We start from the raw sequence: 57,671 nt of genomic DNA, 5'->3' as shown, positions 1-57,671 counted from the left end.
CGTGCCCCCGGAGTTCCATGACCTGCCGTGGGGGCTCCCGGATGCGGTGCGGGTGCGGCCGTACGTCAACTGCGTCACCGGTGCCTACTACTACCCCAACGGCCCCTACACGCTGTCCCTGCGAGTGGATGGCGGGGAGGTGGCCTCCACGGAGAACCTGTCCCAGAACTACTCGACGTCGTACGTGTCCCACTGCTTCGAGCTGCCCGAGTCGCGCCTCGGGGAGATGCTCACCCTGTCGCTGGTGGTGACGGACCCCGCGGGTCGCTCCATCCACACGACGCAGACGTACGACATTCGCGCAGACGGGGACCCGCCCGAGGTCGCCTTCTGGGACGAGTCGCGGCCCCCCAGCAGCGCGCGTGAGGGCGACGTCGTCCAGGTGTCGGTGCAGGGGTATGACAACAACGGGGACCTGACCTCGCTGCGCCTGCTGGCCAATGGGGTGGAGGTCGTCTCGACCAGTGACGGCTGGCTGGAGACGACCTACACCCTGCCGCTGCGCAGCGTGGCGACGGAGGTGGTCTTCACCGCCATCGCGCGTGACAGCCGGGGCAGTGAGACGCGTCAGACGCGGACGGTGGCGCTGATGCCCAACGCGCCGCCGGAGGTCTTCGTCGAGCCCACGGTCTACGAGCTCGTCAGCGGATATCCGGAGCGACTCTGCGCCACGGCGTCGGATGCGGCCGGGGTGTCGCGGCTGGAGCTGCGCCTGGGGGGCACGCTGCTGGAGACCGAGCCCGAATCCTGCTGGTTCCAACACTGCGTCCGGCGGTGCGCCAACGTCACCATGCCGGAGGGCGCGCAGCTGGTCTTCACCGCGACGGCGGCGGACGCGCTGAACGCGGAGTCCATGGCGACGTGGACCTACACCCTCCACGCCAACCAGCCGCCCACGGTGGCGCTGTCGCGGCTGGACTACCTGGTGGCGGGACGCCCGGTGTCGGTGCAGGGCACGGTGCAGGACGAGCGGATGCCGCTGGCTTGGTCCGAGTTCCAGCTGTCGGGCGTGCCCGTGGCGCCGCGTGTCGAGAACGGGGACTGGCAGGCGTATGCCACCTTCACCCCGGTGGCGACGGGGCCGGCGGTGCTGTCGCTGGAGGTCATGGACCGCGCGGGTGCGGGCGCCTCGGACGCGTGGAATGTGGAGGTGCTGCCGGCGGGCACGGGCTCGACGTGTGACGTGCCGATGCCGCTGAAGCTGGGAGAGACGTGGCTGCCGATCGGTGACGCCTCCGACGCACCCCAGGAATGCGGGTGGGGCACGCGCGGCCAGTGGGTCGCGCTGCCCTTCGACGGCCCCGTGGAGCAGCTCACGTTCTACTCCCAGGACTTCGTGAGCGTGCGGGATGGGTGTGACCAGCCGCAGCAGCTGTGCTCGTCCGGCACGCTGACGGTGGGCCCGCTGTCCGCGAACGCCCGCCTGTTCCTGCGCAACTGGTACTACTCGGGCGAACAGACAATCGTGCTCACCAGCGCGCGCCTGGGCCTTGGCGCGAAGTGCGAGCCTTCCTCGCCGGTCTTCGTCTGTGGCCAGGGCGCCTGCGTGCCGGCGGAGGAGGGCGTCCACCGGTGCAGCGCTCGGGAGTGCAGCGATGGCCTCGACAACGATGGCGATGGCCGCATCGACCACCCCGAGGAGCCCGGCTGCGAGTCGCCCGCCGACACGAGCGAGGAGGACCCGCCGGTGGCGCCGGCCTGCGCCAACGGCGTGGATGACGACGCCGATGGTCGCTCGGACTACCCGGCGGACCCGGGCTGCGCGAGCGCGGCGTCCTCGGCCGAGAGCGGCGATGGAGAGACGTGCGCCGCTCCGGCCGAGCTGACCGGAGTGGTGACGCACGTGCCGCTGGCGGGTGCGAGCTCCGACGCCCACCTGTCGTGCACGTCGGGGAACCTCCCCGACCGGCTGGTGGCCTTCCGGATGCCTGGCGAGGGCTCCTTCCAGTTCAGCGCCGCGAACGCCCACCTGGCGCTGCGCAGCGGCTGCGGCGCGTCCGGCGAGGAGCTGTCGTGCTCCTCCGCGTGGATTCCCGAGAACCCGAACGAGGGTTCTCCGGGCTCCATCTGGCGCAGCTTCACGCCGGGCGTCTACCACCTCGTGGTCAGCGGCCCGCGCGACGCGACGCTGCGCGTGGAGGGGCAGCTGAACGAGGGCTCCATCTGCGACCCGGCCCAGCCGTGGTTCCGGTGCGGCCCCTCGAGCACGTGCCTCCCGACGGACGGAGAGATGCGCTGCAGGGTGGCGGCGTGCCAGGACGGCTGGGACAACAACGAGGACGGCCGCGCGGACTTCCCGAATGACCCCGGCTGCTCCAGCCCGGGTGACGACAGCGAGGACGTCGGTCCCGAATTGCCCGAGTGCTCCAACGGCGTGGATGATGACGGCGACGGCTACTTCGACTGGCCGGAGGACCCGGGCTGCGGCTCCGCGGCGGGGCAGTACGAGAGCAACGGCGACGGTGAGAGCTGCGCCAGTCCGGCCGAGTGGGTGGGCGAGACGACCTACGTGTCGCTGGCAGACGCCACGGACGAGGAGACGCTCTCCTGCGGCACCGCGAATCCGGACCGCGTCTTCGGCATCCGGATGCCGGGCGACGGGCGCCTCGACGTGGAGGCGACCTACGCCACCGTGGAGCTCCGAAGCACCTGCCACTCGAACTGGTACATGAACTGCGGTTCGAACGGAGTCAGCCAGGGCGGCGGAGGCGACGGCGGCACGGACGGTGGCACCGATGGCGGTTCGGACGGTGGCACCGATGGCGGTTCGGACGGTGGCACCGATGGCGGTTCGGACGGTGGCACCGGCCCCACGCCGTACCCCGGCAGTGTGTCGTCGTGGGTGGGCAGGGGCACGTACTACGTGGTCGTCAACGGCGCGGAGGACGCGGTGCTCAAGGTGGGCGGCGTGCTCTACCAGGGCTCGACGTGCGACCCGGCCCGGCCCTGGTTCGCCTGCGACACGGGGACGACGTGCCGGACGGTGGGCGAGGAGACGCGCTGCCTGAGGGAGGCCTGCCAGGACGGGCTGGACGGCGACGGCGATGGCCGCACGGACTACCCCGAGGACCCGGGCTGCGAGTCTCCCGAGGATGTGGACGAGACCGACCCGGGGGTCGCCCCCGCGTGCGGGAATGGCCTCGATGACGACGGCGACGGTTTCGCGGACTACGCGGAGGACCCGGGCTGTGCGAGCGCCGCGGGCCAGACGGAGAACGGCGAAGGCGAGAGCTGTGCGGATCCGCTGAAGCCCACCGCGGCCTCGTCGGAGGTGCCGCTGTCCACCTCGAGGGACGACGCGCCGGTGTGCTGTGGCCCGGATCGCGTCTTCGGCATCCGCATGCCGGGACCGGGGAGCTTCCAGGTCTCGGCTCCCGGGGCCATGCTCATGCTGCGTGAGATTTGCGGCTTCGAGAACAACTGGGTGACGTACGGGGACAATCAGCTCGAGCTGTCCTATCTCTCTGCGCGCAACTACTTCCTGCTGCTGAGCGGAGCGTCGGACACCACGCTCCAGCTCTCCGGGCAGCTCGAACCGAATGCCACCTGCGACCTGGCGCAGCCCTGGTTCACGTGCTCGCCGGGGCAGAACTGCCGGCAGCTCGGCGAAGAGGTCCGGTGCGCGCCGAACCGCTGCGGGGACGGCTACGACAACGATGGGGACGGGCGGGTGGACTACCCGGCTGAGCCGGGCTGTGACTCCGCGGATGACGACGACGAGACGGACCCGGCGACGCCGCCAGCCTGCTCGAATGGCGTGGACGATGACGGCGATGGGCTGACGGACTTCCCGGCCGACCCGCACTGCCAGGCCGCGAGCAACACCCACGAGCTGCCGGTGTGTGGGAACGGCCTGGACGACGACGGCGATGGCCACGCCGACTGGCCGGCGGACACGGGCTGCTCGGCGGAGGAAGGGGGCAACGAAGCGTTCTGCTCCACGCCTGCCTCGGGGCTGATTCCCAGGGCCCTGCCGGCCAGCGTCGCGGGGAGCACGGCGGGCCAGCCCAACAACTTCACCGCCACCTGCGGCAGCCAGGCGCGCTCACCCGACCGGGTCTACGAGTGGGTGGCGCCCGCGGCGGGGTACTACCGGGTCGAGACGACCCAGGCCAGCTACGACACGGTGCTCCATGTGAGGGACCTCACGTGTGGCGGCCCCCAGCTCGCCTGCAACGACAACTTCGGCTCCGGAGGCCTGTCGCAGGTGTGGGTGGAGCTGCGGGCACGCCAGGCCATCGCCGTCATCGTGGACGGCTATGGCACCAGCCAGTCCGGAACCTACACGCTGGGCATCTGGAAGCAGGACGAGCTGGGACTCTGTACTGGTGGCGCGGACGAGGACGGCGACGGCGCCGTCGACTGCGAAGACTGGGACTGCGTGGCGGACGTGGCCTGCCAGCAGACGCCGGGAGACGGACCGTGAGGGCTTCGATGCGATGGACGGGGGCGCTCCTCGGCGTGCTGCTCGTGGGCTGCGGGGACAGGGACGTGGTGGCGGACGTGGGTGGCACGGCGCTGAAGCGCTCGGACGTGGCGTGGTTCTGGGAAACGCGGGACCGCGACGCGACGCCGGAGCAGGCGCTGGACGCGCTGGTGGACCGGGCGCTGCTGGCGGAGGGCGCCGTCCAGGCGGGGTTGCTGAAGGACCCCGCGGTGGCGGCGAGGGTGGAGGCCGCGCGGCGCGAGGTGCTGGCCAACGCGTACCTGGACAAGGTGGCGGCGGAGTCCGGCACCGAGGACGCGCTGCGGCAGCGGTACGAGAAGGCGAAGGAGTCCCTGTCGCGCCGTGAGGTGCACGTCGCGCACCTGGTGGTGCGCCTGCCCGCGGAGGCGGATGCGAGGGCGAGGACGGAGGCCCAGGCGCGCATCAACCTGCTGTACGCGCGCGTCCAGGGCGGAGAGGACTTCGCGGCGGTGGCTCGCGAGGCGTCCGAGGATGCCGCCACGGGCGAGAAGGGCGGGGACCTGGGGCCGGTGCGCGAGGGACAGGTGGACCCGCGCTTCTTCCAGGCCGTGGCGGAGCTGAAGCAGGGGGAGTTGTCGAAGCCGTTCGAGACGGCGTTCGGGCTGCACGTGGCGCGGGCGCTGGAGTCGCCGCGCACGGTGGTGCCCACGTTCCAGGAGGTCCGGGGCGAGCTTGCGGCGCAGGCGCGGCATGAGGCCGCGAAGGCGCTCGAGGAGCAGCTCCGGAACCGCATCTCGGTGAAGCGTCATCCAGAGCGTCTGCGTGAGCTGGCCCGGCCGGCTCGCTCCGAGGGGGAGGAGTCCAAGTGAACCGGGGGATTCGGTCGGTTGCTCTCTGGGGAGCGCTCCTGCTGGCATGCTTCGCGGGCAGCGGGTGCGATGACACTCCCCCCGAGGTGACGTTCAGCGGCGTCGAGGAAGGAGCGCACCGCGACGCGCCCGTGGCGGTGACGTTCACCGTCACCCATGCGGACCCGCCCGAGGGCTCGGTGACGTCCACGCTGGACGGCCAGCCCTACACCAGCGGCGCGACCATCTCCTCGGAGGGCGCGCACATCGTGGAGGTGGTCGCGCGCAACGAAGCCGGCACCGAGACGGTGGCGCGGCGGAGCTTCACGCTCGACTTCACGCCTCCGGCCGTCACCTTCAGCGGCTTCGTGGAGGGGGCGCACGTCGAGGCTCCCGTGACGCCCGTCTTCAGCGCCACGGACACCCACCTCCAGCAGGCGGAGGCCACGCTCGACGGCCAGCCCTTCACCTCGGGCACCGCCGTCTCCGCGGAGGGGGCGCACGTGCTCTCCGTGACGGCGCGCGACCTGGCGGGCAACGTGACCACGGCGGTGGGCCACTTCACCATCGACACCCAGGCGCCGGTGCTGGTGGTGACAGGCGTGGAGGCGGACCGGCACTACCGGCAGCCCGTCTCCCCCGGCTTCAGCGCGGCGGATGCGAACCCGGTCACCGTCACGGCGACGCTCGACGGAGCGGCCTTCACCTCGGGGACGGAGATCTCCGCCGAGGGCGAGCACACGCTGGTCATCACGGCGGTGGATGCGGTGGGCCACACGGCCACGCGCACGGTGCGCTTCGTGCTGGACCTGACGGTGCCGGTCGTCCAGGTCTCCGGCCTGCCGGCGCAGCCCCTCGTCAACCGCGCGGTGACTCCGGCGTGGACCGTCACCGATGCGCATCTGCTCCGGACGGAGGCGAAGCTGGATGGCCAGGACCTCGCGTCCGGGACGGCCATCTCCGCGTCGGGTGCCCACACGCTCGTCGTCTCCGCCTGGGACCAGGCGGGCAACACGGCCAGCCAGACGGCCACCTTCACCATCGACACCGTGGCGCCGGTCATCACGGTGACGGGTGTCGCTGACGGGCAGCGCCGCAACACCCCGGCCACGGTGTCCTGGACGGTGCAGGAGGACCACCCCGGCACGGTGAGCGCGACGCTGGAGGGCCAGCCCTTCCAGAGCGGCGGCCAGGTGTCGGCGCCCGGCTCGCACACGCTGGTGGTGACGGCGCGAGATGGCGCGGGCAACGAGGCGTCGGTGACGCGTACCTTCGTCATCGACACAGCGCGGCCGACGGTGGCGGTGGAGTCCCCGGAAGACAACCTCATCACGAGCGTGGCCGACGTGCCGCTGGTGGTGGTGGCGACCGATGACGGCCCGCTCGCGGATGTGCGGGTGGGCGGCATCTCGATGACGCGCGCGGCGGACGGCAGGTACCGCCACACGCTCCCGCTGATGGAGGGTGGCAACGCCTTCACGGTGGAGGCGCTCGACGCGGCGGGCAACTCGGCGACGGCGTCGCTCCAGGTGGTGCGCGACTCCCAGCGGCCGGTGCTGGTGGTGACGTCCCCGGAGGAGGCCGCCGTCGTCACGGCGGCGACGGTGACGGTCTCCGGCACGGTGACGGATGCGACGGCGGTGACGCTCACCATCACCGGTGAGGCGGTGACGTTGGGCGCCGGTGGCGCCTTCTCCGTGACGCGGCCCGTGCAGGTGGGGGAGACCTCCATCGCGCTGGTCGCGACGGATGCGGCGGGCAACCGGACGACGGTGAACCGCACGGTGCGGCGGCCCGGCAGCCCGCCGACGCTGGTGGTGACGGACCCGCCGGACGACTACGCCTTCTCGGCGGCCTCCGTCACGGTGCGTGGCGAGGCCACCTCCTCCGTGGCTGGAGACGTCCCCACCGTGACGGTGGAGGGCCACACCGCGGTGGTGGATGGGCGCGGCCGCTTCTCCTACACGCTGGACGTTCCCGTGGGGCCGAGGACGGTGCGGGTGGCGGCGGTGGACCGCTACGGCCAGACGACGGAGACCTCGCTGCGGCTGCTTCGCCTGGGCGACGCGTCGGATGCCGGAACGGACGGCACCGACGGCGGCCCGACGGGCAGCGACGGTGGCTCCTCTGGAAACGACGGTGGCTCCTCGGGAACGGACGGAGGCTCCTCCGGAACCGACGCGGGCTCGTCGGGGACGGACGCGGGCGGCGGGTCCGGGCAGGAGGCCGCGCCCGTGCTGGTCGTGGAGTCGCCGCAGGACGGCACCGTGGTGGGAGGCATGCGCTTCGCGGTGCTGGGGCGTGTCGAGGGCGGCGCGCTGCCGCTGCAGGTGACGGTGAACGGGCTGCCCGCGACGGTGTCCTCGCGGAGCTTCAGCGCTTCGCTGGCGCTGCTGGAGGGCTCGCAGCAGGTGGAGGTTCGCGTGCGGGACGCGCTGGGCCGCACCGACTCCGCCTCGCGGAGCGTGGTGGTGGACCGGACCGCGCCCTACCTCGAAATCACCCGTCCGACGACCAACCCCGCGCGCGTGACGGAGAGTCCCTACCTGCTCACGGGCACGGTGGGTGACGCCAACCTGGCGTCCGTGACGCTGAACGGCGCGCCGGTGCCGGTGGTGGCCGGTGGCTTCTCCGCGCTGGTGACGCTGGTGGCGGGCGACAACGCCGTCACCGTGGACGCGCTGGACCTGGCTGGCAACCGCCGCTCGGTGGTGCAGCACCTCCTCATCGACGCGGTGCCCCCGGTGGTCTCCATCCTCCAGCCCCTGGACGACGCGGAGGCGGAGGCCGCGGTCGTCGAGGTCCGCGCGCGGGTGACGGGGGGCTCGGGAGCGCTGGACGTGCGCATCGGCACGGGCTCGGCGACGCGCGGGGCGGATGGCCTCTACACCGCGCAGGTGCCGCTGTCGCTCGGGGAGAACGTCATTCCGGTGACGGCCACGGACGCGCAGGGCCTCACGGGCACGGCGAGCGTGCGGGTGCGCTACCGCGACGCCACCCAGGAGCCGCTGGTGGTGACGGGCGCGGACCCGCTGCCCGGCGCGATGGAGGTGGACACCGCGGCGCTGGTGAGCGTCGCCTTCAACAAGCCGGTGCGGGCGGAGGACGTGCCGGAGCGCCTCGAGGTGTGGGCGCGCGGCGCGAAGCTGGCGGGGGGCTACTCGGTGGCGCCGGGCTCGCAGACGGCGACGTTCATCGCGGCGGACCCGCTGCCCGAGGGAGAGCGCGTCACCGTACGCGTCAGCGGCATCCGCGCGGAGGCCGGTCCGGGCATGGCGTCGCCCTACGCCAGTGAGTTCACCGTGCGCCGGCCGATGACGGTGGTGCGCGGCGCGGTGATGGATGACGGGCTGCGCCCGCTGCCCGGCGTGAAGGTGGAGGTGGAGGGGCAGACGCTGAGCGCGCGCACGGGGCCGGACGGCAACTGGGCGCTGGTGGGCGTGCGCGGCGGCACGCAGGTGGTGGTGCGCTATGAGGGTGGCGTCACCTCGGACGGACGGACGCTGCCGGTGATTCGCCGGCAGGTCTTCGTCGCCGCCGAGCAGGAGACGGTGGACCGACGGCTGGCGCTGGTGGCGGTGGACAGCGCGTCCGCGCAGGCGGTGGATGGCGCCGCTGGCGGGGCGGTGACCTTCGGTGGCGTCCACGGCGCCCTGAAGCTGGAGTTCCCCGAGGGGGGCCTCGCCTTCGCGAGCGGCGCCACCCGGGGTTTCCTCACCGCGACGGAGATTCCGGTGGTCCACCGTCCGGTGCCCGTCGAAGACAAGGTGTCGGTGGACGCGCTGTGGCAGCTGGGCCCGGACCAGGCCCGCTTCCTGAAGCCCTTCACCCTGACGCTGCCCAACCGTACGAAGCTCCCGGCGGGGCGCATGGTGGTGCTGCTGGGCTTCGACGAGCGGAGGCTGTCGCTCAAGCGCATGTCGCTGGCGCGGGTGCGCGCGGACGGCGAGGCCATCGTCTCGGACGGCCCCGTGGCGGCGGGCTCGCTGGAGTTCTTCGGCTACATGGCGCTGACGCCGGAGCAGCAGACCCAGGTGGAGGCGGCGCTCGCCCGGACGGGCGGCTCGGGGACGCAGCAGGGCGGGGCGACGGACGGAGGCCTGGGGCTGCTGCTGGACTCGCCGGTGAAGGTGCGCGAGCCCTCGCTCTGGGAGCGCGCGAAGGACCTCATCATCCCCAGCGCGCACGCGGACATCGGCAGCGCGCTGATGTCGATGTGGGCGCTGATGGACAGCTTCCTGCCCGGTGTCGCGTACGTCTCGGGCCAGGTGCGCTCGCCGCGCGAGCACCAGACGCTGCTGACGATGGAGCTGCCGCAGCTCCAGGCAGGCGTCGAGGTGGAGATGCCTCACGCGCTGCTCATCGAGTTCGAGGCGAGCTACGAGGTCAATGGCGCCCTCAGCCCGACGGAGAAAGTGGTCGCCACGCTGTCCGCGGTGGGCCCCAATGGCAGCCCGATTGCTCCGGCCGCTGGCGAGGAGTGGATGAAGGAGGGCCTGGGCCGGGCCGCCATCTCCTCCGAGGTCTACGTGCCCTTCGGCACGTCGACGCTGCTGCTCACCGGCAAGACGCGCTACGACACGCGCGCCATCCGCCTGACGGCGAAGGTGGAGCCCATCATCCCGGACGCGGGCGGGCCGCCGACGAAGGGCCGGCTCACCGTGTACAAGGAGCCCGACAGCTCGGACGCCGAGGACCCGTTCCACGGCGTGGTGCGCTTCCGGAACCTGCCCGTCAGCATCACCAGCTACGTCGACACGGGCGGCATGACGGACGACAAGGGCGTGTTCCGCTCGACGGTCATCATCCCCGGCAATGAGACGGCGGGCATCGCCTGCGCGGACGTCCCGCTGGGGCCCCGCATCGAGGAGAAGGAGGGCTGGTTCGGCAGCCGGCACGTCGTCGCGGTGAACACCTCGTTCCCCGTGTGCTCGAGCACCTTCTACATGTTCAAGAACGGGTACTCCTGGGCCGACGTGCTGGTGGACGTGCGGCTGCTGTACGGGAGCCTCACCTTCAAGAACAAGGACGGCACGGCGGTGCCGGCCACGTGCACCAGCGGCTCGGAGACGCAGCGGGACCCGGCGACGGGCGAGCTGGAGTCGGTGTCCGCGGAGGACTCGGCGACGACGGAAGTCCACTTCTTCCGCGAGGACGACCTGGAGCACCCCGTGGCCCGGTACGCGGTGACGAAGCCGCTGACGAAGGCGTGCGGGGACCCGGAGAACCCGCCCACCGGCCCCCACGGACAGTACTCGCGCGTGCGGCTGGGGCCCTCGCACTACTCGAACACGGAAACGCGCAACCGCTGCCAGCGGCTTGCGGGCATGGCGGGGACGCGCACGCCGGAGGACGAGTCCTTCTACCGGCTGGAGTGCGGGCCCATGGCGGGCTCGTTCCTGCGGCTGGCGGCGGGGCAGCGGCTGGTGGTGTTCGCGGTGAACCACGCCACCGGCTACTCCGGCATGGCGACGGTGACGGTGCCGTCCATCAACCGCGACACGCGCGCGCCGGACGGCACGTGCCCCGCGGACGCGGCGGCGGGCGGGCCGCTGGAGGTGAGGGAGGGCAGCCAGACGTACAGCATGTCGCGCTGCTCGCGGGCGGAGCTGGGCATCCCCGGCGACATCGACCTGTATCCGCCGGAGCTCGACGTGCGCGTGAAGCGCCAGGCCCGCTCCGAGGGACTGCGGCGCGACGACGAGCCGCGGCACCTCATCCGCACGGGCGGCGCGGGCACCACGCGCGACGACTACATCCAGGTCACCACGCACTGGCGGGTGCGACAGAGCCCGGTTCCCCCGCCGCCCGCGGACGGAGGCACGCTGGACGGCGGCCTGCCGGATATCTGGGATGCGGACGACGAGGGCTGCGAGAAGGGCCTGCGGGACGGCGGAAGCTGCAAGCCCGGCGCCATCACCGACGATGACGCCGACGCGGGCGCGCTGCTGGAGATGTACTGCTCGGAGCTGGCGCCGGGGGCGTCCCGGAAGCAGTGGGAGATGTGCCTCCGCGATGCCCGGCAGCTCAGCGACGTGCCCCGGGGCGTGCCTCCGCTGGCGGGACAGATTGTCCGCGTGACGGGCAGCGTGCTGGAGCAGCCGGCGGTGACGGTGTTCGAGGTGGAGCCGGGCCTCAACACCGTCAACGTGCAGTCCGCGCTGCGGCGGGTGAATGCGAACGGGCAGCAGACGACGCACAACAACCTGGCGCGCGCGAACTACTACCTCCACGTGGTGGGCAACCGCCTCCTGGACCGCGACACGAACGGCGACGGCTACGTGGACGCGGAGGAGAGCCGGGAGCGGCCGCCGAACTTCGAGGAGCCCCGCCCGCGGCGTGACAGTCCCCCCGGACTGCCGAAGCAGGCGCTGTATCTGAAGAACGTCTTCAAGCGCTACGACGCGCGAGGCACGCTGGTGGACCAGTATGACCAGTCGCGCGAGCACGAGTTCCGCATCCTGGAGCTCGAGCCCCGGAAGGTCCTCGCCTCCCAGGGCGCGGAGCCGCGGGACATGCGCGACCCGAGCACGCCCCCCGCCGCCGAGGCGAAGGACTTGTCGTACCAGTTCCTCGCGGGCCTGCTGGCTCCGGACGACCCGGGCCGAGCGGGGACGCTGAGCGGCGACTACCGGGTGCGACTGGGCACCGACGAGTTCGGCATCGACTGCCCGTTCACCATCGACGAGGTGAACCACACCATCACCGCGACCTGCGGTGGCGAGTACATCGGCGACATCCTCAGCGCCAGCGACGTCCTCTACCTGGAGCTGTACCTGAGCGGGAACGCGGAGAACATCCTCTACCGCTTCAACTTCCAGGGACTCGCGCCCCGCAGGGACTTCGTGTCCTCGTCGGCGGCGTACACGATGGACGCGGCGATGATGCAGGACGACCCGGGAACCGGCGAGCCGGCCATCGGGCGTCCGGTGTCGCAGCCGTCGACGGCCAACTTCTACGTGGACCCCACGGAGCTCTCGTCCGGCACGCTGCGGGTGTGCCTCAACCCGAGCTGCCTGCCGTCGGGCCAGAGCCTGCTGAAGGAGGTGGCGCTGGACCTCCAGCCGGATGGCTCCTACCGCGTGCAGGACTCCGGGCAGGGCCTGCTCAGGCAGCTCAAGCTCTTCCAGGCGAAGCGGAGCTCGAACACGGGCGCGCGGCGCTTCCGGCTGCCGCTGCCGCCGCACCTGACGGGCATGGCGGGGGGCACGAAGGAGCCGACTCCGGTGTTCCTGGTGCTCAACTCGACGCTGCCCACGCGGGCCGATTGGGTGATGGAGCTGGGCCGTCCGCGCGGCTCGTACACGGGCGCTCACGCGCGAGCGGTGGGGCAGGAGACGGTGGCGGGCGTCAACGTGGCGGACGGACACCTGTCCTTCGAGCACGAGGACTTCTCGCTGCCGTTCCTCAAGGGGCAGTTCGCCTTCAAGCGCATCTACAACAACCAGGACAACATCGCGACGCACCTGGGCGTGGGCTGGCGGCACAACTTCGACGGCTGGCTCCATGAAGAGCGGGTGGGCCGCTACGTCGCCGTGGTGGGCGGGCAGGGCTTCGTCTTCCCCCACTGCGCCGCGGAGCCGAAGGACTCGGAGCACTACGGCAACACCCTGGGCACGGACCCGTGCAGGGTGACGGACAACGCCCACGGCTTCGAGCTGCGCGTCATCGCGCCCATGGACTCGGACGGCTCGGCCGACAGGGTGGTCCTGAAGACGGAGGGCGGCTGGACGTTCGAGTTCAATCGTCCCGCGAAGGGGCCGCGCGAGGAGGGCCACCGCCGCTGGATGCTGACGCGCTTCTCGGACAGCCATGGGCGGCTGGGTGGCGACGACACGGGCTGGACGAAGCTGGAGTACGAGGGCGACTCGGAGCGGCTCCAGAAGGTGACGCAGAAGGCGGACGTGGGGTCGGTGTCCCTGGCCTTCACGTACGAGGACGTGGACCTGGAGGCCCAGGACCTGCCGGAGACCATCCGCATCCAGGCGCGCTCGCGCGGCTTCAAGTGGATGCGGTCCGCGGTGCTGACGACCGGCCTGGCCGGTGGCTACTCGCTGAGCTTCGAGCAGGACCGGAAGGGCAACCTCATCCGGGTGGAGCGCTCGCCGGGCCAGCCGTTCCAGACGTACGCCTACGAGTACGCGCCGGTGCCCACCTCGCTGAAGGATGACGAGAAGTGGGACGCGGTCAACGAGCTGTCCTCCGCGCGCCTCATCCACGGTGGGCTGCCCGCTTCGAACACGCCGGTGCAGTGGCGCGCCACCTACGGACGGACGCCGAGCACGACGGCGTACCAGCACTTCAAGTGGCACGAGGTGATTACCTCGGTGTCGACCACCGGCATGCAGGGCGGGGCGGTGAACATCACCTACGGGCCGACTCGGCGCACGGTGACGTGGCCCGACAACGTCAAGGCGGAGCTGGTGCTGAATGAGACCGGCAACGTGCGGAGCTCCGAGACGGGCACGCTCGTGTCGGCGACGGCGTGGGGCAGTGACACGCGCGGAGGGCAGGTATTCGCCAACCAACGGGCCTCACCCGCCGGACGGGTGCTCCAGATGGCGTCCTCCTCGCGGCTGGTGCTGACGGGGGTGTCGCTGGCAGGCGCTCCCGTGGACAGCAAGCCCGTGCACGGACTCGCGATTGGCGATGCGCTGGTGCAGCACGTGCTGGACGCGCGCTTCGGTACGCCGGCCAGCTCCACGACGCCGTTGGGGACCGGCGCCGCGACGGTGAACAGCCCACGCGACGCCAGTGGCAACCTGGCGAGCCTCTCGGTGACGGCGGGGGGTATCACCCGCGACGTCATCAAGGACGCGCGGTACTCGGCGGACGGCCTGCTCGAGGCGTACACGGACGCGCAGGGCCGGGAGGTGGTCCTGGGGCCGTTCAATGCCCTCGGCCAGCCCCAGCAGATGTCGATGACGCTGAGCACGGCCTCCTCCACGGCGCTGTCCACCCTGAGGCGCACGCTGGCCTATGACGGCTATGGCCGGCTGGCGCGCACCGACGACGTCCAGACGGGCAGCTACGAGACCTTCACCCATGACGCCCTCGGCCGGGTGCTGAGGACCGTCCGCTCGGGTACGCCCGAGGCGGATTGGACGTACACGTATCAGGCGCAGGACGACGTCCTGACGGTGACGGAAACGCTGGCAAAGAAGACCGACGGGACGAAGCGCGCCCACCAGCGGACGCTGAAGTACCAGGAAGGGCTGCTCGTGGAGGAGTCCTCCCTGGTGGGCGACCTCGTGGCCCCCGTCAAGCGCGTCAACACGTACGAGAACGGCCGGTTGGTCAAGACGACGGACGAGCTGCTGAAGGAGCACGTCTACGCGTACGACCCGGCGGGCCGGCTGACGGGCGTGTCGGTGGATGGCGTGAGCGAGGTGACCTACGCGCTCGACAAGGACGGCAACCCGCACACCGTCACGGACCACCTGGGCCGGGTGACGAAGCTGGCCTACGACGGGCTGGGACGGCCCGTGGCGTGGGACTGGGGAGACGGGGACTCGCTGGAGCTGGAGCGGGACGCGCAGGGCAACGTGGTGAGCCGCAAGGAGGGACGCTCGGGACAGCACACGCTGCTGATGACGTCCCTGGACCCGCTCGGCAATCCGCAGACGACGAAGAGCCAGAGCACCACGGGCGGCATCCATGAGGTGCGCAAGTACGACGGCGCGGGGCGTGTCATCGAGCGCGAGGACAAGGAGCTCGGCCTCCTCGAGACGTACGAGTACAAAGACGTGCTGGGCCGTACGACGAAGCACGAGCGGAAGGTCCTCTCGCGAGGCGAGACGCTCACCTGGACGGAGACGCGCGCGTACGACGACGCGCAGCACGAGGTCGTGGTGCTGCGGACCATCGACACGGGCGGGGGCCAGCGCCGGACGGAGTCGGAGTCCCTGACGCTCGACGCCGCCGGGCGCATGCTGAGCGTGGAGCGCCTGGTGGGCGGAGTGCTCGCGAAGGAGGCATTCGCGTACACCGAGCGTGGCCAGGTGTGGAAGCACACGTCCGCCGAGGGCGCGGAGACCGAGCGTCACTATGACCCCCAGGGCACGCTCATGCAGGTGGTGGACGCGGAGGACAAGACCACCACGTACACGCTGGACGCGGCGAGCCGGGTCCACGTGGAGAAGGGGCCGCACCCCGGCTACGAGGTCACCTACGAATACGACGCGCTGGGGCGGATGACGTCGAAGACGGTGGCCGCGCATGCCACCACGCCCGAGATGAAGTGGACGTACGCGTATCTGCACCAGACGCAGCAGGTGAGCGAGACGGCGGACCTGGGCGATGGACGCACCATCACCACCTTGCGGAAGTTCAACGCCAGGGACCGGCTGCTGAGCGAGACGACGTCGGGGAGCGACGGCGGCCAGCGGACGAAGACGGTGGTGCTCGATGGGCCCTGGGAGAAGTCCGTCACGGTCCGCGAGGGCAACGACTGGAAGGCGGAGACGGTGTGGAGCTCGCGCGACGACCGGGGCCGCGTGCTGGATGAGGAGGAGACCTGGTCGGCGGACGGGCTGTCCTACCGCTACGAGACGAAGATGTCGTGGGACCAGCGCGAGGCGAGCGTCACCGCCACAGACGTGACGGGCGGCAACAGCCAGACGTGGACCACGGACCTGGAGGTGGACTCGCTCGGGAACGTGGTGGAGATGACGCGGGATGGCCGTGAGGACGTCTGGTTGTACGACGCGGCCAGCGTCCTGTCCCGGGAGCAGCCAGCGGGCCTCAGCGCGACGACGTACACGTATGACAATGGCCGGCTGACGCAGAGCTCCTTCGGAGGCGAAGTCACCGAGTACGGCTACGACAAGGATGGCCGGATGACGTTCCGGAAGGGGCCGGACGGGCGCGAGCTCACGGTCTCCTACTCGCCTCGGGGACTGGTGACGGGGGAGCAGTTCGGCCGCAATGGCAACTTCCAGCGGACGGGCTACACGTACGACGCGAACGGGGCGCTGCTGTCGGTGACGGAGGGGGCGGGCACCGTCGATGCCGCGACGAAGACCTATACCCGTGGCGCGCGGGGCGAGCTGTTGTCGGTGGTGCAGCCGGGGGCGGGGACCTTCACGTATGCCCATGACGGCCTCCTGCGGCTGACGGCCGTGACGCGGCCCTCGGGTGGCGTCGCGAGCGAGTCGTTCGATTACGACTTCCTGGGGCGGCAGACGCGGAGGAAGCGGGACTCCGCGACCTGGACGACGACGTGGGTGGGCGGGATGGCGCGGCGGGTGGACGCCAACCTCGACGCCATCGAGTCGATGATGGACGGGCGAGGGCGCGTGGCGCGGGTGGAGTACAAGCCCGGCGGGGCGAGCCAGCCGGACACGGACCTGACGCTGGTGACGTACGCGTACACGGCGGACGACGCGCCGTGGAAGGTGACGGAGCGGCAGGGCTCCTCGGACGTGGAGAACCTCTACACGTATGACGCCGGGCGTCTGCTCCAGCGCGTGCGCCGTGGCGGTGACACGGTCTCGTACTCCTATACGGCCAGCGGTCAGCGCAGGACGGTGGAGAGCGGCTCCCGGTCGGTGACGTACGCCTATGACACCCGGGGTCGGCTGTCGGGCATCACCAGCCCGGCCGGGCCCATGACGGTGGAGTGGGAGGACGGCGGCGAGCGGTTGCTGGCGGTGTCGGGAGACTCGCTGACGGAGCGTCGGTGCCATGACGACCGCGGGCGGCTGTTCCGGGTCATCAACGCGGAGGCTTCAGCGGAGTGCGGCAATCCGGGCGCCGCCATCGGGCTGCACAGCCGCTTCGAGTATGCGTACGACGGGCGCGGCAACCGGGTGCGCGAGACGTACCGGGACGGGCACCTCACGTCGGACGAGGTGACGACGTACGGCTACGACACGGCCGACCGGCTCACGGGGGTTCGCTACGCGGATGGGGTGGCGCAGCTCTACAAGCTCTCCGGGGATGGGACGCGGCTCGAGGAGAAGGAGGTCGCGGCCTACGGTGGTGCGCTGGGGCCGTCGGCCTTCGATGGGGCCTCCGCGCGGCGGCACTGGCGTTACGAGCTGGATGCTCGCGGTGCACTGGAGGGCATCCACGACCAGCTCCAGGGTGGGCAGCTCATCGCCACGTACAACACGGACGGGGTGGGCCGTCTCCGCTCGGAGCAGACGCCGAGTGGCCGGAAGGACTACGGCTGGGACGCGGCGGGCCGCCTGACGCGCGTGACGGTGCAGCCGGCGGTGTCGGGTGGAGGCGGGGGCAACGTCACGGCCGAGTACACGTACGGCTGGGACGGGCTGCGTCGCAGCCGCACGGTGGGGGCCCAGACGACGCACTGGCTCTGGGCCGCTGGAGAGCTGGTGGATGAGCGGCTGCCAGGACAGTCCACGCTGTTCTATGCGCAGGGCCCGGGGCTGACGGTCTCCGTGGGGACCGACCGTATCGCCCACGATGGGCTGGGCAGCTCCGTGGGGCGTGTGGGGGCGACGGACTCGTGGCACCGGTATGACGCGTGGGGTGGCTACCGCAAGAGCTCGGCGCACTGGAAGGTGCCGGGCTCCGCGGAGGCGAGCCTGGGCTTCACGGGCCATGCGTATGACGCGGACGCGGGGCTGACGTACGCGCAGCAGCGCTGGTACGCGCCGGAGCTGGGCCGCTTCCTGAGCGAGGACCCGCTCTTCGGCGATGAAGCGAGCCCCGCGAGCCTGCACCGGTGGGGCTACGCCAACGGCAATCCCACGCGCTACGTGGACCGGGACGGGCGCATTGCGTTCATGCCGCTGCTCATCTACGCGGGGCTGACGGCGGTCATCGGCACCGAGGCCCACGTCATCTATCAGGAGGCCTTCGAGGGCGCGGGGAGCAGCAAGCCCATCGAATGGGGCAGGGCGACGATGTTCGGCGGTGCCGCCGGGGCGACGGTGCTCTCCGGCAACCTCTTCGGCCTGGGCGCGACGGCGGGCGGCATGACGCTTGGCGGCGGCTTCGACGTGGCCTCACAGATGATCATGCAGGGCCGCTCTTTGGGTGACGTGAACCTGGAGTCGGCCTTCGTGACGGGAGGCTACGGCTCGCTGCTCGGAGGCGGTCTGGCGGCCGGCATGAAGAGCTCGGTCGCGGCGGTGCGCCTGGGAACGGGGGCGACAGCGACCGGCCTCAACGTCATGGGCATGGCGGTCGGTCAGGAACATGCTCGCCAGGGGCGGGAGAATGGCAACCTGGCCCAGCAGATATTCGGTACAGCGGAGTTCATGCTGGGGGGGCTGGGGGCGATCGCTTCGGCGGGGTTCACGACCCACACCGCATTCGAGATGGCGGGGTATACGCTGAAGACCCGGGGCCTCGGCTCGAACTTCGGCAACGTCCGGCTGGAGAAGATTCAGCATGAGGCGCCGCTGCATGGGAGCGGCCCCGTGCCAGGCGTCATCGAAGTCAGCAGCCGTGTCAAGTCAACTGCGGCGTTTCGAAACTACCATCCTTCCGAGGGCGGGATTGAATTCATATTCAAGCCAGAGACAGAGGTCTTCCTCGTAGGAAAGACATACCCAGGAAGGGGTCCCACCAGTCCCAGAGGTCTCTCGCCTCATGAAAAGCTGGCTTCGCTGGCGGACGCCGACAATTCAACCGTCGTTGGTGGAATGTTCAGCCGCAAGGCAGATGGCGGATACTTCACGAGAGAGTACAGCGGCCATTACCATCAGAACTGGACGCCCGAGGTCCGGGCGCAGTTCGTGACAGCCATGAAGCGCATGACGGGTATTGATATCGATCACTATCCAGGGATGTGAGCTTGGATAGACAAGCTCGTGCCGAGCGGAGGGGCTACTTGCACAGCCCCTCCGCATAGCGCTAGCCGGCAGTGCCAGCCGCCCCCTCCGCATACAGCCGCTTGTGCTCACGAATCTCCGTGAGCCGGAACGCGCCCGGAGCCGGGGCCACCGGCTCCGGCGCATCCGGTGCCAGCTTCATCAGCCGCTCGTACTCCTCCACGGAGACGCGCTCGCGCTTCGCCAGCACGGACGCCAGGTCCGCCCTCGCCATGCGCTCGGCGGCCTTCTCTCCGACGACGCCCGAGTAGAACTCCGCCATGCAGCCGCTGCCGTACGACAAGAGGCCCATCCGCTGCCCCGCGAGCTGCGCGGCCTCTTGCTGGAGAAGGCCGGCCAGCGCCAGGTAGAGCGACGCCGTGTACACGTTGCCGATGCGCGCGTTCAGCCCCAGCGACGTGGCCACCTGTGCGTCGTAGCTCGCCAGGGACTTCGCCACCTCCTCGCGAGCCTCCGGCGTCCCGGGCCCCGGGCCCACCGCGTCCTCCAGGTCACACAGCCGCAGCTGCGTGTGCGCCTTGCGCGCCATCTTGCAGAAGGGCACGTGGTAGGCGATGCGCGCGAGCTGCTCGCCGGGCAGCGTTCCCGACCAGCGCACCACCCCGTGCGCCAGCGCCTTCTCGCGCCAGCCCCGGTACGCGCCCGACAGCGCCTCCAGGTAGCAGTTGATGGAGTAGTGCCCGTCCACCAGCGCCTCCCGGCGGCCCACGGGCCTCCAGAAGTCATACACGTCCATCGTGCACACGCCGTTGAGACCCACGTCCATCGCCAGCAAGTCGGGCTGCTCGGAGACGAGCAGCGCCACCGCGCCGCCGCCCTGCGTGGGCTCGCCCGCGGTGTTCAGGCCATAGCGCGCGATGTCCGAGCACACCACCACCGCCACCTTGCCGGCGCCCGCGCCGGAGGCAATCCACTCCACCGCCGCCATCAGCCCCGCCGTGCCGCCGTAGCACGCGTGCTGCGTGTCATACGTGCGCATCGTGCGCGGCAGCTTCAGCAGCCCCTGGACGTGCGACGCCACCGGCTTCGAGTGGTCGATGCCCGTCTCCGTCCCCACCACCAGCATGCCGATGCGCGCCGGGTCCACATCCTGCTGCCGCAGCAGTCGCGCCGCCGCCGAGGCCGCCAGCGCCACGGTGTCCTCGCCGGGGTCCGTGACGGCCATCTCCCTCGCGCCCAGGCCCGCCGTGTACTTCGCGGGGTCCACGCCTCGCGCCCGCGCCAGGTCCTCGATGTCCACGTACCGGGACGGCACCGCCACCGCCAACGCTTCGATTCCAACGCGCTTCTTCATCGCACACCTCGAGTCTTCTTCGTGCTCCGAATCCCAGACACCTCGCTCGCGCTCACGCCTCGGGCGGCACCAGCACCAGCCGGCCCGCCACCTCGCGGTTCTCCAGCCGGAAGTGCGCCCGCGCCGCCTCCGCCAGCGGCACCTTGTCCGTGACGTACTGGCGCACGCCGCCCGTGGCCGTCAGCCGCAGCGCCTCGTCCAGCTCCTGCTGGTTGGTGGCGTACGCCCCCAGAATCTCCAGCTCCTTGACGATGACGAGCCCCGGGTTGATCTGCACCAGCCCCGACTCCAGGTTCCCCACCACCACCACGCGGCCACCGGGCGCCATGGACTTGAGCGTCTGGTCGAAGGTGGCGCTGCCCACGATTTCCACCGCCACGTCCACGCCCGCGCCCCTGGTGCGCTTGCGCACGTCCGCCGCGAAGTCGAGCCCGCGCGACAGGATGACCTCGTCCGCGCCCGCGTCCTTCAGCGCCTGCACCTTCGCCTCGCCGGACGTCACCGCGATGACGCGCGCTCCGTCCAGCTTCGCGAGCTGCACCGAGGACAGGCCCACGCCGCCGCTGGCGCCGGTAATCAGCACCGTTTCGCCCGCGCGGACCTTCGCCCGCGTGCGCACCGTGTGCACCGCCGTGCCCGTGGTGCAGCACACGGTGGCGGCCTCGGCCCAGGGCAGGGACGCGGGCACCCGGCCCAGCCCCGCCACCGGCGCCACCATGAACTGCGCGTAGCCGCCCGGCAGCTCCTCGCCGAAGAAGCGGTTGTCGTTCTTGCACAGGCTGTTGCGGCCGCTCTTGCAGAGCGCGCACTCTCCGCAGGACAGGCGCTGCAGCGTGGCGGCGCGGTCGCCCGTCTTCCAGTGGGGCGTATCGGGGCCCACCTCCACCACCTCGCCCGCCGCCTCGTGGCCGAGGATGGCGGGCACGCTGGTGCGCGGCAGGTTGCCCCGGCGGTTGATGACGTCGTGGTAGCAGACGCCGCACGCGTGGACCTTCAGGAGCACCTCTCCGCGACCCGGACGGGGCACGGGGACGGTCTCCATCTTCAGATTCCCTGCCTCACCAAAGCTGCGCAGAACGACGGCCTTCATCTCCATGCCTCCGTGATTCCAGAATCTGTTGTGAGCGGTGTGTCAGGCGCCGACGAGCGGGTTGCGCTGCTCGCACGGGTCGATGGCGCGGATGGCCGCCAGCGTGCGTGCGTCCGGCAGCGGGGTGACGGGAAGCGACTCGGGCACGCGGAAGGCGAAGCCGGTGCGCTCCGTCAGCATCTCCTCCGTCGTCCACGGGTGGCGCGCCAGCAGGCGGGCCCCCTCGGCGCCCAATTCGAAGACGCCCAGGTCGGAGATGAGCATCGTCGGCCGGCGCGGATCTCGCGTGGTGGCGACCTGCACCTCGGGCACGAGGTTGCGGCGCGACTGCCGGGGCACCAGCAGCACCGGCCGCTTCACCCACTGGCGCAGGGTGGCCGCGCCCGCCACGCCGGGGAACTTCGTGCGCGGTCGCTCCAGGCTGCCGCTGGCCGTCATGTTGGTGCTGCCGGTGGCATCGACTTCCGCCGCGCCGAAGAAGACGGTGTCCACCCGTCCGCGCCGCGCGTGGTCGAAGAGGTCCGGGATGGTGATTTCCGCCGAGCGCCCATCCAGGTAGCCCAGGTCCTCGGAGGAGGGGAGCAGCGTGGGGAGGTCCGGGTCCAGCGAGCCGACACAGGCCAGGTACGTCAGGCCCGGCGCATGCGTGGCCCGCGCCACCGCAATCGCGAGGATGGCGAGCGGCGAGGCCACGCCCGTGGCCACCACGGCGCCGTCGTCAATCTGCCGCGCCAGGAGCGCAACCACCGTCTCCGCCGGAGTCGCATCGAGGCACGCACTCATGCCGCCCTCCGCGCCATCAGCGGTTCCAGGAACTCCGCCTCCCGTCCCGTCTCGGCCAGCGCGAGGTAGCGGCTCAGCGCGGCGTCGTCATGCGGGTACAGGCCCACGCAGCCCGTGGGCAGCGCGCCGCCGGGGGACAGGACGATACGGTCCACCTGGAAGCCGGGAATGGTCGCGCGGGGCAGGCGCGCCACGCGCTCCTCCACGGTGGCAATCACCCGCCGCGCGGCGCCGGCCACCAGCAGGTCCGTCGTCGGGTCCTCCATGTAGAGGTTGCCGCGCTCGTCCGCGGCGCGCGCGTGCACCAGCGCCACGTCCGGGTAGAAGGCCGGCTCCACCGTCACGCTCTGTCCCGTGAAGGGGTCCACCACCCGCTGCGGCGGCTCCGCCTGTGCCAGCCCGGACACGTCCGCGTCCGGCGCGGGAATGAAGGGCAGCCCCATGGACGCGGCGCGCAGCCGCTGGACGACGCGGTAGCCGTCATGCTCGCGCCAGGAGAGGGTGCCAGCTTCAATCGCCCGCTTGAGGCACGGCATGGGCCGCACGCGGCCCTCCAGGCTCAGCGCGCCGAAGGCCAGCTCCACGCGCTCCAGGCAGCCGCCCGCGACGAGGAACTCCGCCGGCAGCGGGTTGGGCAGCGAGATGAGGCCGAGCCGCCGCTTGCCCTGGGCGATGAGCTCCATGACGAGCGCCATGGGCGCGCGGCCGAGCATGAAGCCTCCAGTGGCCAGCGAAGCGCCGTCGGGGATGGACGCGACGGCCTCCGCCAGCGAGCACCAGCGGGCCGTCTTCACGGCTTCTCCTTGTCGCCCGAGCCCGAGCCGGAGGAGCCCGCATCGGTGCCGGTGGCGGAGCGGGGCGGCACCACGCGCAGCGACGACGTGCCCGGCTGTCCCTCCACCGCCGCCGCGACGACGGGCGGGAAGAGCATGTCCACCATGCCGTCGGCGATCTGCTCGTCCGAGAGCCGCCCGTCCGGCTTGAACCACTTGTAGACCCACAGCACCATGCCCAGGAACGAGAACGCGCCGATGGTGGGGTCCACCGGGCGGATGCGTCCCGCCGCCGAGGCCTGGGCGAAGGCCTCCTCCAGGAAGTCCACGTACTTCTTCTTCCGGGCGTCGATGAACGCGCGCGCCTCACCGGTGAGCGTGGCGTGCTCGTGGAGGATGATGATGACCTCCTTGCTCCACCCCCGCGTCACCAGCAGGATGTTGTGGCGCATGCACGCGCGCAGCCGCTCCACCGGATCTTCGATGCCCTGCACGCGCGAGAGGACCTGCTCCTCGAACACGTCCATCCCGTAGTTCATGATGGCGAAGAGGAGCTGCTCCTTGTTCTGGATGTGGTGGTAGAGCCCCGCCTTCGTCATCCGGCACGCGGCGGCGATCTCCTGCATCGACGTGCCCTCGTAGCCGCGCTCGCAGATGAGCCGCGCCGACGTCTCGAGGATGGCCCGGTAGCGCTCTCCCTCATCCGGCTTCCGCCCGCTGTGCGTCACGTGTGCTCCTTCCATTAATGCTGTAATTTTGTTTGTTATTTATGACCTACCGACCGGTAGGTAGCACGCAGCAACGCAGGGTGTCAATCCTCTGCGTGCGGGTACTTCTGACGAACGGTGCTGTGTTTTCAGGGGTTTCGCGGAGTTGCGCACGCAGGGCAGGCGGGCGCGCTGTCACCCGATTGGCAGGGTGGGCGTCAGGCGAGCCACTTAAGGTGCGCGCCTCACCCCGTCACGCAGCATGGAGGTTCGCATGCGTCTCATCCCCCTGTGGGCTGGTGCCATCCCCCTCTTCGCGGCCGCGTCCGCGCAGGCGCAGTTCATCACCCCGACGGAGGGCACCCGCTCGGTGTCCGCCACCGTCATCGCCAAGGATGAAGGCCTCACCAACGTCAACGAGGAGGACTCGCGCCGGACGTATGGCTTCGAGGACTTCAACGAGAGCCTGGTGCTGCGGGCCAGCGACTTCCCGCAGTACGACGACACGCACAGCCACGCGGACGCGAATGGCTCGGGCACGGAGACGTCGAGCATCACCGCGTCGAGCATCAGCGCGGAGGTGTCTGCCAGCGCGAATGGCACCACGCAGTCCGCCGCCTCTCGCGGGTACGCCACGGGCAACGCGGACTTCTACCTGACGTTCCAGCTCAACCGCTTCGCCCGCTACACCGTGGCCGGCGACGCGCGCGCCGACACCACCGCGAACGTGTACGGCGGCTCCACGGCGCTCGTGTACATCGCGAGCCTCACCACCGGCGAGCCGGTGCTGTCCATCGACATCGGCAACACGGATGCGGACTCGGTGCGCCGCAAGGGCTGGCTGTTCCCGGGGCCCTTCACGCTGCAGGGGGACGTGTCCGCGCTGGTGGACGCGAGGGCTGGCACCGCCGGCACGGCGAGCTCGTGGTGGAAGATGGACATCCGGTTCTTCTGCCCGTCCGACTACGACACCAACGGCACCGTGAACCTCGCGGACCGGGACGCGTTCCTCAACGCGTGGAGCGCGGGCAGCCTGGACGCGGACGCGGATGGCAATGGCGTGGTGAACACCACGGACCGCACCACGTTCCTGCTGGCGTACGGCGCGGGCTGCTGACGCCGAGCGCGTCACTCCTTCGCGTGCATGGCTGAAGGCTCCGGTGTGGGAGATGGCTTCCCGCACCGGAGCAGGACTTCGCCCCCTGGCAGCGCGTTTTTCAGGGGGACGTGCAGGCTTCAGCGGCGACGCGCGAGGCCTCGGCAGGCGTAGAAGCACACGCAGACCTCGCCGGCGCAGCGGCCGTGGCTGGCCCCCTCGGCGATGCAGTCGTTGACACAGTATGCAGCACGCGTCACCAGCGCATAGAACACAGCGTCATGATTGACCATACAGGCATCGGTGTCGCGGACATGGCCCGCTCCGCCGCCTTCTACGATGCGGCGCTGGGGGTGCTCGGCCTCCGCCGCGCCATGCAGCTCCCCGAGAACGAGGGGACCGATGGCATCGGCTACGGGGTCGACTACCCGGTCTTCTGGATCGACCGCTATCACCCGCATGGCGTGAAGCAGCACACGGCCTTCGCGGCGAAGAGCCGCGCCGAGGTCGACGCCTTCCACGCCGCCGCGGTGAAGGCCGGCGGGACTGACAACGGCCCCCCCGGAATCCGCCCGACGTCCAAGGGGAACCCGCCGGGCTACTACGCCGCCTTCGTGCTCGATCCAGACGGCAACAACATCGAGGCGGTCTTCCGCGAGCGGTGAGCGCGGCGGGGCGCCCCTCGTCGTCGCGGCGCCCCGCGCCCACGGGCCGCACGTCCTCCCGTCCGGCTCGCGCATGGCGGAATATGCCTTGACAGGTATATGTCGCGATGGGCATATCTTCGCCGTGTCGAGCGCGTTCGCCGTCGTGGCGGAGCCGAACCGCCGCGCATTCGTGACCTGCTTCGCGGCGGGCACCCGAAGCAGGAGGAAGCGATGAAGCATGGAACGCTGACGAAGAAGGGGGACCACGTCGAGCTCCGCTTCGAGCGGCGGCTGGCCCACCCTCCCGAGAAGGTCTGGCGCGCGCTCACCGACAACGCGGAGCTGACCCACTGGTTCCCCGCGCGCATCGACGGGCCTCGCGAGGCGGGCGCCTCGCTGAGCTTCGTCTTCGCCGGGGACCCGGGCGAACCCACCACGGGGAAGATTTCCGTGTTCGAGCCGCCGCGGCTCCTCGAATACACGTGGGCAGGAGACGTGCTGCGGTGGGAATTGAAGCCTGAGGGCACCGGCTGCCTGCTGGTCTTCACCACCATTCCCGGGGACCGCGCCAACGCGAGCCGCGACGCCACGGGCTGGCACTTCTGCCTCGACAACCTGGAGGCCCGGGTGGACGGGCGTCCCGCCGCCGCGTTCGACAAGGAGCGCTTCTCGCGGCTCACCGCGGAGTACGACGCGAAGTTCGGCCTGGGCGCCTTTCCCGCCTTCCTGCTGAGCGCGGCGAACCGCGTCGCGCCCGCGTCGCTGAACCTCTCCGGCGTCGACGCGTACGTGTTCGACGGCGCGGACGGCAGCCAGGTCCTCCTGTGCCACGCGAAGAGCGACGCCGCCACGGGCGAGCAGTGGCGCGACTTCGACGAGTACCTCACGGTGCTGGAAGGCACGTACGTGCTGACCATCAACGGCCTGCAAATCGAGCTCGGCGCGGGGCGGGAGTTCGTCGTTCCCCGAGGCGCGAAAATCTCCGCGCGGTACGCCGCCGGGACTCGGACGCTTCATGCCCTGGGAGGGCGGGGCCTGAAGCGCGACGGAGCCACGTAGCCTCGGGTCCTCGTGGAAGGGGAGCCACCGCGCGGCACTGCATGTGAAGTCCGGCGGGCGTCGAGGCCGGCTCCACGTGAAGGCGTGCTGGTGGCCAGGCGACAGAGCGGCCGTGAGGAAGCGCGGCTCCTTCGAGTCACGAGGACGCTTCGGGGAGGCCGGGTTGCCTCGCGCCAGCTAGACTCGCCGCGCCCATGCGGTACGCCCTGCTCCCCATCCTGCTCCTGTGCGCCGCGCTCACCTGCGTGGGCATGGGCGTGCTCACCCTGCTGGAGAGCAACCGCGCGGCGCTGGCGCGTCAGTTCGCGGTGGACCGGCAGGCCCAGCTCGACGAGGCCACGCGGGGCGTCTCGGAGACGCTGGAGGACGTGGGCGAGGACTTGCGCTTCGCCGGCGAGCTGATGTCCCAGCCCGGCAGCGACGCCGAGCACCGGCGCGAGCTGCGCGCCCTGCTGGAGGCGGTGGGGCAGTACAAGGTCATCGTCGCCTACGACGCGGAAGGGCGCGAGCGGCTGCGCCTCCTGGACCGGCGCACCGGCAAGCAGGTGTCTCGCGGCACCATCCTCCCGCAGATGGCGGAGGCGGCCCGGCGCGCCCTGCAGCGGCCTCCCGGTGACATCACCACCTCTCCGCCGCTCGGAGAAGGCCAGGGCTGGCTGCGCGTCATGGCCACCGCGCTGCCCGTGGTCAAGGGGCGGCCCGCGGGCGCCGTCGCGGTGCTGGTGGACACGGAGTCCTTCTTCACGCCGCTGCGCATCGTCACCTCGGACCCGGAGGCGCGCCTGCTGCTGGTGGGCGCGCATGACCAGCCCACTTCCGCCAGCGATGCGAAGCTCGCGGACTGGTACCGGCGGCTTGACGCGGAAGGAATGCTCGTTCCGGGCTTCGCGTCGATGGCGGCGCGGATGAAGGAGGGCGAGCGCGGCACGCTCCCACTCGGAGAGGAAGAGGCGGAGCGGCTGGGGCTCGGGCGCGCGGAGGCCGTCGCCGTCTTCACCCCCATCCGCCTCCGGGGTGGCAACAACTGGGCGGCGGCCACGCTGGTGTCCACCGCCGCGCTTCGCTCGCACGAGCAGGGGCTCATCTGGAGGCTGGCGGGCGCGGCCGGGCTGGTGGCGCTCTTCCTGGTGACGTTCGCCGTGTACGTGGTGCTGGCCCAGCGCCGCGCGGCCGCCCTGCGCGAGAGCCGCCGCCATGCGGACCAGCTCGCCCACCTCCACGACAAGACGCAGAAGATTCTCGACCACATCCCCGCCGGAGTGCTCGCCCTCACCGAGGATGGGCGCATCAGCGCCGTCAACCAGGTGCTGCGCGCCCGCATGCCGGAGCGAGCCGTGGGCGCTCCCCTGGCCGCCGCCTTTCCGCAGGCTCCGGAGGCCGTGGTGTCCCGCCTGCGCGCGCTGGCGGAGGCCGCCGCCGCCGAGGCGCGCCCGCACAGCCTGCTGGGCGAGCCGCTCGCCCTCTTCGGAGACGAGGGCCGCTTCAACCTGCACGCGGTACCGCTGGAGGCGAGAGACCCGGATGTCCGCACGCTGCTGGTGGTCGAAGACCTGAGCAACGTGCGCGCGCTGGAGACGCAGCTGTTGCGCGCGGAGAAGCTGGCCACGGTGGGTGTGCTCGCCGCGGGCATCGCGCACGAGATTGGCACTCCGCTGGGCGTGGTGCGCGGACGGGCGGAGTACGTGCTCGGCAAGCTGGGGCCGGCGCACCCGCAGGGACCCGGCATCGCCGTCATCATCGAGCAGATCGACAGGGTGAGCCGCACGCTGCGGCAGCTCCTGGACTTCTCCCGCCTGCAGCCCACGGCGGTGCGGCCGGTGTCGCTCGGGCCCATCGTCCGCGACGTGCACGAGCTGCTGCGCGTGGAGGCGGAGCGCCGCAAGGTGAGCCTGGAGCTCGACGTGCCGGAGGTGCTGCCTCCGCTGGCCGCGGACCCGGACCAGCTGCAGCAGGTCCTGGTGAACCTGGCGCTCAACGCGTGTGACGCGTGTGGCCCGGGGGGACGGGTGCGGCTGGCGGCCTCCGGGCCGGATGGCTCGGCGGCGGGGACGTGGGGGCTGGTGTCGCTCACCGTGCGGGATGACGGCTGCGGCATTCCTCGCGAGAGCCTCAACCAGGTGTTCGACCCGTTCTTCACCACCAAGAAGCGGGGGCAGGGCACGGGGCTGGGCCTGACGATGGTGGCCCACGTCGTGCGCAACCATGGCGGGCGCATCGAGCTGGAGAGCGAGCCGGGGCAGGGGACCTGCGTCACCGTGCTGTGGCCCGCCACGCCGTCCGCCGTCGAGGAGCGACATGCCAGCTGAAGGACGCATCCTGGTCGTCGACGACCACGTGGAGATGGGGCGCATGCTGCTCGAGCCCCTCACCGACGAGGGCTACACGGTGGACCTGGCCACGGGCGGCGAGGAGGCCGTGCAGCTCGTGCGCTCGCGCCTGTACGACGCGGTGCTCAGCGACTTGCGCATGGAGAAGGTGGACGGGCTGGACGTGCTGGAGGCCGTGCACGCGGTGGACGCCGAGGTGCCGGTGCTGCTGATGACGGCCTTCGGCGGGGTGGAGAGCGCGGTGGAGGCGATGAAGCGCGGCGCCTACCACTACTTCACCAAGCCCTTCCGGCTGGACGAGGTGCTCGTCTTCCTGAAGCGGGCGCTGGCGGAGCGCCGGCTGCGCGCGGAGAACCGGGCCCTGCGCCAGGCCGCGGCCGAGCGCAGCAGCCTGGGCGCGCTGGTGGGCCGCAGCGCGGCCATGCGGGCCCTCTACGAGCTCATCGGCAGGGTGGCGCACTCGGGCGCGGCGGTGCTGCTGCGCGGCGAGAGCGGCAGTGGCAAGGAGCTGGTGGCGCGGGCGCTGCACTTCGAGGGGCCGCGCGCCGCCGGGCCCTTCGTCGCCGTCAACTGCACCGCGCTGCCGCATGACTTGCTGGAGAGCGAGCTGTTCGGCCACGTGAAGGGCGCCTTCACCGGGGCCACGTCGGCGCGGCGGGGCCTCTTCGTGGAGGCGGACCGGGGCACGCTGTTCCTGGACGAGATTGGCGACATGCCCATGGAGCTGCAGGCCCGCCTGCTGCGCGTGCTGGAGGACGGTGAGGTGCGCGCGGTGGGCGCGGACGCCAGCCGCACCGTGGACGTGCGCATCATCGCCGCCACGCACCAGGACCTGGAGGCGCGCGTGCGCGAGGGCCGCTTCCGCGCGGACCTCTTCTACCGCCTCAACGTCGTCACCCTGCGCCTGCCCGCGCTGCGCGAGCGCCGCGAGGACATTCCCCTGCTGGTGGAGCACTTCGTCAAACGCGCCAGGGCCCGCAACCCGCGCTCTCCGGTGCAGGCCCTGGCCCCCGACGTGGTGGCCGCGCTGGCCGCCATGCCCTGGCCGGGCAACGTGCGCGAGCTGGAGAACCTGGTGGAGCGACTGGTGGTGCTCGCGCCGGGGGAAACGGTCGGGATCGATGACCTGCGCCCGCACCTTCCCCCGGAGGCGCTGGAGTCGCGGCCCCTGGTGCTCGCCCAGCAGGAGCTGTGGCCGCTGCGCCGCCTGGAGGCGGAGTACATCGCGTGGATGGTGGCTCGCTGCGGCGGCAACAAGACGCGCGCGGCGGAGCTGCTGGGCATCGACGTGTCCACCATCCACCGCCGCGAGCGCGAGCGCGGGTAGGGCGCTACAGGGGCTCCAGCGTGAGCGGCAGGGCAGGTGAGTCCTTCACCCGCGCCTGGTGATTCACGCGCGTGCCCAGGATGAAGTGCGGCTCGAAGCCGAGGACCTCCTCCGCGCCGGCGTACGCGGTGAAGAAGCGGTCATTCCCATAGGCGACGTCCGGCAGGTATTCCTGTGGCTGTTCTCCCTGGGAGATGGCGAAGCCGGCGGGGTCCCACACGTCGCCGTCCTCTCCCAGCCGCGCGCCCCAGATGCGGTGCGGGCCGTTTCGCGTGTCGTCCCAGACGACCAGGGACTTGGAGTTGTGATGGGCGACGCGAGGCACGGTCTGCTCGCCCGGTGCGGTGGAGATGGGGATGCCGTCGGTGTCCTCCACCGTTCCATTCGGGCGCACGCGCGCGGCGTAGATGTCGGCTTCACCGTCCCGGGTGTCCGACCAGACGACGTGGTAGCGCCGCCCGCTCCAGGTCACGTCCGGAGTGCGCTCGGCCCCGTCCGCCTGGGAGATGGGAAAGCCATATCCGTCGAGGATGGTGCCGTCTTCCTTCACGCGGTTGCCGTAGATGTCCTCCAGTCCGGCGCCGCCGCCGCGCTGGTCCGACCAGACGACGAGGAACTCCTTCTTGCTGTTGTTCCACGCCACCGACGCTTCACCCGCGAAGTTGAAGCCGGGGCTGAGCGACACCGCGAGCGGGTCCAGGACGAGGCCGTCCTTCGACACCCGCTTGAAGTAGACGACCTCCTCGAAGTCCCCCGAGGCCATGAAGGTCACCAGGCAGAGCTTCTCGGAGCAGGCGATGCCCACCGGGCCGAAGGTCTCACCGGAGAAGATGACGTCGAACGCGGGGCCCACGACGGTGCCATCCGTCTGCACTCGCACCCCCGCGACACCATCCCCGGTGTCCCAGACGACGAAGAAGTCCGTGCCGTTGTAGGCGACCGCGGGAATCCCGCCCGACTCCTCGCCGATGTTGATTTGGATGCCCTCCGGGTCGAGCACGGTGCCGTCCGTCTTCACGCGGGTGCCGTACACACCGCCGTCCCGCACGTCGTTCCAGACGACCAGGTACTTGCCCCCGCCGTACGCCACCGCCGGTCCGAACCGGGCCAGGGGCGCCGGAGTGAAGTCCTCCAGGTCCACCCCGAAGGCACGCGTCTCCAGGCTCGTGTCCTCGGGCTCCACCGCGGCGGCTCGCTCGGACGCTCCCTCTTCGGACGCCGGCCCGCAGGCGTACAGCAGTGTCCCGAGCAGCACCCCACCGCACAGCCTTGCCAGGCTGGACTCCCATCCCCATCCCATGTGCGTCCCCCCTCGATTCAGGACTGACACAACCTCGGGTGTCCCTGGCGGGCTCGCCATCCGTCCGGCGGCGCAGTCGGGATGTGGGGTGCTGTCCGCCGCCTCGGTCTGGAAGGCACTTAACCCCGAACGAGCGAGGGGCGAGCTGGTGCCGTGGCAATCCGCCATATCAGGCTGGCGCGATGCCACGGTGCGCGGCCCGCAGGCCGCGGTTCCACGGGGTGTGGCGCGGGCATGAGCATTGCTTGATTCCCGTCGGTGGAGTCTTCGCGCACAGCCCGGGCCCTCCTGCTGGGAGGGGATGTCTCACTCAGCTCGCTCCTGGCGGACGTGCTGGGGGAGCTGGGCATTGCCCTGGAGTTGGATGGACCTGCGGTGGAGGCGCGGCCCGACCTCGTGCTGGTGCACGTGGAGCGGGGCGAGGGCATCCATCGACTGCTGGCCCGGGCCCGGGAGCTGACGCGCCACGGACCGCTCATCGTGCTGGTGCCGTTCGCGGATGAGCGGCTGGTGCAGCTCGCGCTGCGGCTGGGGGCGCAGGACTGCTTCGCGCTGGGCCATCCGCTGGAGGAGCTGCGCCGGATGGTGCGGGCGCACCTGCCCGGCGCATGGGGCTCCACGTTGACCTCTTCCGGCGGGGCCGTGCCGCCGTCCTCAGGAGACGATTCATGATGAAGCCACAGGCCGCGGTCCTGCTGCCCAATGTCCTCGTGTTTCCGCAGCGCCCCGTGGCGGTGGCTCCGCCTCCCGCCGAGCTGCCGCTGTTCCAGGCGCACGGCGTCCTCGTCACGTCCGACTGCGTGGTGGCCCGGGGCCACACCCAGCCCCTCGAGGACGTGCAGCGTGTGGAGTCCATCCGCCGCTCGCCGAGCCTGCGACCCGTGCTGGCCACGCTCGCGCTGTCCATGAGCGTGGGCCTTCCGCTGCTGTCCGCGCTGTCTGTCGCCGCCTCTGCGCAACGCGGGCTCTACGAGGCCGGGCTGGTCCTGCTCGCGCTCGTGTTCTTCGGCTCCATCGCACGGCTCCTACTCGCGGAGGACTCGTACCAGGTGGTGGTGCATACGCGGGCCGGCGCGTGGCGGGTGCTCTCCAGCCAGGAGTCACGGACGAGCACGCGGCTGACCGCGCTCCTTCAAGAAGCGGTGGCCTCCGCGGCGCGGCGGCGCTGAAGTCAGACAGGGAGAGAGGCACGGCCTGCCCGCTTCGGGCTTCCAGGGCGGGCGCGTGGAATGACGCTTCCTTCCGTCCCGTCGGCCTCCGGCCCCGAGGCCGAGCTGGAGGCACGTGCCACCGAACTTGCCCGTCGCCGAGCCGGTCCGTGTCACGGAGTGACGGGCCGCTCCGCCCCCGCGGTGCCTGCCTGGCGCCCTGGACGCGCAGGAGCAGGCCTGGGAGGAGGCCCCAGGCTCTCTGCCTGGAAGCTGGGTGGAGGGCATTCCCTCCGGGCCTCGTGCTGGTGGCGTGCGTACCTTCAAGGCTGTTGCATGCCCGCGTGGCGACCCGCCTTCCCAGGGCAGCAGGAGGGGACGGCCCTGGCCGGCTGACCGGGTACGCCCGACGGGCCCGAGGAGGTGGGCCATGGCAACTGGCAAGCAGGCCGACATCGTCGTGGTCGGTGGAATCAACACGGACTTCCTGGTGCAGGGCCCGCGCCTGCCCGGGCCCGGTGACAACGTGCAGGGGCACCTGTTCCTGGAGAGCCTCGGGGGCAAGGGGGCCAACGGCGCCGTGGGCGCGGCGCGGCTGGGCGCTCGCGTGGCGCTGCTCGGCCGCGTGGGCATGGATGCGCGCGGGCTCGCGCTGCTGGAGCAGCTCGAGGGCGAGGGGGTGGACATCGGGGCGGTGGCGAGAGACCCGTCCGCCCTCACCGGCGTGGTGCTGGAGATGGTGGACGAGGCCGGAAGGAAGCAGACCCTCGCCTCGCCGGGGGCGAATCTCTGCATGAAGGTCGCGGATGTGCTTCAGGCGGAGGAGCGCATCTCCGCCGCGAGCGTGCTGCTCGTCGACCTGGAGGTGCCGATGGACGTGGTCAGCGCCGCCGTCCACCACGCCCGGGCGGCCGGCACGCGCGTGGTGCTGGACCCGGCGCCCGCGATGTCGCTGCCGGAGGACCTGCTGGAGGCCGTCCACGTCATCCGCCCCAACGCGGAGGAGGCCGAGGCCCTCACGGGCGTGGAGGTTCAGGACAAGGCCTCGGCGCGGCAGGCGGCGGAGAACCTGCTGCGGCGGGGCGTGGGAGGCGTGGTGGTGGCGTCGCCGGACGGCAGCCTCGTCCTGTCCTCCGAGGGTGAGCTGTGGCTACCGGACCTGTCCGTGGAGCGCGCGGATACCACCGGCGCGGGAGATGCGTTCTGCGCGGCGCTCGCCGTGTCCCTGGCGGAGGGAAAGACCTTGGCGCAGGCGGCGCGTTTCGCGCACGAGGCGTCCGCGCTGGCGACGATGCGCCTGGGCGCGCTCGGCGGCCTGCCCACCCGCGAGCAGGTGGAGTCCCGGCTCGCGCTGCTGGGGCCCGCGGGACTGTCGGCCGAGATGTCCCTGCTTTAGCCCCGTTCACCCCCGGAGGCGCTCGGCCTCCAGGGCGTCGTAGACGGGGCGGAGGTAGCGCTCCGCCATCTCTCGCGACACGTCCGAGATTCTGCGCGCCTTCTCCTCGGCATCGTCCGCGAAGTTCACCACGGGGTTCTTCGCGTCCCGCTCCGCCGCGACACGCAGGCGCTCGACGTCCTCCGGCGTCAGCTCCAGGCCGAAGAGGTCCGAGAGGAGCGCCGCGCCGTCCGTCGCAATCCGCCGGTAGTCCAGCAGCCGTGCCGGACTCTGTCGCTCCCGGTAGCCCCGCAGCCCCGCCTCGCACAGGCGGGCCAGGACCCGGGCCCCGTACTCCTCCAGCCGCATCCCCTCCAACGCCCCGGCCTCCAGCCCGAGCAGCGCGGGCTCCAGGGGGCCCGGAAGCATGTGCGCGCCCCGGTGGTTCTGGTGCGACGCCATGACCTCCACCGGCTCCCGGTAGAGGAAGAGCCACGGCACACCCGGAAAGGCGCGCTGGAGCAGTGGCAACTCCAGCACGTGCCACGCGTCCAGCTTGAGGAACACCGCCTCCTCCTCGGGGAAGCGCCGCTGACCGAGCGCCCCCACCACCGCCCGCAGCCACGCAATCCGCTGCGCGTCCGTGATGCCGGGCACGCGCAGGTGGGCGCGCAGCACCGTGTCCACGGGCCCGGCCTCGGACAGGACGATGTGGCGAGGGAGCGCCGCCAGCAGCTGCGCCACCAGCGTGGAGCCGCAGCGGGACATGTGGAACACGAGCCCTCGCACCGGCAGCCCGGGCCGCGCCGCGTGGCGCCGCACCAGGTCCTCCATGGAGGTCTGGTGCCGGAAGAGCAGGGCGAAGGGATGGCGGAGCCGGCGCTCCAGCGTCTGGTCGAAGAACGGGTCCGTGAAGCGCTGCGCTCCCAGGTGGCACCACTCCACGCGCGGCGCGCCGTCCGCGAAGAAGACGCGACAGGGCGCCCAGCCCTCCAGCCGCGCGTCGTCCGGCCCGTCGCTCATACCCAGTGCTCCCGCCACGTCCGGCGGGCGGCGCGCATGGCCTCGCGCAGCTCCTCCTCGGTGAAGTGACACCCGCGCTCGGCGCCCAGCCTCCGCGCCAGCGCGAGGAAGGCCGACACGTCCGCCGTCTCCTTCAGCGCCTCCTGCAGCATCACGTCCTCGAGGACGAGCCGGCGGAAGCGCTCGAAGTCCTCAAGCGGCATGGGCGGTGGCCCGGGCGAAGACGGCGCGCAGCCAGTCATCCACCACGCAGTCCAGCACCAGGTGGACGCGGTCCGTGTCGCTGGGGTTCTCCACCCGGTGGGGGAGGTTGAAGTCGAGGTACCAGCACTCGCCGGGCTGGAGCACCACGCGCCTTCCCGCGAGGAAGAAGGCCACGTCCGGGTGGGTGACGATGGGGATGTGGAGCCGCACCTCGCCGTCCGCGAAGCCCAGGTTGTAGTCGGTGTGCTCGCGGATGACGGCCCCCGCCGCGAGCTTCAGCAGCCGCGCCGAGCCGATGGGGCACTGGAACGCGGACAGCGTTTCCTGGAAGGCGGGGCACCGCGCGAGCAGCGGCGTGTCCGCGTAGCGCTCCCTGCCGGTGGGGTCGGGGTAGATGCGCCCCTCCATGCCGCCAATGGAGCGCAGGGGCACGCCGCTCCACTCACCCTCGTAGTAGCGCTTGTTGAAGTGCGGCACCCAGATGTCGGGGCCCAGCCGTGCCAGGTCCTCCTGGAGCCGGGCCGCGTCGAAGTGGAAGGGCAGCTGGAGTCGGTCGGGCACGGCGGACGAGGACATGCGGGCTCCGCTTCCGTGAGACGTGCGGAAGCCCTCCCTTCATACACCGGTCCGCGGGCCGGCTCACCCCGGGTGCGCCGCCCGGTGCTCCGCCTTCGCCCGGACCAGCGCCGCCTGGGCCCGCGAGAGGGTGCGCTGCGGGTCCTCCTCGCCCTCGACGGTGACAGTGGCGGACACCACCTCCGGCGCCCCCTGCGCGGCCTGGAACTGCTGGCGCAGGCCCTCCGCGCCCGTGGCATCCACGCCGGGCAGCGCCCCCAGCAGCGTGCCTCCCTCCCAGCGCACGGCGAACCCGGAGCGCGCGCACACGTCCTCCAGCCGGCGCGCCACGTCGCGCAGCACGGCATCCCCGGCGTCGAAGCCCCGGGTGGCGTTGAGCCGGCCCAGCCCCACCAGGTCCACCAGCAGCAGGCTGAAGGGCAGCCCGTCCCGCCGGCAGCGGCCAATCTCACGCAGCAGCCGCTCCTCGCCCGCGCGCCGCGTGTCCAGGCCCGTCAGCGCGTCCACGCGCAGCAGTCGCTCCCGCTCCTCTCGCGGAGAGCGCGCGCCCCCGACGTCCACGAGCGTCAGCATCTGCGCCATGCCGCCGGGCACCGGGAAGGGCCGTGCCACCCACCGCAGCCGCCGGGGCTGGGGACGCTCCAGGGCCAGGGTGAGGTGCAGCCCGCGCGAGGACTCGGAGGCCAGGTCGAGCTGCCGCAGCGCGGCCGCCGGGTCCGCCGTCAGCCCCGCCACGTGCTGGCAGAAGGCCTCCAGCGTCATGCCGGAGAGTCGCTCCGCCGGCAGGCCCAGCCACTCCGACAGCGCGCCGTTGCCCGCGTACGGCCGCCGTCCCGGGGCCACCAGCAGCACCGGCACGTCCACCGCCTGCACCGCGTCTCGCAGCAGCGCCAGCGCCGTGGCCTCCGTGAGGGCGGGCTCCGGGGTTGCGCGCGCCACGTCCGGGGCCTGGGCTCCCTGCCGCAGGCGCCCCTTCTGCTCCAGGTCCTCCGCCACGCGCCGGGCCAGCTCGCGCAGGGCCGCCAGGTCCTCCGCGCCGAGCACCAGCGGCCGCGTGTCGATGACGCACAGCGAGCCCAGCACCTCGCCCGTGGACGTCAGCAGCGGCGCGCCCGCATAGCTGCCGACGATTCCGTCGCGCACCAGCGGGTTGTCGCGGAACACCGGGTGGCGCGTGGCGTCCGGCACCACCAGCGACTCTCGGCCCTGCACCACGTGGTGGCAGAAGGCCCAGTCCCGGGGCGTTCCCCTGTCCCGCGCGAGCGACGGCGGCAGCCCCACGTGCGCCTTGAACCACTGCCTGTCTCCCAGCACCAGCGACAGCAGCGCCACCGGCACCCCGAAGGCCTGCGCCACCTCGGCGACCAGCTGCTGCAGCTCCTCGTCCGGAGGTCCCTCGTCCACCAGCCGCATCGACTCGATGCGCGCCAGTCGCTGGCGCTCCTGCTCGGCGGCCGGCTCCGTCAGGTCCGGGAGGGTGGAGCGCTGGCCTTCCAGCACCCGCCTCACCGTGTCCCGCACCAGCTCCGGCGTGGCGCGGCGGCTCAGGAGCGAGTGGATGCCCAGCACGTCCTTGAGCTGCCAGGCGCGCACACGCAGCTCGTCGAAGGCCGTCACCACCACCACCTGCGTCGCGGCCGCGTCCTCGCGCTCGCGCAGCCACGTCAGCAGGGCGAAGCCGTCCACCCGGGGCAGGGCCAGGTCGGTGATGAGCAACCGGGGCGCGCCGCGCTGGCGCACCACCTCCTGCGCCTCCGCGCCGTCACGAGCCGGCACCGCCTCCAGCCCCTCTCCCCGGAGGAGGGCGACGAGGAAGGCGGCCCGGCCCGGGTCGGGCTCGGCGATGAGGACGTACGGAGCCATGTCTCAAGGATGCTGCCACGGAACTCCGGTGGCCGAAGCATTCAGGCAGGCGCGCCGCTCAGGACGGCGCCTGCGGATAGCGGGAGAACAGCCGGCGCAGGGCGCTGCGCTGCCGGCCCAGTTCCTCCCCGCGCGCCACGGCGTCCACCAGCAGCATCAGCGCCAGCCCCGCCCACGCGGGCACCAGCGGCACCACCCAGCCCGGGTCCGCCGCCAGCCAGCCGACGAGGCCGCCGTGCAGCACCGCCAGCAGCAGCGCCAGGCCCACCACCGCGCGCAGGGAGCGCGCGCGGCGGCAGAGCAGCGCGAAGGCCAGCAGCACCGCCGCCGTCTCCAGCACGCCCGTCAGCGCCACCACCCCCGACGAGCGCAGCAGCCGCCGCGCGCGGAGGTTGTCCAGGGCGAAGGCGTGAATCTCCACGCCGGGCACCGCCACCAGGCCGGGCAGCGTGCTCTGGCCGTGCAGCCCCGTCGCGGTGACGCCCACGAAGAGCGTCTTCCCGCGCAGCGCCAGGTCCAGCCCCACCGAGCCCGGCTCCGCCGTCAGCACGTCCGCCAGGCTCACCCGGGGCAGCCACTCCGGGGCGGGCAGCCGCATCAGCGGCGCCCCGTCGTCGAGCGCGGCCATCGCCAGCAGCGACGTGGCCCGCTCGGGCATCAGGTGCAGCGCGGTGGCCAGCGCCAGGGACGGCCACGCCCGGCCGCCCACATTCACGGCGTAGGGATAGCGGCGGATGACGCCGTCATCGTCCACCAGCATGTTCAGGGTGCCGCTGCCTCGCGCCGCCATGCGCAGCGGGGCGATGCTCCCCGCCACCGCCGGGGCCTGGAGCCGCAGCGCCTCCACGGGAACCGGCAGGGCCAGCGGCGCCCCCGGAGCGCCATCCTCCAAGGGAGCCATCACCGGGACGTCGCCCGTCAGCGCCGCCGCGCCGAGGATGACGCCGCTGCCCTCCGAGAGCGCCTCGGCCATCCGGGCATCCCCGTCCGCCGCATGCAGCCGGGTCTCCAGCCGCGCCACCAGCGCGGCCCCCGCGGGCTGGGCCGCGAGCCCCGAGTCCTGGAGGGCCTCCAGCACCTCGTCCCCCAGGTCCAGCGCGTCGCGCGGCCCGGGCTGGTCGAACACCACGTCCACCGCCACCGCCGCGGGGCGCTGCGCCGCCAGCGCGCGGAAGGCCCGGGCCCACGTCGCGCGGGACAGCGGCCAGCGCTCCCCCAGCGTCGCCAGCGTCCGGTCATCCACCTCCACCAGCACCAGGTCCGCGCTCGTGGGCACGCCGGGGAGCCACCGGCTCACCGCCGCGTCATAGATTCCGTGCTCGAGGAAGCCCGGCGCGCCGCCCGTCGCCGCCGTCACGCCCGCGAGCGTCAGCCCCACCAGCGCGCCCAGCACCCGCCACACCGCGGTGCGGGGGCGCCCGGGGCGGGCGTCGACGGAAGGCTGGGGAGGCTGGGGCGTCATCGGCGGAGACCGTCAGGAGCGGGGCCCCGCCATCATACGGCTCAGGGCCGGACGTCGAAGGCGAAGATCTTCGACGGGAAGCCGACGAAGCCGTCCGCGTCCACCGCCAGCACCCGCCAGAACCACTTGCCCTCGTGGGAGCCCGGCACCTCCAGCTCGGTGCCCTGGGACGGGTACGTCTGCACGCCCGCGGCGAAGTCCGCCGTCCGCGCCAGCTCCACGCGGTACGTCTTCGCCCCCGGCACCGTCCACCACGACAGCCGGGGCGCCGCGCGGAAGGTGCCGCCCCGCGGGTCCGCCAGCGTGGGGGCCACCAGCAGCGGCCGGACGGGCTCCGGCGCGGAGTCCGGCATCGCGCGCGAGCCATAGCCCCCGACGACGTCCAGGTCGCCCTTCTTGGCAATCAGCCCCACCCGGCCCTCCAGCGTCTCCAGCCGGTGGGTGCCGTCCTCCTGCGCCGTCACCCGGAAGTGGGTGCCGCGCACGCCGGCCACCGCGCCGCGCGTGCGGACCTCGAAGACGGAGCCCTCGCCGCCGGGCGCCGCGGTGGTCTCCACCGTGCCCCGCAGCAGCTCCAGCTCCACCTTGCGCCGCAGGTTCGCCATCAGCTCGACGGAGCCCAGCCGCACCAGGCTGCCCTCCATCACCCGCACCGCGCTGCCATCCGCGAGCACCAGCTCCGCGCGCGCCGCGGGGCCCGTGTCGAACAGCTCGCCGGTGTAGAGCGCGTCACCCACCGTCCTCGGCCGCAGCTCCGCCGGAGCCGGCCCCGCGGACACGTCGCCACTGGCCGCACGCACGCGCGCCACCGCCGGCTGCGCGGGCCGCTCGACGTAGGCGAGCTGGAGCTGCCCCGGCTCTCCCGGCATGGACGGCGGCGCCACCGCCGACACGCGCGTGCGCGGCAGGCCCGCGGCCACCAGCACCTCCGCCGCGGCCTTCGCCACCGCGAGGCCCTGGCCCTCCAGCCGCTCCACGTCCGGCAGCCGCGCAGCCACCGTCACCGAGCGGATGGCGGGCCGCGCCTTCAGCGCCTCGGCCACGTGCTGGAGGCAGGCCGTCGTCTCCGGCCCCTTCGGCGCGAGCGGTCGGCCCGTCTCGATTCGCCCGCCCGAGAAGCGCAGGCCCCCACACGGCGCCCCGGCGTCCGCCGCCAGGGCAGGGGAGGCGAGCAGCACCAGCGCCATCATCCACGGAGCAGTCCGCTTCACGGCGTCCCTTCCTCCGCCGAGGGCTCGGCGACCTTCACGATGTTGAACTCGACGCGGCGGTTGTTCTCGCGTCCCTTCGCCGTCTGGTTGGTGTCCACCGGCTTCGTCTCGCCGTGGCCCACCGCCTCCAGCCGCTGGGCGGCGATGCCCTCCTTCACCAGGAAGGCCTTCACGTTGTTGGCGCGGCGCTGGGACAGGTCCAGGTTCTTCACGTCGGAGCCCTGGTCGTCCGTGTGGCCCTCCACGCGCACCTGCTCCAGCTGCGGGTTGGCCTTGAGCACCGACGCCACCTGCGCCAGCAGCGGGTAGGACTTCGCGAGGATGACGTCCTTGCCCGTGGCGAAGTACACCTTGTCGAGGATGACGATGCGCGAGCCCTCCACGCGCACCTGCGTCTTCCCCTTGTCCGGGCACCCGTCGTCGTCCTTCGCGCCGTTGATGACCTCGGCCTCCAGCGGGCACGCGTCCTGCGCATCCGCCACGCCGTCGCGGTCATTGTCCGCCTCGGGGCAGCCATCTCCGTCCTCGAAGCCGTCCAGGTCCTCGGGCGCCTTCGGGCACCGGTCCTCCACGTCCAGCAGCCCGTCCCCGTCCGAGTCCACCGCCCCGGGCGGCAGCGCCAGCGGCGCGGGAGGCTCGACGGGCTGGCCCTCCGCCGCCACCGGCTCCCAGGCCCTCGGGTCGTCGGGGCAGCCGTCCGCGTCCTGGAAGCCGTTGCGTGTCTCCGCCTCGCCCGGGCACACGTCCGGGCCGTCGAGGATGCCGTCGCCGTCGTCGTCCGCGTCGAGGCAGCCGTCCTCGTCCTGGAAGCCGTCGAAGTCCTCGGGCCCCAGCGCGCACGCGGCCGGCGCCGCCGGAGCGCCGGAGGCGGAGGGCGTCCACGCCAGCCCCGCGAGCACGCGGAAGCCCGGCGTGCCGTAGCCCCGGGTGAGGCCCGGCCCGGCGCCCACGTGCGCGGCCAGCCCCTCCAGGAAGCGGTACTTCAGCGCGGCCAGCAGCTCCAGCGGCCGCTCCTCCGTGTTCGTCTCCTTCAGCCCCAGCGCGCCCGCGAGCGAGCCCTCCGCGGACAGCTTCTGCGTCAGCGGCACGTCCACGCCCACGCCGTAGGCCAGCTCGTTGCCCACGCGCAGGTTGCGCAGCTGCGCCTCGCGCCGCAGGTTGAGGCCCACGTTGGCCAGCAGCCGCAGCGACGTGCCGGCCCACTCGGCCACCAGCCGCGGCTGGAACGTCAGGCCGTCCGCGCCCAGGTACTTCGAGCCCCCCGCCGTGGGCAGCGTCACCGGCGCCGCCACGGCCAGGTGCAGGCCGCCTTCGGTGGACAGCAGCCGCACCTTGGGCACCAGCCGCAAGTCGCCCACGCCCGTGGCGTTCACCCCGTTGGCGAGGCTGGGGGCAACGGCGCCGGACGGCTCGGACGTGGTGGCGGAGACGGGCAGCGACATGCCCAGCTCCAGCCTGTCGTAGAGGGCGATGGCGCCCATGACGTCCAGCGTGAGCTGGCTGTCGACGATGCGGTAGACGAACGTGTCCTGGCGCGGGTCCAGGAAGTTGAGCGGGTCGTCCGAGTAGTTGAGCGACAGCCCCAGGTTCCAGCCCAGGTGCGGCCCCACACGCGCGCCGTGCAGGCCGAGCACGTCGAAGGAGCCCGGGCCCGGCTTGTACTGCTGCACGTCGATGGCCTGCGACGCCGCCGGCTGGGCCAGCGCCACGCCGCCGGGCACCGCGAGCGCCAGCACCAGTCCCACCAGCGCCGCGGCCCGCCGCCGCAGCCCGCGCCACCTCACGGAGAACGAGGCGATGGAGCCCACGTCCGTGGTGTCGGGGGGAATGACTTCTGTCTCAGGAGTGCAGTGGCCATCCATGTGCTCACCGCTCCGGGGTGAGGAGTTGGGACACGTGCCGTGCCAGCGCCGGCAGCGGCTGGGGCTTTGGCAGTACCAGATCCACCCCCAATTCGCGCGCCTTCTCCGTAATCTCCTGCGTGGCGAACGCGGTGAGCAGCACCACCCGGGTGTCCGGCGAGAAGCGGCGCACGAAGTCCGCCAGCATCAGCCCCTCCTCGGACTGCGTCCCGCTCAGGCGCAAGTCGCTGATGACCAGGTCGTAGCGGCCCGTCGTCATCAAATCGAGCGCCTCGTCGAGCGCCTGCGCCGAGTCCACCCGGTAACCGGCGCTGGCGAAGAACTGCCCCAGCACCCAGCAGAGGGACGACTCGTCATCGACTATCAGGAGGTTCCGGTCCACGTCCGGGCCGTCAGCAAGCCCGGGGCCAGGGTCCGAAGTGCCCCCGATGCGTTGGGATTTCCGGTACTTGCGCGGCGAGACCCGGCTGCCTGCCCGGCCCTGTCCGGGTTATGGATCCGATTTCTGGAATCCAGACCGGTTGATGCCCAAACGTTTTAGCCGCTCATAGAGGGAGGAGCGGGGGATGCCGAGCCGGGCGGCGGCGCGCTCCACGTGGCCATTCTCGCGGCGCAGCACGCGCTCGATGTGGCGGCGCTCCAGCTCCTCCAGGGTGAGGTCCTCCTCGGCGCCGGACTCCTCGGCGGGGGCCTCGAAGCGCAGGTCATTCCGGGACAGCGGGCCGCCGCCGGACAGCAGCAGGGCGCGCTCCAGCACGTTGCGCAGCTCGCGGATGTTGCCGGGCCAGGGGTAGCGCACCAGGGCGGCCTCCGCGTCGGTCTGCAAGCCCACGGCGCCCCGGCCGCGCGCCCGGCCCAGCTCCTCCAGGAAGTGGTGGGCGATGGCGGGGATGTCCTCCGGGCGCTCGCGCAGGGCGGGCACGTGGAGGATGAGGGTGCTGATGCGGAAGTAGAGGTCGCTGCGGAAGCGCTTCTCGCGCGCGGCGGCGCCCAGGTCTTGATGGGTGGCGGCGATGAGGCGCACGTCCACGCGCCGGTCGCGCACGTCGCCCAGCCGCCGGAAGCGCTTCTCCTCCAGCACCTTCAGCAGCTTGGGCTGGACGGCCACGTCCATGTCGCCAATCTCGTCCAGGAAGAGGGTGCCCTGGTCGGCGACTTCCAGCAGGCCCTGCTTGGCGCTGACGGCGCCGGTGAAGGCGCCCTTCTCGTGGCCGAACAGCTCCGAGTCGAGCAGCTCCTTGGACAGCGCCGCGCAGTTGAGGTCCACGAAGGGCGCGTCCGCGCGGGGGCCGCCCTCGTGCAGCCAGCGCGCGAGCACGCTCTTGCCGCTGCCCGTCTCGCCGGTGATGAGCACCGGGGCGTCGCTCTGCCGCACGCGCTCGGCCTGGTCCTGGAGGACGCGGATGGCGGCGCTGGTGCCGATGAAGGGGTTGATGGGGGTGTGCGCCGTGCGCGAGCGGTCCGCGAGCTGCCGCTGCCGCTCCCGCCGCTGCGCCACCAGCCGCTCCAGCACCACCTTGAGGACGCTCAGCTCCACCGGCTTGGTGAGGAACTGCTCCGCGCCCTCCTTCACGGCCTGCACCGCCAGCTCGATGGAGCCATGGCCGGTGAGCACCACCAGCGGCACCGACGCGTCCAGCTCCTTGAGACGCGGTAGCAGCTGCAACGCGGTACCGTCCGGCAGGCGGTAGTCCACCACGGCCGCGTCCGGGCGGGTGGTGCGGAAGGCCTCCTGCGCCTCGGCGATGCTGGTGGCCTCGTCCACGTCGAACCCATGCGCGGTGAGGAAGCCCCGCATGCCCAGCCGGATGCCGGGCTCGTCTTCCACCAGGAGGATGCGGGTGCGCGTCATGAGGCCAGGGAGTCTACGGATTGGGTTGCCGGAGGCGAGGAAACAGCCGGCAGGAGGAGCGTCACCTCGGCGCCTCCTGTATCGGCGTTGCGCAGGCGGATGGTGCCCTGGTGCTCCTCGAGGATGCGCTGGACGATGGACAGGCCCAGGCCGGTGCCGCCGCGGCGCTTGCTGAAGAAGGGCTCGAAGACGTGGGGAAGGTCATCCTCGCGGAAGCCCGGCCCGCCGTCGTGCACGATGCAGCGCACCCACGCGCGCCCTTCCTCCTTCACCGCCTCGGTGGCCACGCGCACGGTGGCGCCCGAGGGCGAGTGCTGCACCGCGTTCTCCACCACGTTGCGGAAGACGTGGAACAGCCGCCGCGAGTCCATGCGCACCGGCGGCAACTCCTCCGCCACCTCGCGCACCACCGCCACGCCGGCCTGCTCCGCGGCCAGCGCGCACGCGGACAGGGCGTCCTCCACGACGGGCCGCACGGGGCCGTCCACCCACTCGCCGCGGGTGGGGCGGCCGTACTCGAACAACTCCTGCGTGAGGTGGTTGAGCCGCTTCACCTCGCCGCGCAGCACCTCCAGGTACGGCTGCAGCTCCGCGCGGGAGCCGAACGTCGCCTCCACCGCGTCCACCACGGCGGAGATGGAGAAGAGGGGGTTGCGCACCTCGTGGGCCACGCCGGCGACGATGGCGCCCATGGCGGCCATCGTCTCGTGGCGGCGCAGGCGGGCCTGCAGCTCCATCAGGCGCGTGACTTCGGTGGCCACGAGGATGATGCGCGAGTCCTCGCCGCCGGCCTCGTCCACCCACGCCGCGGACAGCTCCCATGCGCGGCGCGACGGCGGGTCCGTCACCTCGCGCGAGGCGCTGCCGTGGGTGTGGCGCAGCAATTCCACCAGGAGCAGGGCGCTGGCGCGCAGCGGCGAGTGGGGCGCGGTGGACAGCGGCTGGCCGGACGGGTCCAGGCCGTCGAACAGGGCGATGGCGGCGGCGTTGAGGCGCTGGATGATGCCGTCCGCGCCGAGCACGATGAGGGGCGAGGAGACGGCGTCGAAGGTGCGGCGCCACTCCTGGGCGGAGCGGCGGAAGCTGGCGTGGAGGCGCTGGCGCAGGTCGTCAGCGAGGCGCCTGTCGGTGACGTCGGTGACGACGCAGCCCACGTGCAGCTCACGCTGCGAGTCGAGCGCGGAAGCCGCGGCGCGGCTGCGCACCCAGCGCACGCGGCCGTCGGAGCAGATGAGGCGGTGCTCCAGCTCCACCTCCGCGCCGGGCGCGAGCCCCTCGATGCAGGCGCGGTAGCGGGCACGGTCCTCGGGGTGGACCATCTCCGCCCAGAGGGGCGGGGGGCCGCCGTCGGGGCCGGGCTGGGCGAAGGCGGAGGCGGGGTAGCCGGTGGTGCGCTCGATGACGGGGGTGCAATAGAAGTCGCGCAGCACGCCGCCGCGCAGCTTGCCGCCCCAGAGGTAGTCGGGCAGCGAGCGGGTGAGGACGTCGAGCCGGTCCTCGTGCTCCTGGAGGCTCTGCTCGGCGCGCATGCGCTCGGTGAGCTCGGACAGGGCGGCGATGACGCCGAGCACCTCGCCGCCGCTGCCGCGCACGCGCGAGTAGCTGCCGAACCAGAAGCGGGGCTCGCCAGGAGCGGCGGCGGTCTCCACCTGGAGGCAGGGGTCCTGGATGGGGGCGTCCGTCTGGAGGGCCCGCTGGAGCTGGGGGGCGAGGAGCCGGCCCAGGTCGGGCATCACCTCGGTGACGTGGTGGCCGAGGTGACGGGCGGCGGGCAGGCCGTTCATCGCGGCGAGCGCGGTGTTGACGTGGACGTAGCGCAGCTCGCGGTCGAAGAAGGCGAAGCCCACGGGGGTGACGTCCATGACGGCCTCGCGCAGGGCGCTGGCGTCGGTGGCGCTGCGCAGGGCGGCCTCGCGCTCCAGGTGGGCGCGCCGCGAGGCGCGCGTCCACAGCACGGCCAGCGTGCCGGCGGTGACGAGCACCAGGGCGGCCGGGGTGAGGACGCGGGCCGCGAGGCTCTCGGCGCCCAGGCGCCAGCTCACCCAGGCGATGAGCGAGGCGAGGGCCGAGGCCCCGAGGACGGCGAAGAGCAACTGTCGGTGGGAGGGGGACTCGTGCATACGGTGCGGGCGCGCGAGCCTAAACCGGAATGGGGTTGCCGACTCTTGCAACGAGGCCTCCGAAACGACGCCCCGGAGGCAGGGCGGGCGGGAGGGCGGGCCCTCCGAGGCGTGGCCCGGGGGGCAGTGCCGTCACGGTGCCGAGGGCTGCTCCGCCCCCGCCTGCCGCTCCAGGGACGCGAGCGTCAGCAGCTCCCGCACCTCCTCATCCGAGGTCTGCGCGAAGTCGCGATACCACAGGCCCACGGCGTAGAAGGGCTCCGGCCGGCGGGCGCAGAGGACCTCATCCGCCTCCGCCGCCAGGTCCTCGCACGACTCGACGGCACCCACCGGCACGGCGACCACGATGCGGGCGGGCTCCTGCTGGCGGAGCGCGGCCACCGCGGCACGCATGGTGGTGCCCGTGGCCAGGCCGTCGTCCACCAGGATGACGGTGCGCCCGTACACGTCCGGAGGCGGGCGCCCATCGCGGTACTTCACCTCCCGCCGCTGCAGCTCCCTCGCCTCGCGCTCCGCCGTGGCGTCGATTTCCTCCCGCGAGATGTCCAGCTGCTCCACCACCTCGCGGTTGATGACGCGCACGCCACCGGACGCGATGGCCCCCATGGCCAGCTCCTCATGCGAGGGCGCCCCCAGCTTGCGCACGAGGAACACGTCGAGCGGCGCGCCCAGCGCCTTCGCGACCTCGTAGGCCACCGGCACGCCTCCTCTCGGCAACGCCAGCACCACCGTGTCCGGCCGATGCGCGTACTGACGCAGGAGCGCCCCGAGCTCACGGCCTCCCTCGTAACGGTCCAGGAAATCGGGCCCTCGCATGTTCCGCTCCTCCCGTCCCCACCTCGGGACGAAGCTCCCTCGAAGAAGCTGGGCACCTCGCGAGGGGAGGGGAACGGCCCCGAGCGCCGCTAGGCGATGATCTCCGGCTTGCCCGGCGTGGTGGGCATCGGCGGATCATGGATGCCGGGCGGGGTGATGTCCGGCGGCTGGGGTGGCTCGATTTCCGGAGGAGCGCGCGTGGGCGGCTCGATTTCCGGAGGCTGGCGTGTGGGCGGCTCGCGCTCGGGCGTCGGGCCTGGCTCCGGGTTCTTCACGGGTGCCCCAGGCGTGGTCTGCGGTCCAGCCATGCGTCGTGTCTCCTCGCTCCATAGAGGTTCAGCAGCCCGTTCACCTTGGGCACGCCCGGGCAGGCGGGCACCGCCCCCGTCGCCCACTGAACGAGGGGCCCCCGTCTGGCTGCCTGCTCGGGAGCCGGGGGCACCAGCGCCATGTGCGCACGTCCGCGCCCGGGCCCGCCTCCAGGGCAGGCAGGCGCTCTGCTACATTCCACCTCCATGCGCGCATGGCTGAGCTGGGTGGTCCTGTTCTGCGCCCTGGGCACTCCCGCCCTGGGCGTCACGGTGGAGAAGGTGCCCCGACCGCCACGGGGAACCTGGGTGGTGGACCACACGTCGTCCCGCGTCCTCACGCCGGAGACGAAGGCGGAGGTGGACCGGCTTGGCACCGAGCTGAACGACAGCGGACGGGGCCAGCTCGCGGTGGTGGTGGTGGACACCACGTCGGGACGCCCCTCGCGCGAGTTCGCGCTGGCCCTCTTCAACCGGTGGGGCATCGGCCATGCGGGGCGGAACGACGGCGTGCTGCTCTTCGTCGCGGTGGGCGACCGCAAGGCGGAGATCATCCTCGGAGACGGGGTGGATGGGCCCGACGACCAGCAGGCCAGCGACGCGGTGATGGCACAGGGGGTGGTCCCCGGCTTCAAGCGGAAGGACCCGAACGCCGCCGTGCTCCAGGGGGCGCGGGGCTTGAAGGAGCTCATCGAGGACTCGAGCCTGAACAATCCCGGCGCGGCCTCCCCGGGTACGGAGTCGCAGGACACCACGGACGCCGTCGCCGACACGGGAGCTCCGGTCTTCACGCCCGAACCGGAGGTGTACCGGCCGATGGAGGAATCCTCCTCGCCATCGGGCCTTGGCATCCTCGCCGGAGGCGCGGGCGTGCTCGGAGCGGCGGGCCTGGCCGGCCGTGCCGTCTACCGCCGCCGTCCGCGCAAGTGCGACACGTGTGGCAACCCCCGGGTGCGGCTCGACGAGCGCGCCGATGATGCCCACCTCGACCGGGGCCAGCGGCTCGAGGAGTCGATGGGCTCGGTGGACTACGACGTCTGGTGGTGCAGCCCGTGCGAGGACGCGCTCGTGGACCGCTATGGCGCGCTGTTCACCCTCCGCGTGCGCTGCGAGAGGTGCAACTACGTCACCGTCAAGAAGACGAGCCGGACGCTGCGCGCCGCGACGTATGACCATGGCGGCGAGGTGGAGGTGACACGCAACTGCCACCACTGCCACCACACCTCCACGTCGCGCCACTCCACGCCCCGCCGCACCCGGTCCAGCTCGTCCTCCAGCTCCTCGAGCCGCAGCAGCTCCTCGTTCGGCGGCGGGCGCTCCTCGGGCGGCGGCTCCAGCGGAAGCTGGTAGTCGCGCCCCGGCGCAAACGGGCGGCTACGGGAGCGCCGCCTCGTCCGAGCGCGTCAGCGGCAGGCGCACCGTGAACACGGTGCCCTCCTCCGAGGACGAGTGGACGGTGATGTCTCCGCCGTGGGCCAGGACGAGCTGCTGGACGATGTAGAGGCCCAGCCCCAGCCCCCGCCGGCCGCCGTTTCCTCCCGCCTGCTTGAACGGGTCGAAGATGCGCGGCAGCAACGCTGCGGGCACGGGACGCCCGGCGTTGCGCACGGTCAGCACCACGTCCGGGCCTTCCGCCCCCACCGTGACATGCACGGGGGACACCTCGTCCCCGTGCGCGAGCGCGTTGCCCACCAGGTTGGACACCACCTGCGCCAGCCGGTCCGGGTCCCACGAGCCCGCATGGGCTCCGCGCGCGCAGGCCAGCCGCACGCGGCCCGGGTGCGTCAGCTCGAACTCGGCCACGGTGTCCTGCACCAGCGCGCACAGGTCCGTGGGCCGCCGCTCCAACGGAATGCCACCGCCCACCGAGGCCCGCGTGAAGTCCAGCAGGTCGTCAATCATCCGCGCCATCCGGTCCGCGCTGGTGGCGATGCGCCGCACGCCCGTGAGCAGCGGCTCGGCAATCTCCTCGCGCCGCAGGAGGAGCTGCGTGGCGAGCGAGATGTGGGTCAGCGGGTTGCGCAGGTCATGACCGACGATGCCCAGCAGCCTGTCGCGGAACAGCTCCGCGCGCTTCTGCTCGGTGACGTCCCGGAAGAAGACGGCGATGCCGCCCTCGCGCGTGGGGTAGGCGCTGACGCTCGTCCAGAGGTCGAGCGGAGGGTAGTACGCGTCGAAGCGGACCGGCACCCGCTCCTCCACCACGCGGTGGTACTCCACCCAGTACTTCGAGTCGGGACGGGCGATGCTGGGAAACAGGTCCCAGAAGACGCGCCCCAGCGTCTCCTCGCGCCGCGTGCGCGACAGGCGCTCCTGGTTCTCGTTCACCATGATGAAGCGGAACTGTCGGTCGAGGACGAACATCGCGTCCCCGTGCTGGAGCACCTCCACCGCCCGCTCGTGCTCTCCCAGCAACTGTTCACGCTCGGCCTGCTCGTGCTTGCGCCCGGTGATGTCGTGGAAGAAGACGGACAGGCCTCCGTCCTCGCTCGGATGGGCGCGCACCTCGAACCAGCGGTTCCACGGAGCGTAGAGCGTCTCGAAGGACTCGGGAGTCCCCTGGGCGAGCACGCGGCGGTAGTACGCCTCCAGCTCCGAGCCGCGGGCCTCGGGGAAGACCTCCCAGAAGGTGCGCCCCACGCTCTCCTCGCGCCGCAGCCCCAGTATCTGCTCCGCCCGCGCATTCACGTCGGTGAGGAGCCACTGCCCGTCGAACGCGTAGAAGCCGTCCGACATGCTCTCCAGCAGGCGCGCCCGCTGGAACTGCGCCTGCTCCATCGCGACGCGCTCCCTCACCCGCTCGGTGATGTCCACGAGGGTGCCCAGGAAGCGCGTGGGCCGGCCATCTCCATTGAAGAGCGTCCGCCCGTTGGCGGCCACCCAGCGCCCCCCGCGGCTGGTGTGGATGCGGTACTCCACCGAGTAGTGGCCGCTGCCCTCCGGTTGCAGTGCCTGCCGCACCGCGGCCTGCGTCCTCACCCGGTCCTCCGGGTGCACGCGCAGCAGGAAGTCCTCCAGGCCCATGGGGGTGCCGGCGGGCAGGCCGAAGAGGGCCCTGGCCCGCTCGTCCCAGGTCAGCGCGCCCGTGCGCGGGTCATAATCCCAGGTGCCCAGGCCGGTGGCCTCCACGGCCACGCGCAGTCGCTCCCGGTCCTGCTCGATGAAGTCCGCTTCCCGGGCCATGCCTCACCCAGGCCCCGAGGGTGGAGTGTGGCGGGGGCCTCTCATGGGAGGTGGACCCTGGCCGGCCGTTTCGGAAGGGGTCCGGCGGCTGCCTGCCCTCCGGCCGGCGCAGGCTTTGCGCCGCGTCCGCGCGAGCGGGTGCGGGGCGCAGTTCCTGCGTCCGTACCGAGTGCCACGGGCCCGTGCGGAGTCTGGCGCGAGGCTTGCTCAACCGCCCGGTGCCACGCCCCGGTGGGCGGGTGGATGGGAGGCTTCCATGGCCCTGCGTGACGCGATTCCGATGTGCCTCTGCCTGTTGCTCGCCGCGAGCGTGGGGGAGGCGAGCGGGCTGGAGCCCGGCTCTCCCCTCATGGCCCCGCCGCGCCCGGTGGCGGAGAAGGCCGCGCCCCAGCGCGCGCCGGAGCTGTCCCTGGCGCGCTTCCTCGAAGCCCCGGGCAGGGAGCCGGCGCGGGTCAAGCTCTGGCTGCGCCACAACCGCGAGGCGCGGGAGATTGAAGAGGGCGTGCGCGAGTTCCTGGAGCGGCTCATCCAGCTCAGCGCCGAGGCGCCTCCGGAGATGGTCTTCTCGCACGAGCGGGTGGTGCTCGACGCGGAGGCCCTGGCCACGGACGGCGAGCTCGTCGCGCTGGCGGACGCGCGCTCGGAGCTGCTCGGGCGGCTGGGCCGGATGGACCCGGACTTCCATGTCCTCGAAGGGGAGACGCCGCCGCCCTGGTCGCCGGACGAAAGGTTGGACCGCGAGGCGCTGGCGGGCCTCATCCTCGCTCGCACGGGCCGGGGTGCCGGGCTGCCTCCCGACCTGGACCGGTTGCTCGTGGAGCTGGCCTCGCTGGACAAGCGGCTGGGCGCACACGAGCAGCAACTGCTGCCGGTGGCGGAGGAAGCGCTGGGCGCCGTGCTGCTGGGCCTGGCCTCGGGGGAGGCGACGATGGGAGAGGTGGTCCACGGCCTCCACTTCCTGAAGCACCAGCAGCGGCGGCGGCTGGACCTGCGCCTCCAGCGGGAGCTGCTGCTGCTGGAGGTGGCCCGCCGGGCTGGCTGCTCGGTGGAGGCCCTGCCCCGGGCCGCGGCGCCCGAGCCGGGCTGAAGGTTGCGGCGGACGACACGGACCGGGAGGAACTTCCTGCTCCCGGACGTTGTGAGCGGTTAGGCTTTCAACCCAGAAATCATGGCGGAAACCCTGCTCGAGGAATTGAAGCGTTACGTGGGCTTCAGCGAGGCGGATGAGCATGCGCTCATCGCCCTGCATGCCATCGCGAAGCCGCACTTCGCGCGCATCGCCCGCGTCTTCTACGACCGCATCCTGGAGCACGAGGGGGCGCGCCAGGCGCTGGAGGGCGGGGAGAGCCAGGTGGGCCACCTGCGCGGCACGCTGGAGGTGTGGATGAGCCAGCTCATGCGCGGCCCCTGGGACGAGGCCTACTACGAGCTGCGCTGCCGCATCGGCCGCATGCACGTGCGCATCTCCCTGCCGCAGCACTACATGTTCGGCGCCATGAACGTCCTGCGGCAGGAGCTCAATGCCGTCATCGACGAGGCGTACCTGCGCCAGCCGGAGCAGCTGCGGGCCGCGCGCGCGGCGCTGGGGAAGATCCTGGACCTGGAGCTGGCCATCATGCTCCACACCTACCGCGAGGACCTGCTCACGCAGCAGGCGCGCAACGAGCGGCTGTCCACCTTCGGCCAGCTCGTGGGCTCCATCGGCCACGAGCTGCGCAACCCGCTCGGCGTCATCGAGACATCGCTCTACATCCTCAAGAGCCGCCCCGGCTCCGTGGACGAGCGCACCGCCAAGCACCTGGGCCGCATCGGCGAGCAGGTGGGCATCGCCAACCGCATCGTCTCCGACCTGCTCGACATGATTCGGGACCGGCCGCTGCAGCGGCAGGAGGTGTGGCTGGACGAGGTGTGGCAGGAGGCGCTCACCGCCGTGCAGCGGCCGGAGTCCGTCACCGTGCGCGAGGAGGGGCTCGCCTCGCTCCCGCCGGTGCAGGGAGACGCGGGCCAGCTGCGCCAGGTGTTCGTCAACCTGCTCGACAACGCCGTGCAGGCGCTGGAGGAGTCGGGCGGCAGCGTGGCGCTGTCCGCCAGCACGCCCGAGCCTGGAGTCGCGGAGCTGGTGCTGGAGGACTCCGGCCCCGGCGTGAGTGACGCCATCCGCCGCCGCCTCTTCGAGCCGCTGATGACGACGAAGGCGCGCGGCATCGGCCTGGGGCTGCCGCTCGTCAAGCGCATCCTGGAGCGGCACGGCGGCACCATCGCCTACGCGCCCCGCGAGGGCACCGGCGCGCGCTTCGTGATTCGTCTTCCCCTCATGCCCGCGGAGGACGCGCATGCGTCAGTACCTTCTGCTGGATGACAACCGCGCCTTCGCGGAGAACCTCGCGGAAATCCTCCGCGACGAGGGCGCCCAGGCCGTCGTCGTCACCAGCGGAGACGAGGCCCTGCGCCTGGCGCGCACCACGCGCTTCGACGCGCTGCTGACGGACATGCGCATGCCCGGCATGAGCGGCGCGGACGCGGTGCACCACCTGCGCCGGGTGGACCCGGGGCTGGCCGCGGTGGTCATCACCGCGTACCCCCGCGAGGATGACCTGGAGACGGCGCGCCGCGAGGGCCTGCTCGCGGTGCTGCCCAAGCCCGTGCCCGTCCCCCTGCTGGTGGGGCTCTTGTCCGGCGCCCGGCGCGACGGGCTGGTGGTGCTGGTGGAGGACGACCCCGCGCTGAGCGACAACCTCAGCGAGGTGCTGCGCGCGCGGGGCTTCTCGTGCGTGACGGCGGCCTCGGTGCTGGACGCGGACCGCATCGCCTGCGCGGAGCCCTTCGCCGCGCTGGTGGACCTGCGCCTGCCCGGCGGCCCGGACGGAGAAGCGCTGCGGCGGCTGCGCGAGCGCTACCCGCGCCTGCCCATCTTCATCATGACCGCCTACCCGGACGTGGCACCGATGGAGAGCGCCGCGGGCGTCTTCTCGAAACCCTTCGACACCGGCGTGCTGGTGGAGGCGCTGGAGACGGCGCACGCCGCGCGTCCCTCCCGCACCCCATGAGCGAGCCCGGCCCCAAGCCGCCCCCCACCATCCTCGTGGTGGATGACAACGCGGCCTTCCTCGACAACCTGCACGAGCTGCTGGGCGACGCGGGCTACACCGTGCGCGGTGCCTCCAGCTGCCGGGCCGCCCGCGACTGCGCGAAGGAGGGCTTCGACGTGGCGCTGGTGGACCTGCGCCTGCCGGACGGGGACGGCACCGCGCTGGCGGCGGAGCTGAAGGAGGGCGCGCCCGACTCGGAGGTGGTGCTGCTCACCGGCTTCGCCACCCTGGAGACGGCGGTGGCGGCGGTGCGCGCGGGCGCGTGCGCCTACCTCATGAAGCCGTGCGCGCCGCAGGAGCTGCTGCTGACGCTGGAGCAGGCCATGCGGCAGGTGCGGCTGCATGGCGAGAAGCGCGAGCTGGCCCGGCGCGCGCAGATGACGGAGAAGCTGGCGGCCGTGGGCACGATGACGGCGGGCCTGTCCCACGAAATCCGCAACCCGCTGAACGCGGCGGCGCTGCAGCTGTCCGTGCTGGAGCGCCGCCTGCGGAAGCTGCCGGACGGCCAGCAGGGCCCCCTGCTGGAGCCGCTGTTGCTGGTGCGCGACGAAATCCGCCGGCTGGACCACATCCTGGAGGACTTCCTCCAGTTCGCGAGGCCCCGCGAGTTCCGCCCCAACCGGGTGGACGTGCGCGCGCTGGTGCGGCGCGTGGTGGACCTGCTCGGCGGTCAGGCCGAGGCGCGCAGGGTGGCGCTGGAGACGGCCCCGCTGGATGAGACGCTGCCGCCGGTGGCCGGGGAGGAGGAGCGGCTGCGGCAGGTGCTCATCAACCTGTGTCTCAACGCGCTGGAGGCGACGCCCGCGGGCAGCACGGTGACGGTGTCCGCGGGCCACGAGGCGGGCCACGTCTGGCTCACCGTGGACGACGCGGGCCCCGGAGTTCCGCCCGAGGTGCGAGATCGCATCTTCGAGCCCTTCTTCACCACGAAGGCGCAGGGCTCGGGGCTGGGGCTCTCCATCGTCCACGCCATCGTCACGCAGCATGGCGGGACGCTGGAGGTGGGCTCGGCGCCCGGTGGGGGCGCCCGCTTCATCCTCCGGCTGCCGGAGGCGCGGTAGCCGTCAGAAGGCGGCGCCAGAGCGGAAGAGGACGCGCCCGTCGGTGGTGAACCGCTGGCAGACCATGCAGGAGTGCTCCCCCGCCGCGCCCCGGAACTGGGACACGTCCACGCTCGCCAGCTGCTTGCCCGGCGGGTCCTGGCGCGCGCCTCCGGGCTGGGTGCTGAAGACGATGTCGAAGACGTAGCGCACCGCCACGGGCTTCCCGTCGAGCATGGCCGGCTCGTAGCGCCACGTGGTGAGTGTGCGGATGACGTTGTCTTCCAGCCCGCCCAGCCCCTGCAGCGACTTGCAGTCGGTGACGGAGCCCTCGGTGGTGATGGTGCAGCGGGCAACCACCGAGCCCCTGGGGAAGGAGGACACCGCGGAGCGGATGCCGTAGGTGAGGCTGGGGTAGTGGAAGCGCTCGCCGGAGACGAACCGGGGCGGGGTGATGCCGGGGCCCAGGTCCAGCACCGCGGGCCGGGACTTCTCGGCCGGAGGCGAGACGGTGACGGCGAAGTCCTCGAGCGGGGCGGCGTCCGTTTCGGGCGCGCCCGGCAGCACCGGGGCGGAGGGCTCGGCGTCCAGCGAGTACGGGACGCGCGGCAATTCCGTGCGGGCGATGCCCCGCGTGTCCGGGATGAGCAGCGGCGCGGCGCGCGGCGCGCGGGCCTTCACGACGGGCGCGGCGGGGGCGCGCTCCTCCTTCGGGAGGCTCCGGGGACTCGGGCGCGCCATGCGGCTCGGCGCGGCGCTCGGAGACGCGATGGGGGCGGGGGCCAGCAGGGGCCGCTGCATCGGGGTGCTCGCCGCCAGGGCCTGCGTCACCTCCAGGCGGGGCGCGGCGGCGGCCGGCATGGGGCTGGGAGGCGGCTCCGCGCGCGCCGTGTCCGGCACCTGCGAGGTGCCGAGCGCCACCGCGAGCAGCGCGCTGCCGACGCCGCTGGCCAGGCGCCAGGGGCGGCGCGTGGCATGGGGCTCCGAGGAGACGAGGAGGCGGCGCACGCGGGTGAGCAGCGAGCCCCCGGCGGCGCCCAGCGCGGGCTGGGGCGAGGGCATGACGCGCAGCTGCTCGATGTGGGCCAGGGCGCGGGCGTAGAGGTACGCATCACCGCAGCACTGGACGGCCAGGTCGTCGGCGCAGTGCTCGCGCTCCTCGCGGATGCGGTGGGACAGCCACCAGACGGCGGGGTGGTAGAAGAGGAGCGTTTCGACGAGCGACTGCAGCAGGTTGACGAGGTAGTCGTGGCGGCGGATGTGCGCCAGCTCGTGGGCCAGAATGGCCTCCAGCTGGGAGGCGCTCAGGCCCGTCATGGCGCTGGCGGGCACCAGGATGAGGGGCCGCCACAGGCCGATGACCATGGGCACGTCGATGGAGGCGGAGGCCAGCAGGCGCACGGGCCCGGACATGCGCATGCGCACCAGGGCCTTCTCCAGCGCGAGCTTCCAGGGGCTGGCGGCCTCGAGGGTGGAGCGGCGCGACAGCCGCTGCGTCATCGCCCAGGCGAGCAGGGTGCGGGAGGAGAGCAGCAGCACGCCGCAGCACCAGGCGGGAAGCAGCCAGGGACGGAGCGCCTCCATCCAGGGCGAGTCGCCCAGCGGCACCGTCGTCGTCATCACCGTGAAGGTGACGTCGGGAGCGAGGGCGGGGGACGGGGCGCCCGCGGTGACGGTCTCCGTGAAGACGAAGCGCGAGGCCTCGGCCAGGGCGGAGAAGAAGGTGATGACGGGGAGCACGGCCATGGTCAGCAGGCCGACGCAGGCGGTGGCATAGCGGGCGCGAGAGGCGCGCTCGGGGATGAGGGCCAGGCCCCCCGCGACGACGAGGGCCACGGCGGCGCCCTGCCAGAGGAAGCCGAGCAGGGCCTGCTCCAGGGCCAGGAAGACGGGCTGCTGCGACAGCGTATGCAGTGCGTCCATCTTCACTTCCCCCGCTTCTCGTGCTCGTCCAGCAGCTTTCGAATCTCCGCCAGCTCCTCCGCGGAGGCGCGCTTCATGGAGAGCGCCTGCGCCACGACGGTGGTGGCCGAGCCGCCGAAGGCCCGGTCCATGAGGTCGCGGAGCAGGTCGCGCTGGGTGCGCTTCTCGCTGAGGGCGGCCTCGTAGACGTGGGTGCGCTCGCTCTCGTCGCGCTGGACGATGCCCTTCTCCGTCATGTTCTGGAGGAGCTTGAGGACGGTGGTGTAACCCGTGTCCTTGTCCTGCGTGTCACGGAGCGACTCGTGCACCTGTCGCACCGTGCAGGGTCCCAGCTTCCAGAGGACTCGCAGGATGGCCAGCTCGGCACGCGTGGGTTGCGGCGGGGCGGGGGTCATGTGCGGAAGTATTACGACGTATGTCGTAAGAGTCAACGACGTCCGTCGTAGTTCTTTTCGCGGGAGGCAGGCCCCGGGCCGCGGAGTCTACGTCACGTGTCGTATTTCATGCAGGAGGCCCGTGTGCGGCTCAGGGCGCGGAGTCGGCGGAAGCCGGTGCGTCGGGCGTGGCGCGGAGCTTCTTGAGGCGACTGATGTCCTGGAGGCCGAGGGATAGGAGGATGCCGGCGACATGTCGCCCGGCGAGGGCGCTGGGGAGTCCGGAAGACCACGCGGGCAGGGAAGGCAGCTGGCTGTCGGCCGGAGGCGTGTCCTTGATGGTGGCGCCCCGCTCCCAGAGCGTCTTCGCCATCGAGGTGGGGCAGGGCGCCGAGGCCACCGTCTCACCGAGCGCGGCATAGGCCGGACGGTACGCCCCTTCCGCGAGCGGCTGGAGGTACCGGGCCATTCCCACCGCCTCGTTCAGGCCGGTGCACAGGGAGACGGCCGAGCCACAGGTGCGCGCCTTCCGGGCCACCTCGACGGGAGCGGCGATGCTGGAGAAGGACATGCCGGACCAGAGGACGCCGCGCATGCGCTCGGTCTGCGCTTCGCTCATCGGCCGCCACTCCGGGGGAGGCGACTGCATGGAGTCGTGGGCCTTGCGCTCGATGCCCAGAATCGCGGTGGCAATCATCGCCCCCAGCAGCGTGTCCGAGCGGTACGCGAGCCACGCCAGGTGCCGCACGTCCCGGGCCGCCTCCAGCGGCTGTCCGGT

General features: G+C 72.2%; 38 protein-coding genes (2 of these 38 only partly in view). 16 read left to right on the top strand and 22 right to left on the bottom strand.

The features are described 5' to 3' along the window. The 3 genes from ACX9TP_RS28200 to ACX9TP_RS28190 all read left to right on the top strand — a co-directional run. Positions 1-4,426 carry the final stretch of an Ig-like domain-containing protein gene (locus ACX9TP_RS28200; RefSeq protein WP_482973726.1) on the top strand. It extends 27,602 nt beyond the left edge of the window, so the window shows 4,426 of its 32,028 coding nt (coding positions 27,603-32,028); its start codon lies off the left edge, out of view; it ends in the stop codon at positions 4,424-4,426. A gap of 8 nt (positions 4,427-4,434) precedes the next feature. Continuing rightward, positions 4,435-5,277 (top strand): peptidylprolyl isomerase, encoded by an 843-nt coding sequence (locus ACX9TP_RS28195; RefSeq protein ID WP_482973725.1) that lies wholly within the window; start codon positions 4,435-4,437, stop codon positions 5,275-5,277. An 86-nt stretch (positions 5,278-5,363) separates the two neighbouring features. After that, the gene (locus ACX9TP_RS28190) at positions 5,364-19,022 is read left to right on the top strand and encodes an RHS repeat-associated core domain-containing protein (protein ID WP_482973724.1); all 13,659 of its coding nucleotides are present in this window, start codon (positions 5,364-5,366) and stop codon (positions 19,020-19,022) included. Positions 19,023-19,083: 61 nt separating this feature from the next. Here ACX9TP_RS28190 and ACX9TP_RS28185 read toward each other — a convergent pair whose 3' ends face one another. From ACX9TP_RS28185 to ACX9TP_RS28165, 5 genes are read right to left on the bottom strand one after another with little or no spacing between them, the layout of a single operon-like run. Beyond that, positions 19,084-20,355 (bottom strand): hydroxymethylglutaryl-CoA synthase family protein, encoded by a 1,272-nt coding sequence (locus tag ACX9TP_RS28185; RefSeq protein WP_482973723.1) that lies wholly within the window; start codon positions 20,353-20,355, stop codon positions 19,084-19,086. Between the two features lie 52 nt (positions 20,356-20,407). Next, positions 20,408-21,445, bottom strand: a complete 1,038-nt coding sequence (locus ACX9TP_RS28180; protein ID WP_482973722.1) for an alcohol dehydrogenase catalytic domain-containing protein — start codon at positions 21,443-21,445, stop codon at positions 20,408-20,410. A gap of 42 nt (positions 21,446-21,487) precedes the next feature. Beyond that, a complete protein-coding gene (locus ACX9TP_RS28175; RefSeq protein WP_482973721.1) occupies positions 21,488-22,228 on the bottom strand; it encodes a CoA-transferase subunit beta in 741 nt (246 codons plus the stop codon). After that, the gene (locus ACX9TP_RS28170; protein WP_482973720.1) at positions 22,225-23,022 is read right to left on the bottom strand and encodes a CoA transferase subunit A; all 798 of its coding nucleotides are present in this window, start codon (positions 23,020-23,022) and stop codon (positions 22,225-22,227) included. The genes ACX9TP_RS28175 and ACX9TP_RS28170 overlap by 4 nt, the downstream gene beginning before the upstream one ends. After that, positions 23,019-23,729, bottom strand: coding sequence for a TetR/AcrR family transcriptional regulator (locus ACX9TP_RS28165; protein WP_482973719.1), 711 nt, complete (start codon positions 23,727-23,729; stop codon positions 23,019-23,021). Before ACX9TP_RS28165 ends, ACX9TP_RS28170 begins: the two co-directional genes overlap by 4 nt. Positions 23,730-23,982: 253 nt before the next feature. On the opposite strand from ACX9TP_RS28165, the gene ACX9TP_RS28160 reads away from it, so the two are divergent. The 5 genes from ACX9TP_RS28160 to ACX9TP_RS28140 all read left to right on the top strand — a co-directional run bounded on the left by ACX9TP_RS28160 (position 23,983) and on the right by ACX9TP_RS28140 (position 30,164). Next, positions 23,983-24,825 carry a GC-type dockerin domain-anchored protein gene (locus ACX9TP_RS28160; protein ID WP_482973718.1) on the top strand — a complete coding sequence of 281 codons (843 nt, stop codon included), beginning with the start codon at positions 23,983-23,985 and terminating at the stop codon, positions 24,823-24,825. Between the two features lie 260 nt (positions 24,826-25,085). Further along, the gene (locus ACX9TP_RS28155) at positions 25,086-25,469 is read left to right on the top strand and encodes a VOC family protein (RefSeq protein WP_482973717.1); all 384 of its coding nucleotides are present in this window, start codon (positions 25,086-25,088) and stop codon (positions 25,467-25,469) included. 213 nt (positions 25,470-25,682) lie between these two features. Next, positions 25,683-26,510, top strand: coding sequence for an SRPBCC domain-containing protein (locus ACX9TP_RS28150; RefSeq protein ID WP_482973716.1), 828 nt, complete (start codon positions 25,683-25,685; stop codon positions 26,508-26,510). A gap of 194 nt (positions 26,511-26,704) precedes the next feature. Then, a complete protein-coding gene (locus ACX9TP_RS28145) occupies positions 26,705-28,816 on the top strand; it encodes a two-component system sensor histidine kinase NtrB (RefSeq protein WP_482973715.1) in 2,112 nt (703 codons plus the stop codon). Then, positions 28,806-30,164, top strand: coding sequence for a sigma-54-dependent transcriptional regulator (locus ACX9TP_RS28140; RefSeq protein ID WP_482973714.1), 1,359 nt, complete (start codon positions 28,806-28,808; stop codon positions 30,162-30,164). The genes ACX9TP_RS28145 and ACX9TP_RS28140 overlap by 11 nt, the downstream gene beginning before the upstream one ends. 4 nt (positions 30,165-30,168) lie before the next feature. Here the strand turns inward: ACX9TP_RS28140 and ACX9TP_RS28135 are convergent, their stop codons facing one another. Beyond that, positions 30,169-31,464, bottom strand: coding sequence for a TolB-like translocation protein (locus ACX9TP_RS28135; protein WP_482973713.1), 1,296 nt, complete (start codon positions 31,462-31,464; stop codon positions 30,169-30,171). Positions 31,465-31,722: 258 nt separating this feature from the next. On the opposite strand from ACX9TP_RS28135, the gene ACX9TP_RS28130 reads away from it, so the two are divergent. The 3 genes from ACX9TP_RS28130 (at position 31,723) to ACX9TP_RS28120 (ending at position 34,008) form a co-directional block, all read left to right on the top strand. Then, a complete protein-coding gene (locus tag ACX9TP_RS28130; protein WP_482973712.1) occupies positions 31,723-32,136 on the top strand; it encodes a DNA-binding response regulator in 414 nt (137 codons plus the stop codon). Next, complete coding sequence (locus tag ACX9TP_RS28125) at positions 32,133-32,633, top strand: DUF6232 family protein (RefSeq protein ID WP_482973711.1); 501 nt, start codon at positions 32,133-32,135, stop codon at positions 32,631-32,633. Before ACX9TP_RS28130 ends, ACX9TP_RS28125 begins: the two co-directional genes overlap by 4 nt. Positions 32,634-33,042: 409 nt before the next feature. After that, positions 33,043-34,008 carry a ribokinase gene (locus ACX9TP_RS28120; protein WP_482973710.1) on the top strand — a complete coding sequence of 322 codons (966 nt, stop codon included), beginning with the start codon at positions 33,043-33,045 and terminating at the stop codon, positions 34,006-34,008. 6 nt (positions 34,009-34,014) lie between these two features. On the opposite strand, the gene ACX9TP_RS28115 is transcribed toward ACX9TP_RS28120, so the two are convergent. The 12 genes from ACX9TP_RS28115 to ACX9TP_RS28060 form a co-directional block, all read right to left on the bottom strand. Continuing rightward, positions 34,015-35,010, bottom strand: coding sequence for a sulfotransferase family protein (locus ACX9TP_RS28115; protein ID WP_482973709.1), 996 nt, complete (start codon positions 35,008-35,010; stop codon positions 34,015-34,017). Next, positions 35,007-35,213, bottom strand: a complete 207-nt coding sequence (locus tag ACX9TP_RS28110; RefSeq protein ID WP_482973708.1) for a Nif11-like leader peptide family natural product precursor — start codon at positions 35,211-35,213, stop codon at positions 35,007-35,009. Before ACX9TP_RS28110 ends, ACX9TP_RS28115 begins: the two co-directional genes overlap by 4 nt. Next, positions 35,203-35,790 carry an aspartyl/asparaginyl beta-hydroxylase domain-containing protein gene (locus ACX9TP_RS28105; RefSeq protein ID WP_482973707.1) on the bottom strand — a complete coding sequence of 196 codons (588 nt, stop codon included), beginning with the start codon at positions 35,788-35,790 and terminating at the stop codon, positions 35,203-35,205. The genes ACX9TP_RS28110 and ACX9TP_RS28105 overlap by 11 nt, the downstream gene beginning before the upstream one ends. A 63-nt stretch (positions 35,791-35,853) precedes the next feature. Then, the gene (locus ACX9TP_RS28100) at positions 35,854-37,653 is read right to left on the bottom strand and encodes a GGDEF domain-containing response regulator (protein WP_482973706.1); all 1,800 of its coding nucleotides are present in this window, start codon (positions 37,651-37,653) and stop codon (positions 35,854-35,856) included. Between the two features lie 58 nt (positions 37,654-37,711). Then, a complete protein-coding gene (locus ACX9TP_RS28095; RefSeq protein ID WP_482973705.1) occupies positions 37,712-39,115 on the bottom strand; it encodes a CHASE2 domain-containing protein in 1,404 nt (467 codons plus the stop codon). 41 nt (positions 39,116-39,156) lie between these two features. Next, positions 39,157-40,326 (bottom strand): FecR family protein, encoded by a 1,170-nt coding sequence (locus ACX9TP_RS28090; protein WP_482973704.1) that lies wholly within the window; start codon positions 40,324-40,326, stop codon positions 39,157-39,159. Further along, entirely contained in the window at positions 40,323-42,188 is a 1,866-nt protein-coding gene (locus tag ACX9TP_RS28085; RefSeq protein WP_482973703.1) for an OmpA family protein, read from the bottom strand. Before ACX9TP_RS28085 ends, ACX9TP_RS28090 begins: the two co-directional genes overlap by 4 nt. A gap of 4 nt (positions 42,189-42,192) precedes the next feature. Then, a complete protein-coding gene (locus tag ACX9TP_RS28080) occupies positions 42,193-42,570 on the bottom strand; it encodes a response regulator (protein WP_482973702.1) in 378 nt (125 codons plus the stop codon). Between the two features lie 108 nt (positions 42,571-42,678). After that, on the bottom strand, positions 42,679-44,040 hold the full coding sequence (locus tag ACX9TP_RS28075) for a sigma-54-dependent transcriptional regulator (protein ID WP_482973701.1): 1,362 nt from the start codon (positions 44,038-44,040) through the stop codon (positions 42,679-42,681). Beyond that, on the bottom strand, positions 44,037-46,160 hold the full coding sequence (locus ACX9TP_RS28070) for a PAS domain-containing sensor histidine kinase (RefSeq protein WP_482973700.1): 2,124 nt from the start codon (positions 46,158-46,160) through the stop codon (positions 44,037-44,039). The genes ACX9TP_RS28075 and ACX9TP_RS28070 overlap by 4 nt, the downstream gene beginning before the upstream one ends. Positions 46,161-46,292: 132 nt before the next feature. Further along, a complete protein-coding gene (locus ACX9TP_RS28065) occupies positions 46,293-46,976 on the bottom strand; it encodes a phosphoribosyltransferase (protein ID WP_482973699.1) in 684 nt (227 codons plus the stop codon). Between the two features lie 89 nt (positions 46,977-47,065). Beyond that, positions 47,066-47,284: a hypothetical protein gene (locus ACX9TP_RS28060; RefSeq protein WP_482973698.1), complete on the bottom strand. Its 219-nt coding sequence runs from the start codon at positions 47,282-47,284 to the stop codon at positions 47,066-47,068. Between the two features lie 207 nt (positions 47,285-47,491). Between ACX9TP_RS28060 and ACX9TP_RS28055 the strand changes: the two genes are divergently transcribed. After that, positions 47,492-48,634: a TPM domain-containing protein gene (locus ACX9TP_RS28055; RefSeq protein WP_482973697.1), complete on the top strand. Its 1,143-nt coding sequence runs from the start codon at positions 47,492-47,494 to the stop codon at positions 48,632-48,634. 24 nt (positions 48,635-48,658) lie between these two features. On the opposite strand, the gene ACX9TP_RS28050 is transcribed toward ACX9TP_RS28055, so the two are convergent. Continuing rightward, positions 48,659-50,467 carry a sensor histidine kinase gene (locus ACX9TP_RS28050; RefSeq protein WP_482973696.1) on the bottom strand — a complete coding sequence of 603 codons (1,809 nt, stop codon included), beginning with the start codon at positions 50,465-50,467 and terminating at the stop codon, positions 48,659-48,661. A gap of 256 nt (positions 50,468-50,723) precedes the next feature. Between ACX9TP_RS28050 and ACX9TP_RS28045 the strand changes: the two genes are divergently transcribed. The 4 genes from ACX9TP_RS28045 (at position 50,724) to ACX9TP_RS28030 (ending at position 54,617) form a co-directional block, all read left to right on the top strand. After that, positions 50,724-51,554, top strand: coding sequence for a hypothetical protein (locus ACX9TP_RS28045; protein ID WP_482973695.1), 831 nt, complete (start codon positions 50,724-50,726; stop codon positions 51,552-51,554). Between the two features lie 81 nt (positions 51,555-51,635). Then, on the top strand, positions 51,636-52,826 hold the full coding sequence (locus tag ACX9TP_RS28040) for a protoglobin domain-containing protein (RefSeq protein ID WP_482973694.1): 1,191 nt from the start codon (positions 51,636-51,638) through the stop codon (positions 52,824-52,826). Further along, a complete protein-coding gene (locus ACX9TP_RS28035; protein WP_482973693.1) occupies positions 52,801-53,514 on the top strand; it encodes a response regulator in 714 nt (237 codons plus the stop codon). Before ACX9TP_RS28040 ends, ACX9TP_RS28035 begins: the two co-directional genes overlap by 26 nt. After that, positions 53,511-54,617, top strand: coding sequence for a sensor histidine kinase (locus tag ACX9TP_RS28030; RefSeq protein WP_482973692.1), 1,107 nt, complete (start codon positions 53,511-53,513; stop codon positions 54,615-54,617). Before ACX9TP_RS28035 ends, ACX9TP_RS28030 begins: the two co-directional genes overlap by 4 nt. A 3-nt stretch (positions 54,618-54,620) precedes the next feature. Here ACX9TP_RS28030 and ACX9TP_RS28025 read toward each other — a convergent pair whose 3' ends face one another. The 3 genes from ACX9TP_RS28025 to ACX9TP_RS28015 all read right to left on the bottom strand — a co-directional run. After that, positions 54,621-56,519 (bottom strand): M56 family metallopeptidase, encoded by a 1,899-nt coding sequence (locus ACX9TP_RS28025; protein WP_482973691.1) that lies wholly within the window; start codon positions 56,517-56,519, stop codon positions 54,621-54,623. A 2-nt stretch (positions 56,520-56,521) separates the two neighbouring features. After that, a complete protein-coding gene (locus ACX9TP_RS28020) occupies positions 56,522-56,914 on the bottom strand; it encodes a BlaI/MecI/CopY family transcriptional regulator (RefSeq protein WP_482973690.1) in 393 nt (130 codons plus the stop codon). A 130-nt stretch (positions 56,915-57,044) separates the two neighbouring features. Next, a protein-coding gene (locus ACX9TP_RS28015; protein ID WP_482973689.1) for a hypothetical protein crosses the window boundary here: on the bottom strand, positions 57,045-57,671 show its 3' portion. The gene runs 519 nt beyond the window's last position; only the last 627 of its 1,146 coding nucleotides appear in the window; its start codon lies beyond the right edge, outside the window — the gene reads right to left on this strand; the stop codon is at positions 57,045-57,047.

Source organism: Pyxidicoccus sp. M15 (genome assembly GCF_056858435.1).
Note: the sequence above shows the minus strand (reverse complement) of the source record. Positions and strands in the feature narration are given on the sequence as shown.

Coding starts and splice junctions, on each gene's coding strand:
- ACX9TP_RS28195 (WP_482973725.1), top strand. CDS start 4,435: ATGCGATGGACGGGGGCGCTCCTCGGCGTGCTGCTCGTGGGCTGCGGG.
- ACX9TP_RS28185 (WP_482973723.1), bottom strand. CDS start 20,355: ATGAAGAAGCGCGTTGGAATCGAAGCGTTGGCGGTGGCGGTGCCGTCC.
- ACX9TP_RS28180 (WP_482973722.1), bottom strand. CDS start 21,445: ATGAAGGCCGTCGTTCTGCGCAGCTTTGGTGAGGCAGGGAATCTGAAG.
- ACX9TP_RS28175 (WP_482973721.1), bottom strand. CDS start 22,228: ATGAGTGCGTGCCTCGATGCGACTCCGGCGGAGACGGTGGTTGCGCTC.
- ACX9TP_RS28160 (WP_482973718.1), top strand. CDS start 23,983: ATGCGTCTCATCCCCCTGTGGGCTGGTGCCATCCCCCTCTTCGCGGCC.
- ACX9TP_RS28155 (WP_482973717.1), top strand. CDS start 25,086: ATGATTGACCATACAGGCATCGGTGTCGCGGACATGGCCCGCTCCGCC.
- ACX9TP_RS28150 (WP_482973716.1), top strand. CDS start 25,683: ATGAAGCATGGAACGCTGACGAAGAAGGGGGACCACGTCGAGCTCCGC.
- ACX9TP_RS28145 (WP_482973715.1), top strand. CDS start 26,705: ATGCGGTACGCCCTGCTCCCCATCCTGCTCCTGTGCGCCGCGCTCACC.
- ACX9TP_RS28140 (WP_482973714.1), top strand. CDS start 28,806: ATGCCAGCTGAAGGACGCATCCTGGTCGTCGACGACCACGTGGAGATG.
- ACX9TP_RS28135 (WP_482973713.1), bottom strand. CDS start 31,464: ATGGGATGGGGATGGGAGTCCAGCCTGGCAAGGCTGTGCGGTGGGGTG.
- ACX9TP_RS28125 (WP_482973711.1), top strand. CDS start 32,133: ATGATGAAGCCACAGGCCGCGGTCCTGCTGCCCAATGTCCTCGTGTTT.
- ACX9TP_RS28120 (WP_482973710.1), top strand. CDS start 33,043: ATGGCAACTGGCAAGCAGGCCGACATCGTCGTGGTCGGTGGAATCAAC.
- ACX9TP_RS28115 (WP_482973709.1), bottom strand. CDS start 35,010: ATGAGCGACGGGCCGGACGACGCGCGGCTGGAGGGCTGGGCGCCCTGT.
- ACX9TP_RS28110 (WP_482973708.1), bottom strand. CDS start 35,213: ATGCCGCTTGAGGACTTCGAGCGCTTCCGCCGGCTCGTCCTCGAGGAC.
- ACX9TP_RS28105 (WP_482973707.1), bottom strand. CDS start 35,790: ATGTCCTCGTCCGCCGTGCCCGACCGACTCCAGCTGCCCTTCCACTTC.
- ACX9TP_RS28100 (WP_482973706.1), bottom strand. CDS start 37,653: ATGGCTCCGTACGTCCTCATCGCCGAGCCCGACCCGGGCCGGGCCGCC.
- ACX9TP_RS28095 (WP_482973705.1), bottom strand. CDS start 39,115: ATGACGCCCCAGCCTCCCCAGCCTTCCGTCGACGCCCGCCCCGGGCGC.
- ACX9TP_RS28085 (WP_482973703.1), bottom strand. CDS start 42,188: ATGGATGGCCACTGCACTCCTGAGACAGAAGTCATTCCCCCCGACACC.
- ACX9TP_RS28075 (WP_482973701.1), bottom strand. CDS start 44,040: ATGACGCGCACCCGCATCCTCCTGGTGGAAGACGAGCCCGGCATCCGG.
- ACX9TP_RS28070 (WP_482973700.1), bottom strand. CDS start 46,160: ATGCACGAGTCCCCCTCCCACCGACAGTTGCTCTTCGCCGTCCTCGGG.
- ACX9TP_RS28065 (WP_482973699.1), bottom strand. CDS start 46,976: ATGCGAGGGCCCGATTTCCTGGACCGTTACGAGGGAGGCCGTGAGCTC.
- ACX9TP_RS28060 (WP_482973698.1), bottom strand. CDS start 47,284: ATGGCTGGACCGCAGACCACGCCTGGGGCACCCGTGAAGAACCCGGAG.
- ACX9TP_RS28055 (WP_482973697.1), top strand. CDS start 47,492: ATGCGCGCATGGCTGAGCTGGGTGGTCCTGTTCTGCGCCCTGGGCACT.
- ACX9TP_RS28050 (WP_482973696.1), bottom strand. CDS start 50,467: ATGGCCCGGGAAGCGGACTTCATCGAGCAGGACCGGGAGCGACTGCGC.
- ACX9TP_RS28045 (WP_482973695.1), top strand. CDS start 50,724: ATGGCCCTGCGTGACGCGATTCCGATGTGCCTCTGCCTGTTGCTCGCC.
- ACX9TP_RS28040 (WP_482973694.1), top strand. CDS start 51,636: ATGGCGGAAACCCTGCTCGAGGAATTGAAGCGTTACGTGGGCTTCAGC.
- ACX9TP_RS28035 (WP_482973693.1), top strand. CDS start 52,801: ATGCGTCAGTACCTTCTGCTGGATGACAACCGCGCCTTCGCGGAGAAC.
- ACX9TP_RS28030 (WP_482973692.1), top strand. CDS start 53,511: ATGAGCGAGCCCGGCCCCAAGCCGCCCCCCACCATCCTCGTGGTGGAT.
- ACX9TP_RS28025 (WP_482973691.1), bottom strand. CDS start 56,519: ATGGACGCACTGCATACGCTGTCGCAGCAGCCCGTCTTCCTGGCCCTG.
- ACX9TP_RS28020 (WP_482973690.1), bottom strand. CDS start 56,914: ATGACCCCCGCCCCGCCGCAACCCACGCGTGCCGAGCTGGCCATCCTG.